This is a genomic window from Pseudomonas sp. JL2 (genome assembly GCF_031570495.1).
Taxonomy (GTDB): domain Bacteria; phylum Pseudomonadota; class Gammaproteobacteria; order Pseudomonadales; family Pseudomonadaceae; genus Aquipseudomonas; species Aquipseudomonas rhizophila.
The window spans coordinates 1-57,671 of sequence record NZ_JAKUDH010000017.1 but is presented as its reverse complement, the minus strand read 5'-3'; the positions used below and the strand labels follow the sequence as shown (position 1 = coordinate 57,671).

Sequence of the window (57,671 nt, the reverse complement as noted above, 5' to 3'; positions counted from 1 at the left end):
TTGCCGGTGGCTCCGGTGCTGCTCGATGCCGGTTGCGGCCAGGGCAAGTCGTTCCAATACTTGCGCCAGGTGTTCGCGCCACAACGCCTGATCGGCGTCGACGCCGACCCTCACAGCCTGGACCTGAGTCTTGCGGAAGCCGCACGCCAAGGCATGGCCGTAGAGCTGATCGGCAGCGATTGCGCGACGTTGACGGTGCCTGATGACAGCGTCGACCTGCTGTTCTGCCATCAAACCTTTCATCACCTGGTGGAGCAGGAAAAAGCCCTCGCCGAGTTCTATCGCGTGCTCAAGCCCGGCGGCTATCTGATGTTCGCGGAGTCCACGGCGGCCTACATCGATACCTGGGTGATCCGCTGGCTGTTCCGTCATCCCATGCACGTGCAAAAAAGTGCCGCGCAGTACCTGGAGATGATCCGCGATCAGGGTTTCCAGTTCGAAGCCGCCAACGTCTCGTATCCCTATCTGTGGTGGAGCCGCGCCAGGGATTTCGGCCTTCTCGAACGCTTCGGCCTGCGCCGCCCGCGGCCCTTTGGCGAGCGGGAGGAAACCCTGATCAATGTAGTGGCCCGTAAACCCGTTGAAGGGACTGTCGAATGATTCGTGCGCTGCTTTTTGGCTGCTTGCTGTTGCTCGGTGCCTGCGCCAGTCAGGCGCCGCTGCCGGAACGCACACCAACCCTGGCACTGCCGCTGCAGTTGCATATCGAGCGGCAACTGGCCGGACAGCGCCAGGATTGGCTGCTGGTGATCCAGCGCGAAGGCGCCGGTATCCGCTGGTCGATGCTGGACCCACTGGGCATTCCCCTGGCCCGCCAATGCCTGGTGGACGGCCAGTGGCAAGCCGACGGACTGCTGCCACCCAATGCCGAAGCCCGTGAGCTTTTCGCCGCGCTGTTGTTTGCCCTGACGCCTGAAACCGAGCTGCCGGGCAACTACCCCACCGCCCGGCAAGAGGCTCGGCAACGAACCCTGGGCCAACGCTGGCAAGTGCGCTACAAGCAACCGCTGGATTTTGAACTGGGCCTGCACGAAGGCCCGCACTACCGCATCATGCCGTTGACCGAGAGTACCCCATGACCGCTTATTTGAATGCCCTGGGGGTAATTTGCGCCCTGGGCCGGGGTAAAGATGAAGTGGCGCGCAACCTGTTTGCCGGCGACTGCGGCGGCGTGCGCGTGCAGGATGGCTGGGTGGCCGAACGTAAATTGCCGGTGGCCTCGGTGCCCGGTGAACTCGCTTGCATACCGCAATCTTTGATCGCGCACCGCAGCCGCAACAATCAGTTGCTGCTCGAAGCGGGGATGCAGATTCGCGATGAGATCGATCAGGCCATCCAGACCTACGGTCGCGCTCGCATCGGTGTCGTGCTGGGCACCAGTACCTCGGGCATCGAAGAAGCCAGTCAGGGCATTGCCCATTACCTGCATGAGCAGCACTTCCCCGACGGCTACGACTACCAGCAACAGGAGCTGAGCGCACCGGCCAACTTCCTTTGCGACTGGCTGGAGCTGAGCGGCCCGTCCTATGTGATATCCACCGCCTGCACATCCAGCGCCCGGGCCTTGATGAGCGCCCGACGCCTGCTCGACCTGGGCCTGTGCGATGCGGTGCTCTGCGGCGGCGTGGACAGCCTGTGCAAACTGACCCTCAACGGCTTTTCGGCCCTGGAAGCGGTATCGGGGGAGCGCTGTAATCCGTTTTCGGTCAACCGCAGCGGCATCAACATCGGCGAGGCCGCGGTGCTGTTTCTCATGAGCAGGACGCCGGGACATCCGGCACCGATCGCCTTGCTGGGTGACGGCGCCAGCTCCGATGCCCACCATATTTCAGCGCCGGAGCCCAGTGGTCGCGGCGCTCGCCAGGCCATGGAAAAAGCCTTGCGTCGCGCCGGCCTGCAACCCGGCCAGATCGATTACCTGAACCTGCACGGCACCGCCACGCAACACAACGACGCCATGGAAAGCCAGGCAGTGGCCGGGCTGTTTCCAGCGGGAGTGCCCTGTTCGTCGACCAAGCCCATGACCGGCCATACCCTCGGGGCCGCCGGGGCGCTGGAAGCGGCGTTCTGCTGGTTGAGCCTGAGTACGCAAAACACCGCCCAGGCCTTGCCGCCGCATGTCTGGGACGGCCAGGCCGATCCTGCACTGCCGGCATTGAAGTGGATCACTACCGACACCCGCCTGAACCCGACATCACCGCGCCGCCTGATGAGCAACTCGTTCGCCTTCGGCGGCAACAACGTCAGCCTGATTATCGGAGACGCCCCATGATTGACTGGCCGCTCGCCGAACTCCTGCCCCACGCCGGCGACATGATTCTCATCGACCGCGTCCTGGCGTTCGATGATGAACAGATCCACACCCTCGCCACTGTCAAGCCCGACGGGTTGTTCAGCCGCGACGACGGCGGGCTGCCGGCCTGGGTCGGCATTGAATTGATGGCCCAGAGCGTCGCCGCGTTTGCCGGTTGTCATGCACGCCGCCGCGGCGACGCCGTGGAGCTGGGTTTTTTGCTCGGCACCCGCAAGTTCGAATGCAATGTCGAATTTTTCCCGGCCGGGACCGAATTGACCATCCACGGTTTGCGCTCGCTGGAAGACGACAACGGCATGGGCGTGTTCGAATGCCACATCAACGCCCCGGGCATTCATGCCATGGCCCGGTTGAATGTGTTCCGGCCACCTCAGCCAGCTCACTACCTTCATGAACCGTCCGCAACAGGAAATACGCCATGACTGAATCCGTACTGGTCACCGGCTCCAGCCGTGGCATCGGCCGTGCCATCGCCCTGCGCCTGGCCCAGGCCGGGCACGACATCGTGCTGCATTGCCGCAGCGGGCGCGCCGAGGCTGAGGCCGTCCAGGTCGAAATCCAGGCCCTGGGCCGCAATGCCCGGGTGCTGCAATTCGACGTGTCGGACCGCAGCGCGTGCAAAACCATTCTCGAGGCTGATGTTGAAACCCACGGTGCCTATTACGGCGTGGTGCTCAACGCCGGCCTGACCCGCGACGGCGCATTCCCAGCCTTGAGCGAGGACGACTGGGATGTGGTGATGCGGACCAACCTGGACGGTTTCTACAACGTCCTGCACCCGGTGATGATGCCGATGATCCGTCGGCGCGCCGCTGGGCGAGTTGTTTGCATCACCTCCGTTTCGGGGCTGATCGGCAATCGCGGCCAGGTCAATTACAGCGCGTCGAAAGCCGGCCTGATCGGCGCGGCAAAGGCGTTGGCAATCGAGTTGGGCAAGCGCAAGATCACTGTCAATTGCGTCGCGCCCGGACTGATCGATACCGCCATGCTCGATGAAAACGTGCCCGTGGAAGAACTGATGAAAATGATCCCCGCCCAGCGCATGGGTACCCCGGAAGAAGTCGCGAGCGCGGTGAATTTCCTGATGTCCGCCGAGGCCGGCTACATCACCCGGCAGGTCCTGGCCGTCAACGGAGGCCTGTGCTGATGAAGCGCGTCGTCGTTACCGGCATGGCCGGCATCACCTCTCTGGGCAGCGACTGGGAAACCATCGCTGCCAACTTCGCCGCCAACCGCAGCGGCATACGACGCATGGACGAATGGGACCGGTTCACCGAGCTGAATACACGCCTGGCCGGGCCTGTCGATGATTTCCAGGTCCCGACCCACTGGACGCGCAAGCAACTGCGCAGCATGGGTCGGGTATCGCGCCTGGCCGTCGGCGCCGCCGAACAGGCCCTGGCCGATGCGGGACTGTTGGGCGATGAGTCGATCAAGGACGGGCGCATGGGCGTCTCCTGTGGTTCGTCAACCGGCAGTACCGACGAGATCAAGGCGTTCGGCAACATGCTGCTCAACAGCGTGGCCGAAGGGTTGAACGCCAACTCCTATGTACGGATGATGCCCCACACCACGGCGGCCAATATCAGTATCTTCTTCGGGCTTACCGGACGGCTGATCCCCACCTCCAGCGCCTGCACCAGCGGCAGCCATGGCATCGGTTATGCCTATGAGGCGATCAAGTTCGGTCGCCTGCCGCTGATGCTCGCCGGCGGCGCGGAAGAACTCTGCCCGACCGAAGCGATGGTCTTCGATGCGCTGTACGCCACCAGCCTGAAAAACGACGCCCCGCAGACCAGCCCACGGCCCTATGACAAGGACCGCGATGGCCTGGTGATCGGTGAAGGCGCCGGCATGCTGGTACTCGAAGAACTGGAACACGCCCTGGCCCGAGGAGCGCGAATCCATGCCGAAATCGTCGGCTTCGGCAGCAACGCCGACGGTCAGCACGCTACCCGTCCCGAACTGAGCACCATGCGCCGGGCCATGGAACTGGCCCTGGAAGATGCGGGCCTGGAACCTGCCGCCATCGGCTACGTCAACGGCCACGGCACCGCCACCGAACAGGGCGACATCGCCGAAACCCTGGCCACCAGCAGCCTGTTTGGCGAGCACATGCCCATCAGTTCGCAGAAAAGCTTTCTCGGTCATACCCTCGGCGCCTGCGGTGCGCTGGAATCGTGGTTCAGCATCGAAATGATGAACCGCGATCTCTACGTGCACACCTTCAACCTCGATGAGGTCGATCCCCAGTGCGGCAAGCTCGACTACCTGTGCAATGAGTTCAGGTCCATGAGCAACGAGTACGTGATGAACAACAACTTCGCTTTTGGCGGGGTCAACACCTCGTTGATTTTCCGTCGCTGGCGCTGAGCTGGATTGATATCCCTGTTACCCGTGATCAAGGAATGAGGGGCTGCGACCGGCATTGATCGGCTTGCACCTGGCAGCCAAAACAATCTGTGGGAGCAAAACTTGCTCCCACAGATGCAGTGGCTTCGACCGTTTCGTTCGTACACCGCCTGACGCCGCTGCAGGCGGTATCTATCTACCACCCTGCCTGCGTTCTTCTCCCATAGGTTGCTCCTTCCGAAAATTTCTCAGGAAGAGAACATGCTGGAAGACAACCCGTTACAGGCCGACAGTGCCACGGCCACAAGCGCTGCGCTGATAAACCGGCTCAATGCCTCGCAGCAGCAGATGATCCACCTGAACGGCGCCGTTCCGCGTGCGTCGAAGGTGACAGCCCAACATATGGAGTACTGGCTGGCGAAAGCCTTTCCCAGCCTGGCGAACACTCTGGTAGCCAAAGACATACTGGTGTGCCGGCGGCAGGACGAGCCGACTTCAAAACGAACGGTGGTGCAGACTGTTCCCCTCGATACGCTTTTCTGGCGCGCGATTGCCGGCGAGATCAACGCGCGCGAGTTCTTCCTCGAATTGGACAACATCGACATCGTCACGCGTAAGGACGATGCCACGCAAATGCCGGCAGTCCTCAATAGTCGTGACGCAAAGGAAGAGATCAGGCGGCGGATAAGCGTCACGCCCGCGTCTCATGCACGACTGCTGGAGCGGGCGCTGGAGCATTTTTGGGATAAACCTGCCGAGTTCAGCCAAGGCCGCAGTGTCAGCGACTGGCTGGCCGATGAGTTCGGCACGCAACTCAAGGCACAGGCGGATCTCCACCGGCTGGACGCTGTGTTGAGCCTGCCGATGCACAAAGCGGTGGCGGACTTCGCCCTGTCGGCGCCGGACGGCGCGTCCCGTGCCAAGCTGGCGGAGCGTGTCCGGCCCGGGGTCTACGGTTTGAATCTGACCCCCGAAGGGTGGGGGTTCAGCGTACCGATGCCGGGGGCGGTTGCGCTGACGCAGCATGATAATACCGATCATCCGGGGGGCGCTGTGCTATGCAGCCCGGGTAGCCCACTGGAGGTTTACGCTGACTTGACGGCGTTGAAGGCCAGCCTGGTGGAAGACGGCACTCAGGATACGGTGAGCACGGCGTCAATGGCGCAGAACTTTCTCGCTCGCCTGGTCACTGACCTGCGAGCGGCGCAGAAAACCGCCGTGAGCGAGGTTCTATCCAGCGGCCCGGCAGAGGGAGAAAGTCTCACCACCTGGATGGCCAGGATAGATGCGGCGGCGGACCTCAGGCACAAACTGGATCTAGCCGGCGCCATGGACGAGCGCGAGTTACGGCTGAACCGGAAAAAACTGCACGACTGGCTGCACCGCGACCCTAACGTTATCGGCAGCGACCGTCTGGCCTGGTGGAAGGCCGTGCAGGACTTGCAGCAAACCCTGACAGATTCGCCACCACCGCCGGACCCGGTCACCCTGGCAACCCCTGACGCCCTTCATGACCGGACTCGCACCCTGCTTGCCAGGTTCATCAAGGAGAAGTACCCACCGGTCGATCCTGACCAGGTCTCTCTGAGTATCCGCAAGCATCTGCTCGATCCGCACGCCCCGACAGGCGAGTCGCCATTCGGCTCCGGGCTCTCGTCGGGCAAGGTGAAGGGCCTATTTGATGACCGCCGCTCCCTGACGCAGTGGGCAATGTCCAACCTGACGCCGGAGGAACGCACGGCCAGCGACACCACGGTGGAAGGTCCGCTGAGTTTTGCGCAGATTGTAGAAGTCATTGAACGGGCAAACATCGGTGCCCGGCTCTCGCCCGCGTTGCAGCTCGCAGCCCGGGAACAGCAAGCACAGTGGATGTCCCTGAAGGCCAAACAGATGCGGGCGCAGGCGTGGGCCGCCCATATCTCGGGCGACTTTACCCACGACAAGGACAATACCGGGCTGAACCTGGTGCTGGCGGCACTGGACAGCCCGACGCCGCAGGGGCGCAGCAAGGTCAACGGACATGAGGTGGTGGTCCGCCAGATCCAGTGGGGTGACAGCGTACTCAAGGAGCTGCTGGCCTTTGGGGTGAAGACCCTTGGCAGCCGGCCTTCGTTGACCCTGTACACACCAGAAGCACCGGACGGCAAGCAGTTCAGGGACGTCGATGCGGCAAGCGACCGGGAGCTGGAGGCGGCCCTGGTGCGGACGCTCACCGCCACGCCGGAAATGACCCGCTGGCTGATTTCGCACCTGCCGCTGCTCAAGCAAGCCGATCAGCTTGCCAGCCTGGTGCCGTCCGCGGAAAACCTGACCCTCAACGAGAAGATCAAGAAAGTGACGCAACCCACGTTCTCCTGGATCAAGCACAGGGTTCAGGACGACTTCGCATTGAAAGTCTATTCGCCCGTGGTTAAAGGCAACCTTTTCAAAGCCCTGCATGAGACGCAGATCACCCAAGCGATCCAGACGGCGGACCTGCTGACCGTGACCAACGCCGAGCGCGACAGCACAGCGGCACAAGATGGGCGCAGGACTGCAGTCATGCTACTGACGGGGGCGATGTCAATGTTCTATGCAGGCCGGCTGGGTGGGGTACTGGGCCGCGCGATTCTGCCCGTGATGACCGGCGGCGCTGCGGTGTCGGCGATAAAGGATGAGGGGGGCAGCTTCAGCCAGTGGACGAGTGATCTTATCAGCGGGCTCGGTGAGGTACTGGCAGAGGGCGGTCAGGACCTGATCATGTCCCGCGCGGCACGGCGCCGGGGTAAGCCTCGCCCGGCACTTTCAGCCTTGCCCCGCATGCCGGACCCGGAGCTCGAACCGTTCATCCTCAAAGGGTTCGACGGCAAGGGACTGGTGCCCGAGGGGCGCAATCGGTACAGGGACGCCGGTGGGCAGGGTTATCTGAAGCTGGGGAAGGACTACTGCAAAACCGCCATACAAGCAGGCGAACGAATTATCTATGGGCCGAACAACCGTACCGACCAGCGGACGGTAACCTGGGAAAATGGCCGCTGGCAGATTGAAGAGCCAAAACGGCTGCTCGGTGGTGGAGTCATACAAAGCCTGTTCGGTCGGACCCCGGAAACCCCGCAACAGAAAACCTATAACGCGTTGGTAGAGGGCGTCCTCGTCGACCATCAGTGGCCGTCTCGGGCAGTGGTGAATACGGCAAAAAAAGTCATCTACTCGATGCCCGAGGAACTGGCAGAGCGTATCGTGCGCGAGAGCATGAATGACATCCACGTACGCGACATAGACACTTATCGCTCACGAATAAACTGGATAAACAAAGGACACCAGGACCTCACGCAACATAAAAAGGCCCACGACAGCCTGCTGTATAAATACAACGTATGGCAGGCCGTCGACTACTGCACCAGAGACATCGACTCCCAGGCAAGAGGGATCCAGCTGACGTCCGCTCAAAAGATAAAAGTATTCGACATGACCCTGCCGCTGAAAAGGGAGCTTTTCGACAGCGAAGGCAACTTCAAGATGATGATGTCCTCCTTGCCCGACAATCTCACCGGCGCGTCATTCATTACCATCATCCCTGAACAGGGGAAAAAGAAAGCCGCCATGACTAAAATCCAGGACGATATTCATGACGTGGTCGAGGCAGCGGAAAAGCGCGTCTGGGTCGATCTGGGCGAGCGGTACTCAGGGACGGGACCCGAGGTGGAAGCGGCCAGGGAACAATATAAACAGAACCCTGAAAATTTCCGGGCGTATAAAAGTAACAAACTCAGCGCGTTCAGGGACGAGATGAAAAAAAGACACAAGCCCGGCCTCCTGACCGAAATCCGCAACCATAAGATTCCTTATGTCATCGTCAACAAGGGCAAGTCGCAGCGGAAAACGTTATTGGTCACCGGCGAGGACATCACGAACTTCAGTAAAAACCTCTCGAACTACGACACGTTTGATATCGAGGTCGTGACCCAAGTCCCGACGAAGAAAGTCACCGGCAAGCCTGCGGCCGCGACCGCCCCCCTCGCTGTTGCGGAAGGCCCGGTTGTCGCAGACAAATTTTCGACAAGCACCAGCCTGCTGGCCGAGTCACAGATGTCATATGACACTTTTACTGAGGCAGCCAAAACGAAAATAACGGAAATCATGGCTGACATTCGTGCAGGCCGGGTCACCACCAAGCGCATCAACCGGTATTACTGGTACGACATGGCGCAACTGTCACCCGGGAGTGGCAGAGGCGCATGGCGCGCTGCCTTTGAACGCAAGGGCGATACCTGGACCCTTCAAGGGTTTTATGACTATCACGTCAATAGGCCTGCGACGGTTTGGGAGGGTTAAGTAAAGAGTCGTTCATCGCAGACGGTTTTCCCGCTGGGTTTGTACAGACCGATGATGCGGCCATGAACGACGAAGGGCGCCTTTGGGCGCCCTTCAATGAATAGCTCGGTGCAAGCAGTCGAGTTATTGGGCCTGAATCAATTTGCTTTCAGCCACTCCGGCGCGGCCGGTTTTTTCATCGACAACCTGCAGGTTGTTCCGCGCTTTGATGAAGCCCACTTTCACTTCCTGCCAGACGAAATAGTTTTTCCCGGCTTCTGTGCTGAGCTTGAGCTCTGAGTCGTTCTCCGCTGATGACACCAGGGTCTGCTGGCCAGCCGGTACTGACAGCATCAAGTACGACTTAGCGACAGTCTGGCCTACAGCTTTACCGTTGAGCGTCACCGGCATTTTTACGCCAGCGCCCATGCTCTCGTTGCGATAAAGGTAGATGTTGGCTTTGTCGGGGACAGTCTGGAATGTTTTTGCCTGAGCATCCTGAGTGTCATCCGCCATTTTTACCGAAGCGCAGCCCGTAGTCAGCGCGGCGACTGCCAGCAAAGCGGTGAAGGTCAACTGCTTGAACATCCTGTTTCTCCATGGTTTGTGGGTCGAACAACGGGTTATCGGCTGACACATGCAAATATTCAGGCTTCTTCCGGCATAAGTTGTTGTCCCCTATTGGTCAACAACTCCACAAACGCCCTTGCCATGGGCGAGCACTGATCCTTGCGTTGCACCAGCCACACCGCCGACATTGCCGCCGGATCGAGCAGTGGCCGGTAGACCACGCCGTCAATACGCATGCGCTGGTAGGACGCCGGCAGGACCGAGACGCCCAGCCCCGCCGCCACCAGGCCGATGATGGTCATGGCCTCACCGGCCTCCTGGGCGAAGTTCGGGCTGAAGCCGGCGTCGCGGGCCAGGCTCAGGAGTTGTGCATAGAGACCGCTGCCGTAGCTGCGGGGGAAGAACACGAACGGTTCCTGGGCCAGTGCAGAGAGGAACAGGCCCCCTTCGCTGCCCTGGGCCAGTGGATGCTTGGAACTGAGCACGGCCACCAGCGGCTCGCGGCTCAATTCGATCTCCCGCAGGGAGTCGGGCAGCGGCAAGGGCCGCATGATGCCCACCTCGATTGCCTCGTCCACCAGGGCGTCAGCCACTTGGGTGCTGCTCAGTTCCCGAAGGTTCAGGTGTACAGCGGGAAAGCGCTGGCGAAACGTGAAAATCGCCTGGGGGATGGTGGAGTTGAAAGGCGCCGATGATGTGAAGCCGATTTTCAGCTCGCCCAGTTCGCCCAACTCTGCGCGGCGGGCGACATCGGCGGCCTTGTCGACCTGGGCCAACACCTGTCGGGCCTCTTCGAGAAACAAACGTCCGGCTTCACTCAGTTCGACGCGACGATTGGTGCGATTGAACAGCCGCGCGCCGATCTCTTGCTCCAGTGCCTGGATCTGCTGGCTAAGGGGCGGCTGGGAGATGCCCAGCGCCAGCGCGGCGCGACCAAAATGCAGTTCTTCGGCAACGGCTATGAAGTAACGCAGATGACGCAGTTCCATAAGCAATCCAATAGGTCGTAGAACGTCTTAAACAGGTCGAACAATATATTGGATAGAAACATTAACCGGCTATATGCTTTTTCCATTGCCTGCCTGGTCGTGCTCCTGCGAGGTTCACCGTGAAAACTGCTGTCGCTCCACTGGCCCATGAGATCCCTCCGCCTGCCGATGATGGCGTCACCGGACGCAAAGACATCTACATCGAAAAAGGCACACCGTTGTTCATGCGTACGGTGCTGGCGTTGTTTTGTGGCGGTTTTGCGACCTTCGCGCTGTTGTATTGCGTGCAACCGATGATGCCGCTGCTCTCCGAAGAGTTTTCCATCAATGCCGCCCAGAGCAGTCTGATCCTGTCGGTGGCGACCGGCCTGCTCGCCGTCGGGCTGCTGATCACCGGCCCGATTTCCGATCGCATCGGCCGCAAGTCAGTGATGGTCGCGGCGCTGTTTGCTGCGGCCCTGTGCACCATAGCCAGTGCGATGATGCCGACCTGGCAGGGTGTACTGGTGCTGCGCGCTCTGGTGGGGCTGTCGTTGAGCGGCGTGGCGGCGGTCGCGATGACTTACCTGGGTGAAGAAATCCATCCCAAGCACATTGGCCTGGCGATGGGCTTGTACATCGCCGGCAACGCCATCGGAGGCATGAGCGGCCGCTTGATCGCCGGGGTGCTGATTGACTTCGTCAGCTGGCACGCCGCGATGCTGGTGGTCGGTGGCCTGGCCTTGATCGCGGCGGCGGTGTTCTGGAGGATTCTTCCCGAGTCACGCAATTTCCGCCCCCGCTCGCTGCATCCGCGCAGCTTGCTGGACGGTTTCACCATGCACTTTCGCGATGCCGGGTTGCCGCTGTTGTTTCTCGAAGCCTTCGTATTGATGGGTGCATTCGTTACGCTGTTCAACTACATCGGCTATCGCCTGCTGGCTGGGCCTTATCACTTGGACCAGGCCTTTGTCGGGTTGCTCTCGGTGGTCTACCTGTCGGGTATCTACAGCTCGGCGAAAGTCGGCGCACTGGCCGACAAACACGGCCGTCGCAAAATGCTCTGGGCGACCATCGCGCTGATGCTGGCCGGTCTTGCGCTGACCATGACCACGCCGCTGTGGCTGGTGATCCTGGGCATGCTGGTGTTCACCTTCGGCTTCTTCGGCGCTCACTCGGTCGCCAGCAGCTGGATCGGCCGCCGCGCAACCAAAGCCAAGGGACAGGCCTCGTCGTTGTACCTGTTCAGCTACTACGCCGGCTCCAGCGTCGCAGGTACGGCTGGCGGGGTAGCCTGGCATCTGGGCGGATGGAACGGTGTCAGCCTGTTCATCGGCGGCTTGCTGGTGGTGGCGTTGCTGGTGGCGGTGAAACTGGCGAAGTTGCCGGTGTTGCCGGGCAACGCTCAGGTTTGAGCGGACACTGTTCAGGCGCTGGATCCGGGCAGCGAGTTCGGCCTGCTGCCAATACTGACGCTCGGCCAGGTCGAGCCGATGTCGGGTGGGCTGCCAGATCGAGGTAAATAGAAGGAACAATCCCTGAATCTATTTTTCCGAGTCCAGAAGAAAAACTTCTTACAGGCAAAGTTAGTTACTAAACAAAAGAAAACAGATAAACCGACAAAGATAGCTAACTTGTTTCATTGAATAATTAGCAGGCAAAAAAAAGCCTGCCTGGAACGAATCCCGACAGGCTGGATGAGCGAGCTACGATCAGTCGTGGTATTGCGCCGACAACTCATGCACCGCGCGCAGGAAAGCACCGGCGTGTTCCGGATCGACTTCCGGCGTAATGCCATGGCCAAGGTTGAACACATGACCGCTGCCCTTGCCATAGCTGGCGAGGATGCGCCCGACTTCGGTGCGGATGGCTTGCGGTTTGGCGTAAAGCACAGTCGGATCCATGTTGCCTTGCAGAGCGACTTTGCTGCCGACACGCTCGCGGGCGTTGCCAATGTCGCAGGTCCAATCCAGGCCCAGGGCGTCGGCACCGGCATCGGCGATGCTTTCCAGCCACAGGCCGCCGTTCTTGGTGAACAGGATCACCGGTACTTTACGACCTTCATGTTCGCGGATCAGGCCGCTGACGATCTTGCGCATGTAGGCCAGGGAAAACTCCTGGTACGCCGCCGCCGACAGGTTGCCGCCCCAGGTGTCGAAGATCTGCACCGCTTGCGCACCGGCCAGGATCTGCCCGTTGAGGTAGGACGTCACCGACTGCGCCAACTTATCCAGCAGCAGGTGCATGGCTTGCGGGTTGTCGTAGAGCATCGCCTTGGTCTTGCGGAAGTCTTTCGACGAGCCGCCTTCAACCATGTAGGTGGCCAGGGTCCAGGGGCTGCCGGAGAAGCCGATCAGCGGCACGCGACCGTTGAGTTCTCGACGGATGGTGCTGACCGCATCCATGACATAACCCAGGTCCTTCTGCGGATCGGGAATCGGCAGGGCTTCGATGTCGGCCAGGGTGCTGACGACTTTCTTGAAGCGAGGGCCTTCGCCGGTCTCGAAGTACAGACCCTGGCCCATGGCGTCGGGAATGGTGAGAATGTCGGAAAACAGAATCGCCGCGTCCAGCTGCGGGTAACGATCCAGCGGCTGCATCGTGACTTCGCAGGCGAACTGGGGATTCATGCACAGGCTCATGAAGTCGCCGGCCTTGGCCCGACTGGCGCGGTATTCCGGCAAGTAGCGACCGGCCTGACGCATCATCCACACGGGGGTGACGTCTACGGGTTGCTTGAGCAGGGCGCGGAGGAAACGGTCGTTCTTCAGGGCAGTCATGTCGGCATCCGGAAAAAAAGTGCGGGCATTTTCTCAGAGCGCGACGCAAAAGGCACGGCAAGAGCCGTGCCTTTTATCTATCGGGGCAATTTGTCGCGGTATCAGGCAACACCTAAAACCACTGTGGGAGCGAGCTTGCTCGCGATGAGGGCATCACATTCAACATTTTCGTCGACTGATTCGCCACTATCGCGAGCAAGCTCGCTCCCACATTTGATTGCATTCCCATTCAGGAAATGATCAGACCCCCAAGTAATCCAGAATCCCTTCCGCCGCATTGCGGCCTTCGAAGATCGCCGTCACCACCAGATCGGAACCCCGAACCATGTCGCCGCCGGCGAAGATCTTCGGGTTGCTGGTCTGGTGCTTGTACTGGCCCTGTTCCGGGGCCACGACGCGGCCCTGGCTGTCGGTCTGGATGCTGAACTGCTCAAACCACGGCGCCGGGCTTGGGCGGAAGCCGAAGGCGATGACCACGGCATCGGCCGGGATGATCTCTTCGGAACCGGGGATCGGCTCAGGGCTGCGGCGGCCACGGGCGTCCGGTTCGCCGAGACGGGTCTCGACCACCTTCACGCCCTCGACCTTGTCTTCACCGACAATGGCGATCGGCTGGCGGTTGTAGAGGAACTTCACGCCCTCTTCCTTGGCGTTCTTCACTTCTTTGCGCGAGCCGGGCATGTTCGCTTCGTCACGACGATAGGCGCAGGTCACCGACTTGGCGCCCTGGCGAATCGAAGTGCGGTTGCAGTCCATCGCCGTGTCACCGCCGCCCAGCACCACGACCTTCTTGCCTTTCATGTCGACGAAATCTTCCGGCGACTTTTCAAAGCCCAGGTTGCGGTTGACGTTGGCGATCAGGAAGTCCAGCGCGTCGTAAACGCCCGGCAGGTCCTCGCCGGCAAAGCCGCCCTTCATGTAGGTGTAGGTGCCCATGCCCATGAATACGGCATCGTACTCTTCGAGCAGTTGCTCCATGGTCACGTCCTTGCCTACTTCGGTGTTCAGGCGAAACTCGATGCCCATGCCGGTGAAGACTTCGCGACGATTGCTCAGCACGGTCTTTTCCAGCTTGAACTCGGGGATGCCGAAGGTCAGCAGGCCGCCGATTTCCGGGTTCTTGTCGAACACCACCGGGGTCACGCCACCGCGCACCAGCACATCGGCGCAACCCAGGCCCGCCGGGCCGGCCCCAATGATCGCCACGCGCTTGCCGGTCGGCTTGACCTTGGACATGTCCGGGCGCCAGCCCATGGCGAACGCGGTGTCGGTGATGTACTTCTCCACCGAACCGATGGTCACCGCGCCAAAACCGTCGTTGAGGGTGCATGCACCCTCACACAGGCGGTCCTGCGGACACACCCGGCCGCAGACTTCCGGCAGGGTGTTGGTCTGGTGGGACAACTCGGCGGCCTGGAGGATGTTGCCCTCGGCCACCAGCTTGAGCCAGTTGGGAATGAAGTTGTGCACCGGGCACTTCCATTCGCAGTACGGGTTACCGCAGCCCAGGCAGCGGTGGGCCTGGTCGGCCGACTGCTGGGGTTTGAAAGGCTCGTAGATTTCCACGAACTCTTTCTTGCGTTGACGCAACAGTTTCTTCTTCGGATCCTTGCGCCCGACATCGATGAACTGGAAGTCATTACTCAGACGTTCAGCCATTGTTAAAACCTCATCAAACTCTTCAGGCGCATATCACTGCGGGTTGGCACGGGTGCTGGAAAGCAACGATTTCAGGTTGGCAGCCTTGGGCTTGACCAGCCAGAAACGACGCAGATAGTCATCGAGGTTTTCGGCGAGTTCACGACCCCACTCGCTGTCGGTTTCCTCGACGTATTCGTCCAGCACGCGCTGCAAGTGGCTGCGGTAGGCTTCCATCGCCTCGCCGCTGATCCGCTGGATTTCCACCAGTTCGTGATTGACCCGGTCAACGAAGGTGTTGTCCTGGTCGAGCACGTAGGCGAAACCGCCGGTCATGCCAGAGCCGAAGTTGTAACCGGTCTTGCCCAGGACACAGACGAAACCACCGGTCATGTACTCGCAGCAATGATCACCGGTGCCTTCCACCACAGTGTGGGCCCCGGAGTTACGCACGGCGAAACGCTCGCCCGCGGTGCCGGCGGCGAACAGCTTGCCGCCCGTGGCGCCGTACAGGCAGGTGTTGCCGATGATGGCACTGTCCTGAGTCTTGTAGACGCTGGCCTTGGGCGGAACGATGACCAGTTTGCCGCCGGTCATGCCCTTGCCCACGTAATCGTTGGCATCTCCTTCCAAGTACATATTCAGGCCACCGGCGTTCCAGACGCCGAAGCTCTGGCCTGCGGTGCCCTTGAAGCGGAAGGTGATCGGCGCCTTGGCCATGCCCTGGTTGCCGTGCTTACGCGCGATTTCGCCGGAGATCCGCGCGCCGATGGAACGGTCGCAGTTGCAGATATCCAGGTCGAACTCGGCACCACTGAGGTCGTTGATCGCCGAAGCGGCCATGTCGACCATCTTCTCGGCCAACTCACCCTTGTCGAACGGCGGGTTGCGATCAACCTGGCAGAACTGTGGCTTGTCCGCCGGGATGAGATCGCTGCCCAGCAACGGCGTCAGGTCCAGGTGATGCTGCTTGGCGGTCTGGCCCTCGAGCACTTCCAGCAGGTCGGTACGGCCGATCAGCTCTTCGAGCGAGCGCACGCCCAGCTTAGCCAGCCACTCGCGGGTTTCCTCGGCGACGTAGGTGAAGAAGTTCACCACCATGTCGACGGTACCGATGTAGTGGTCCTTGCGCAGCTTTTCGTTCTGGGTCGCCACACCGGTAGCGCAGTTGTTCAGGTGGCAGATACGCAGGTACTTGCAACCCAGGGCGATCATCGGCGCGGTGCCGAAGCCGAAGCTCTCGGCGCCGAGGATGGCCGCCTTGATCACGTCCAGGCCGGTTTTCAGGCCGCCATCGGTCTGCACCCGGACCTTGCCGCGCAGGTCGTTGCCGCGCAGGGTCTGGTGGGTCTCGGCCAGGCCCAGTTCCCACGGCGCGCCGGCATATTTGATCGAGGTCAGCGGCGATGCGCCGGTGCCGCCGTCATAGCCGGAGATGGTGATCAGGTCGGCATAGGCCTTGGCCACACCGGCGGCGATGGTGCCAACGCCGGCTTCTGCCACCAGCTTCACCGAGACCAGCGCCTTCGGGTTCACCTGCTTGAGGTCGAAGATCAGTTGCGACAAGTCTTCGATCGAATAGATGTCGTGATGCGGCGGCGGCGAGATCAGGGTCACGCCGGGTACTGCGTAACGCAGTTTGGCGATCAGGCCGTTGACCTTGCCGCCGGGCAGTTGGCCGCCTTCGCCGGGCTTGGCGCCTTGGGCAACCTTGATCTGCAGCACTTCAGCGTTGACCAGGTACTCCGGTGTCACACCGAAGCGGCCGGTGGCCACCTGCTTGATTTTCGAACTCTTGATGGTGCCGTAGCGCGCCGGGTCTTCACCGCCTTCGCCGGAGTTGGAACGCGCGCCGAGGCGGTTCATGGCTTCAGCCAGGGCTTCATGAGCTTCCGGAGACAAGGCCCCCAAGGAGATACCGGCGGAATCGAAGCGCTTGAGCACCGATTCCAGCGGCTCGATTTCGCTGATGTCCAGCGGTGTGTCCAGGGTCTTGACCTTGAGCAGGTCGCGAATCATCGACACCGGACGGTTGTCCACCAGCGAGGTGTATTCCTTGAACTTGCCGTAGTCGCCCTGCTGCACAGCGGCTTGCAAGGTGTTGACCACGTCCGGGTTGTAGGCGTGGTATTCGCCACCGTGGACGAACTTCAGCAGGCCGCCTTGCTGGATCGGCTTGCGCGGGCTCCAGGCTTCGGCCGCCAGGGCTTTCTGTTCGGCTTCGATGTCGACGAAACGCGCACCCTTGATGCGACTCGGCACGCCACGGAAGCTCAGTTCGCAGACTTCTTCGGACAGGCCGATGGCCTCGAACAGTTGCGCACCGCGGTACGAAGCGATGGTCGAGATCCCCATCTTCGAGAGGATCTTGAGCAGGCCCTTGGTGATGCCTTTGCGGTAGTTCTTGAACACCTCATAGAGGTCGCCCAGCACTTCACCGGTACGGATCAGGTCACCCAGCACTTCATAGGCCAGGAACGGGTACACCGCCGAGGCACCGAAACCGATCAGCACCGCAAAGTGATGCGGATCGCGAGCGGTGGCGGTTTCCACCAGGATGTTGGAATCGCAACGCAGGCCTTTTTCGGTCAGGCGATGGTGCACCGCACCGGTGGCCAACGACGCGTGGATCGGCAACTTGCCCGGGGCGATGTGACGGTCGGTCAGCACGATCTGGGTGCGACCGGCGCGCGCGGCTTCTTCAGCCTGATCGGCAACGTTGCGGATCGCCGCTTCAAGGCCGACGCTTTCGTCGTAGTTCAGGTCGATGACCTGACGCTGGAAACCCGGGCGGTCGAGGTTGGTCAGCGAGCGCCATTTGGCCGGGGAAATGACCGGCGAACTGAGGATCACACGCGAGGCGTGTTCCGGCGACTCCTGGAAGATGTTGCGCTCGGCACCGAGGCAGATTTCCAGGGACATCACGATCGCTTCGCGCAGCGGGTCGATCGGTGGGTTGGTCACCTGAGCGAACTGCTGGCGGAAATAGTCGTACGGCGTACGCACGCGCTGGGACAGCACGGCCATCGGCGTGTCGTCGCCCATGGAACCGACCGCTTCGTAGCCCTGCTCACCCAACGGACGCAGCACCTGGTCACGCTCTTCGAACGTCACCTGGTACATCTTCATGTACTGCTTGAGCTGATCGACGTCGTAAAAAGCCGAACCGTGATCGTTGTCCTCCATGGTCGCCTGAATGCGCAGGGCGTTCTTGCGCAGCCATTGCTTGTACGGATGACGGGACTTGAGACGGTTGTCGATGGCGTCGGTGTCGAGGATCTGGCCGGTTTCGGTGTCCACGGCAAAAATCTGGCCCGGGCCCACGCGGCCCTTGGCGATGACGTCTTCGGGCTGGTAGTTCCAGACACCGATTTCCGAAGCCAGGGTGATGAACCCGTTGGTGGTGGTTACCCAGCGCGCCGGACGCAGACCGTTACGGTCGAGCAGGCACACGGCGTAGCGGCCGTCGGTCATGACGATACCGGCCGGGCCGTCCCACGGTTCCATGTGCATGGAGTTGTATTCGTAGAACGCACGCAGGTCCGGGTCCATGGTCTCGACGTTCTGCCAGGCCGGCGGCACCAGCATGCGCACGCCACGGAACAGGTCGATGCCGCCGGTGACCATCAGTTCCAGCATGTTGTCCATGCTCGAGGAGTCCGAGCCCACACGGTTGACCAGCGGGCCGAGTTCTTCCAGATCCGGCATCAGATCGTTGGCGAACTTGGTGCGACGGGCCAGCGCCCAGTTGCGGTTGCCGGTGATGGTGTTGATCTCGCCGTTGTGGGCGAGGAAGCGGAATGGCTGGGCCAGCGGCCATTTCGGCAGGGTGTTGGTGGAGAAGCGCTGGTGGAACACGCAGATCGCGGTTTTCAGGCGCTCATCGCTCAGGTCCGGATAGAAGGCGGTCAGGTCCGCCGGCATCATCAGGCCTTTATAGATGATGGTCTTGTGGGAAAAGCTGCAGATGTAGTGATCGGTGTCGGCGGCGTTGGCCACGGACGAACGACGACGGGAGCTGAACAGCTTGATCGACATGTCCTGGTCGCTCAGGCCTTCGCCCGCGATGAACACTTGTTCGATCTGCGGCAGACGCTCAAGGGCCAGGCGGCCGAGGACGCTGGTGTCGATCGGCACCTTGCGCCAGCCCACCAATTGCAGGCCGGCGGCCAGGATCTCGCGATTCATGTTTTCGCGAGCCGCTTGGGCCTTCACCGGGTCCTGATTGAAGAACACCATGCCCACCGCGTACTGCTTGGGCAGGGTCACGCCAAACGTTTCCTGGGCAATGGCACGCAGGAACTCGTCAGGCTTTTGAATCAGCAAGCCACAACCGTCACCGGTCTTGCCGTCGGCGTTGATCCCACCACGGTGGGTCATGCAGGTCAGGGCCTCAATGGCCGTTTGTAAAAGGGTATGGCTGGGTTCGCCCTGCATATGAGCAATCAGGCCGAAACCGCAGTTATCCTTGAATTCATCTGGTTGGTACAGACCTGCTTTCATAGACACTTTCTCACCAGGCTGCCTCTTATCGAGGCAAATTTCTTTTCAATTCAGCCAGTTGCGTGCCGCGCCGAACGTACGCCAGCTTTGCGGGGGCAAAAGGGAGGTCATTGTACACACCGACACAAGGGCTCACAAATTTGACGACGAAACGTCGCAAATCCATGTCGCATTTGTGAAAGGTTTAAAGCTATACGCTGTGCTAGTCAAAACTTTTTTGGGTTCGACCGCTGCGACTCAAACGCTACTGTGACGCAGACACCACAAGGCGTGCGGCCTGAAAGGTCGCTCGCCCTTGCGGAAATTTTGAGGTGCCGGGAGAGGCGACCTGGGTAAGGCCGCCGAATCTTCAGCGAGTTGCTGCCAGTTCCTGTTGGACGCTGGCGACAGTGCGAGGCCAAGGTTTACCAGCCTGAACCTTCGCTGGCAAGGCCTTGATGGCGGAAACGGCTGCATCACGGTTGGCGAAATTGCCGTAGGTGATGACATAAAGCGGTTTGCCGTTGAGCATTTTCTTGAAATAACGGTACTCGCCGCCCTGCTCCTTGACGAATTTTTGCGCAGACGCTTCGGAGCTGGTGCCGAGGATCTGTACCACGTAGCTGCCTGGAGCCTGACCGGCGTACCAGTTACCGCCAGCGGCCTGAGTGGCCGGCTTGGCGGCCGGGGCTGGAGCAGGTTTGGCGGTGGCCACCTGGGCGGGAGCCGGCGCAGGCTTGGCAGCCGGAGCGGGCGCCGGGGCTGGGGCTGGAGTTGGCGCTGGTGCCGGGCCAGCCGGCACACCCGCCGGTGGGGCGCTGGTGGTCACGGTTGGCGGCGTATCGCTGGTGTCATCGATCGGTGGTGGCGCGCCGTCGTCACCCTCGGTGATACCGCCAGCGGCCTCAGCCAAGGGACTGCGCATGACCGGTTGCGACTGGCCGACCAGCGGCAGCGGCATCGGCTGGGTGTTACCGGCGAACTCCACCTCCGGAGCACCGCCATTGGGCTGCGCTGCGTCCTGGCCCAGAGGCAGTTGTGCCTGCTCGTTGGCGGGTGCGCCGGTGGTCGGCACCTTGCTGCGACCCGGCATCAGCCAGGCGGCGGCAATCGCGACCACGACGACGGCGGAAATCGCCAATACGTGTTTCTTTGGCATGTTGAACCCCATACTTGGACGCTTTACCGCTGAGCGGCTGGCAATCATGACTTCGATGAGAGCATCGCGGGCCACCTGGTTAATATTTCCAGGCCAGCCATCGGAGCTTTCGTGAATCTCAGAGATCTGATCCGCGGTGAAAAGTTCGATGCCCCGACCGGCGCCTTCAAGGCGTTGGGCCAGGTATTCACGGGTTTCTTCTTCGGTGTAGGGCGCCAGCTCAATGACGTGGAAGCGCTCTTGCTCAAGATTCAGTTGCTCCAGATCGGCGATCAGCGACGACTCACCAAACAGGAAGACGTGGGGACGGCCTTCCGGCGCACCGGCAGCCAGAGCCAGCAAGGCTTCCAGGGCCGACTCGTCGAGTTGCTCGGCGTCGTCCACCAGCAGATAGACTTCCTGCCCGGTCAGCGCCAGTTGCACGATCTGATCCAGAATCGCACCGACTTCAGCCTGGGCGGCATTCAGCGCCTGGGCCACCTGACGCAACACACCGGCTGCATCACCGGCGCCGCGAGCCGACACCACCACGCTTTGCACCGACTGCTTGTTGGTGCTGGCCACCAGGGCCTGGCGCAGCAAGGTCTTGCCGCTGCCTTGAGGGCCGGTGACCACCAGCAATAGCTGGCTGTAACGCGCCAGGTGATGCAACTGGCCCAGAACCGGTTTGCGTTGGGCGGGGAAAAACTTGAAGCCTGGAACCCGTGGCGCGAAAGGGTCATGACTCAACTGGAAATGGCCGAGGAAAGCCTCGTCGGCATGCAAACTAGTCATCGGAATCTTATTAACCTTTAAGCTGAGCCAGGGCGCGATAATCCGCTCCCAGCGTGGCCTGTAGAACCTCTTTCGGATAATCGTCGGTCACCACAGCTTCGCCCATGTGGCGCAGCAGCACCAGACGCAGGCGACCGTCGATCACTTTTTTGTCGATTGCCATGTGTTCGAAAAAATCGGCTTCGGTCATTTCTTCGGGCGGGATCACCGGCAACCCGGCGCGCTGGAACAGAGCAATACCGCGATCGCGCTCCTGTTCACTGATCCAGCCCAAACGCGCGGACATCTCCAGGGCCATGACCGTACCGGCCGCAACCGCTTCGCCATGGAGCCAGACACCATAGCCCATGTGGGTTTCGATGGCGTGGCCAAAGGTATGCCCCAGGTTGAGCGTGGCGCGCACGCCCGACTCGCGCTCATCGGCACCGACCACCGCAGCCTTGGCCGCACAGGAACGTTCGATAGCGTAGGTCAGCGCAGCCTGATCCAGCGCACGCAGGCGGTCGACGTTTTCTTCCAGCCAGCCCAGGAACGGTTCGTCGCAGATCAGCCCGTACTTGATGACTTCAGCCAGCCCCGCAGACAGCTCGCGGGCGGGCAATGTATTGAGGGTCGCGGTGTCGATCAGCACCACGTTGGGCTGGTAGAAAGCACCCACCATGTTTTTGCCCAGCGGATGGTTGATCCCGGTCTTGCCGCCCACCGACGAGTCCACCTGGGACAACAGGGTCGTGGGGATCTGGATGAAATCAACACCGCGCTGATAGCAAGCGGCGGCGAAACCGGCCATGTCGCCGATCACGCCGCCGCCCAAGGCCACCACCGTGGTGCGGCGGTCATGCCGCGCGGTCAGCAGGCCATCGAAAATAAGCTGCAGGGTTTCCCAATTCTTGAAGGCTTCGCCGTCAGGCAGCACCACGGAAATGACCGAGAAAGCCGACAGGCTGCGGGTCAGACGCTCCAGATACAAAGGTGCGACGGTTTCGTTGGAGATAATCGCCACTTGCCGTCCGGCGATATGCGGCGCCAGCAAGTCGGGCCGGTCCAGCAAACCTTCGCCAATGTGAATCGGGTAGCTGCGCTCGCCCAGGTCGACCTTAAGTGTCTGCATGTGTCCCCACAGTGAAGATGGAATCAGGCGTCCTGCCTGCAATTAACGAAAGTCCACGGTGCCTGTTGTGATGTCAATCGATGGCCATCGGCCACGTCCCGGCGGGCCATGACGGGACGCCGAGGATAGCGCATTTCCCGCGACGCATTAACGGGGTGGCAGTTGCTGCAGGCGATCAAGAATGTCCAGCACCACCATCCGCGGCGGCCGCTCGTCGGTTTCCACCACCAGATCAGCAATCTCCCGGTACAGCGGATCACGCAGCTCCAGCAGGTCGCGCAAGGTCTTGGCCGGGTCGGCGGTGCGCAACAGCGGACGGTTACGATCCCGAGCGGTGCGACCCACCTGCTGCTCGACGGAGGCGTGCAGATAGACCACTCGTCCGCCGGCATGCAATGCCCGACGATTGGCCTCGCGCATCACCGCGCCGCCACCGGTGGCCAGTACCACGCCGTCGAACGCGCACAGTTCGGCGATCATCGCCTGCTCACGGTCACGAAAGCCGGGCTCGCCTTCCTTATCGAAGATCCATGGGATATTGGCACCCGTGCGCAATTCAATTTCCTTGTCGGAATCTTTGAATGGCAGGCGCAGCTCTTTGGCCAGCAAACGGCCGATGGTGCTTTTTCCAGCGCCCATCGGCCCAACAAGAATCAAATTTCGCACAGAATCAACGACTCACAGCAATCGCCTGGTTATTCATGATACGCGGAGTGAGGAACACCAGCAGCTCGGATTTTTGCTCCGAAACCACATCACGCCGGAAAAGGCGGCCAAGATACGGCACATCGCCAAGAAATGGCACCTTATCTACGACCTTGCTCTGAGTATTTGAGAAAACCCCGCCAATCACAATGGTCTCGCCGTCATTGACCAGCACCTTGGCGTTGACCTCGTTTTTCTTGATTGGCGGCACATCATTCACCTTGTTCAGGTAATCCGGCTCATCCTTGGTGACCTTGACCTCCATGATGATGCGGTTGTCCGGGGTGATCTGCGGGGTCACCTCCAGGGACAGCGAGGCCTCCTTGAACGACACCGAGGTGGCACCACTGGAACTGGCTTCCTGATAGGGAATCTCCGTGCCCTTGAGGATTTTTGCCGTCTCTTTGTCGGACGTCACCACCTTGGGCTGAGAGACGATTTCCCCGTTGCCGGTTTTCTCCATGGCCGTCAATTCCAGGTCCAGCAGTACATTGTCGGTGATGAAGGCGATGCCGATGCCGGAGGTATTGCCCGACGCGCCCAGATCGACAAACGGCTGGTTGGTGCTGGTGCTGCCCGGCGTGCCGATGGTGGTGGAGTCGCCGGTGGTGACCCCTGAAGTGTTCCAGTTGCCTTTGTTCTGGATCGATCCACCCCAGCGCACGCCCAGGCTCTTGTCGTAGTCAACGTTGGCCTCGACAATCCGCGCCTCGATCATCACCTGGCGCACCGGGATATCCAGCTGCGCCACGATCCGGCGCAGTTCGTCGAGCCGGTCCTGAGTCTGGTAGGCAATGATGTTGTTGGTTCGCTCATCGACCGTGATCGTACCGCGCTCATCGGCCTTGGCTTCGGCGCTGGTCACAGACTGGAACAGCTTGGCGATGTCCGCAGCCTTCGCATAGTTGACCTGCAACAGCTCACGCCGTAGCGGCGCCAGGTCGGCAATCTGCTTCTGGGATTCGAGTTCCTGGCGCTCACGGGCCGCGATTTCGTCGGCGGGGGCGACCAGCAGCACATTGCCGACCTTGCGCTTGTCCAGCCCTTTGGTCTTGAGCACCAGGTCCAGCGCCTGGTCCCAAGGCACATTTTGCAGGCGCAGGGTAATGCCGCCCTGCACCGTGTCACTGGCCACCAGGTTGAGGTTGGTGAAATCGGCAATCAGTTGCAGGACCGAGCGCACCTCGATGTCCTGAAAGTTGAGGGACAGCTTTTCACCGCTGTAGGCCTCGCGACTGGCATCGCGTTTTTGCAGATCCTCGACAGTCATGGGTCGGACACTGACGGTCAGTTTGTTGTCCGTCTGGTAGGTGGAGTAATCGAAAGTACCGCTGGGTTCGATGCTGATGGTGGCCCGGTCGGCGCCGGCACTGGCATTGACGAACTGCACCGGGGTGGCGAAGTCCTTGACGTCCAGGCGCACGCGCAGCGGTTCGGGCAACCGGGTCTTGGCGAAGTTGAGGATGATCTTGCCTTCACGCTCCTGGATGTCCGGGGCGATCGAGGGGTCCGACAGATCGATCACCACATTGCCTTCGCCCTGGGTACCGCGCTGGAAATCTACCCCTCGGATCGCCTTGCCCACCGGCGCACTGGCTCTGGCGGGCACCGCGCTGGGAGCCGCCGGGCGTGGCGCCTGGGCGGCAGCGCTGGCAACCGCTCCCTTGCCGACCACCACGAGCAGGCTGTTGCCCTCCACCCGCGCGGTATAGGGCGCAAGCTGGGTAAGGCCAATGATCAGACGGGTACGATCAGCCGCCTCGACCACCGTGGCGCTTCGCGCATTGCCAGCACCAAGATCATGCCTCTTGTGGGCCAACTGGCTGGTCACCCCCGGCAGATCCAGAGCGATCCGGGCCGGTTGCTCGGTGGTGTAGCCCCGAGGCGCGGGGGGCGGCCCGTCGAAGGTGAGTTTCAACTCGATGCGGTCCCCCGGCAGCGCCGCGACATCCAGCGTTTTCAGATTGACCGCATGAACCATCGGCGACAACAGCGCTATCCATAGCGAAATACCGAGGGCTGCAAAAATCCTGTTCATTGTTCGAGTTCCACTATTGAGTGCTCTTTCAGAGGAATGGTCCGTGGCCGTTCCAGCCAGGCGCCCTCGCCATCAGGAACGATTTCGACCACCTCGACCTGGGTGGCGCTAATGCCGACGATCCGCCCGTCGTTGCGTCCCAGATAGTCACCGACCTTGAGCCGGTGCACCCCGCCCGCGCCGCGCAGGAGCGCGAAGGAGCCGCTGACGTTGGAAATCGTCCCGACCATTTCAAACTGCTCGATGTTGAAGCCTTCCAGGTATTGCTTGACCCGAGTCGGGTCGGGCCGGACGTTGCGTGCACCCTTCTGGCGACCGGCCTGATCCACCCTGACCTGCCGTGAAAACGGGCTGCGCAGGTCGGCGGCGCTGTAAGTGAAGGTTTCGTAAGGCCTGAACGTCGGCGTTGGCTCGATCTTGCCGGGCGGGCGCAGCCGCACTTCGTTCATGTAGGCGTCCAGGTCGCTGAAGCCGTTATCGTTGTTGCAGCCCGTCAGCACGACCAGCCCCGCCAGCAGGATAATGCGCCAAGCCGGCTTCATGGCTGCACCTCCTGCTCGTTGTACCGGTAGGTCTTGGCCTGGATGCTCATGCGCAGTTTCGCTCCTGCGTCGGGCTCCATCGGGGCGATGTCGAAATCGTGCAGGGTGACGATCCGTGGCAGTCCGGCAACGCCGCTGACGAAGGTTGCCAGGTCATGATAGTCGCCGGTCACAGTAATCTGGATCGGCAGTTCGATGTAAAACGGCTGGGTGACCTCCGGTAACAGCTTGATCTCCTCGAACTCCAGACCACTGCCCAGACCGGTACGGGTGATGTCCTCCAGCAGGCCTGGCACTTCGGTGTCACTGGGCAATTGCCGCAACAGCACGCCGAAGGAGGCTTCCATCTGCTTCATCTGTTCGGTGTAGCGCTCCAGGTTCGCGGCCATGTGAGCTTTGCCCGCAAACTGTGCCTTGAGGGTGTTTTCTTCTCCGCGCACTTGCTGCAGTTGGTTCTCCAGGTCACTCAAGGCAAAGTTGTAGCCCAACCCCAGCACCAGGATGACCAGCAGGATGCCGCTCAACCATTTGACCGGCATCGGCCAGGAGCCAATGTTGTTGGTATCCAGCTCACTGATGTCGATCTTGCGCAGCGCTTCGAACCACTCTCCCGGCTTCATTGGGCGTCCTCGACAATGGCCGGACGGGTCTGGCGAACCGTCAGCTGGAAGACGTTGGCCTGATCGAGCTGACCGGCCGTGGTGGCCTTGACTTCCGTCAGGCTGGGCGCATCGAACAGGTCCGATGAGTCCAGGTTACGCATCAGGTCCGAGACCCGGTTGTTCGATTCCGCCGCGCCCTTGATGGAGAGGGTCTTGTCTTCCATCTTCACTTCGGTGAAATACACCCCGTCAGGCAGGGTGCGCGCCAGTTGATCGAAGATGCGCCCGCTCACCGGCCGGTTACCCTGCAAGTCCTGGATGATGCGCATGCGCTCCAGCAGTTGCTGGCGGCGGGCCTTGAGTTCGCTGATCTGCTTGATGCGCTCGTCCAGCACGGCTATCTGCTCGCTGATATGACTGTTGCGAGCCATCTGGTGGTCAATGGCACTGTCCAGGTAGCGGACCGCAATCAGCGTCAGGCCTACCGCACCGACCAATGCGCCCACCAATGCCAGCAAAAAGCGTTTGCGACGCTCCTCACGCAGCTCCTCTCGCCAGGGAAGAAGGTTGATCCGCGCCATCAGTCAAAGCTCCTGAGGGCCAGCCCGCAGGCAATCATCAAGGCCGGTGCGTCACTGGCCAGGGCACCGGCGTTGACCTTGCTGCCCAGGGCCATGTTGGAAAACGGGTTGGCCACCTGGGTCGGCGTGCCCAGGCGCTGTTCGATCAGCCGGTCCAGGCCCGCGACCGAGGCGGTGCCTCCAGCCAAGAGGATGTGGTCCACCGCACTGTACTGGCCCGAGGCGAAGAAAAACTGCAAGGACCTCGATACCTGTTGCACCAGGGCCTCGCGAAAAGGTTGCAGGACCTCACCGAGGTAATCGTCCGGCAGGCCACCCTGCTTCTTTGCCTGCCCGGCCTGCTCGGGTGACAGGCCGTAGCGGCGCTGGATTTCTTCGGTGAGCTGGCGACCGCCGAACAATTGTTCGCGGGTATAGATGATGCGCCCGTTATGCAGCACGCTCAGGGTGGTCATGGTGGCGCCGATGTCGATCACCGCCACCGTCAGCCGCTCCTGGGACGCGGCCAGTTGCGTGGCAAGCAGCCCGAAGGCGCGCTCCAGCGCGTAGGCCTCCACATCGACCACCTTGGCCGTGAGCCCGGCGAGCGCCAGCGCAGCCTCGCGAACTTCGACGTTTTCCTTGCGACAGGCGGCCAACAGCACCTCGACCCGCTCGGCGCTGCGCGGTGAAACGCCCAGGACCTCAAAGTCGATGGCCACCTCGTCCAGCGGATAAGGAATGTATTGGTCGGCTTCGATCTTGAGCTGGTTTTCCATGTCGTCGTCGGAAAGTCCGGCGTCCATCTCGATGGTCTTGGTGATCACCGCGGACCCCGCTACAGCCACCGCCACGTTGCGCAAGGGTGTTCTGGCCTTGGCGAGCACCCGTGACAATGCCTGGCCCACGCCCTCGAGCTCGGCGATGTTCTTTTCGACCACGGCGTTGGCCGGCAACGGCTCGACCGCGTAAGACTCGACACGGTAGCGGTCACCCTGGCGGCTCAACTCGAGCAGCTTCACCGACGTGGAACTGATGTCTATCCCCAAAAGCGTATGGGCTTTTTTATTGAAGAGTCGTAGCACTACCAATTCCCTATGACTATCCGTGAGTTACGGACTCTCTAATATGCGTTGCGTTCAATCACTCCGGCCCGACGGACGTCCGAGTGGCGTTACCGACGAAAAAAAATGCTTATAATGCCCAGCGTTTTTTTTCGCTTTGTTGCAAGCACGGGTCCTTCCCTGCACCTGGCGCCTTTTCATTCTTTGCCTGGATATCCAAAAGCCTTGATTCGTCTGCTGAAATTTTTCGGATGGTCCATCCTCGCCGTTTTCTGCGGACTGCTCCTGGGTCTGAGCGGTGCGTTTCTTTACCTTAGTCCGGGATTGCCGTCCGTGGAGGCGCTGAGAAGTATTCAGTTGCAGATTCCATTGCGGGTGTACAGCAGCGACGACAAGTTGATCGCAGAGTTTGGCGAAATGCGCCGCACGCCGATCCGTTTCGCCGACATTCCCCCCAATTTCATCAATGCGTTACTAAGTGCTGAAGACGACAACTTCGCCAATCACTACGGCGTCGATCCGGGCAGCCTGATGCGGGCGGCCAGCCAACTGATCAAAAGCGGCCATATCCAGTCCGGTGGCAGCACCATCACCATGCAGGTGGCGAAAAACTTCTTCCTGACCAGTGAGCGCAGCTTCTCGCGCAAGACCACCGAGATCCTCCTGGCCCTGCAAATCGAGCGACAGCTGACCAAGGACGAGATCCTGGAGCTGTACGTCAACAAGATCTACCTGGGCAACCGCGCCTACGGTATCGAGGCGGCGGCGCAGGTGTATTACGGCAAGTCGATTCGTGATGTGAGCCTGGCGCAGATGGCGATGATCGCCGGCCTGCCCAAGGCACCGTCGCGCTTCAATCCACTGGCCAACCCGGCGCGCAGCAAGGAACGTCGCGACTGGATCCTGGGGCGCATGTACAAGCTGGGCAAGATCAGCGAGGCCGAATACACCGCCGCGGTCAACGAGCCTCTGAACGCCAGCTACCACGTGCCGACCCCTGAAGTGAACGCGCCGTACATCGCCGAAATGGCCCGTGCCGAGATGGTCGGGCGTTATGGCAGCGACGCCTACACCGAGGGTTTCCGCGTGGTCACCACGGTGCCGAGCAATCTGCAGGAGATGGCCAACACCGCGCTGCACGAGGGTCTGATCACCTACGATCAGCGCCACGGCTACCGCGGGCCTGAATCGCGCCTGCCAGGCAAGACCAAAGAAGCCTGGGCCGAGGAATTGACCAAGCAGCGCACCATCAGCAGCCTGGAACCGGCGATCGTCACCCAGGTGGACAAGGACGGCATCATGGTGCTGACCCGCAATGGCGAGCTGGAAGAGCACGTGAGCTGGGAGACCATGAAATGGGCCCGCCCATTCCTCAACACCAACAGCATGGGCGCCAACCCCCGCCAACCGTCGGACGTCGCCCAGGTGGGTGATCTGATCCGGGTACAGCGCCAGCCGGACAACACCCTCAAGTTCAGCCAGATCCCGGCCGCCCAAGGCGCCCTGGTGTCGCTTGACCCGCAGGACGGCGCCATCCGGTCGCTGGTCGGTGGCTTCGCCTTCGAGCAGAGCAATTACAATCGCGCGATGCAGGCCAAGCGCCAGCCGGGTTCAAGCTTCAAACCGTTCGTGTACAGCGCCGCCCTGGATAACGGCTACACCGCCGCCAGCCTGGTGAACGACGCACCGATCGTGTTTGTCGACGAATACCTGGACAAGGTCTGGCGCCCGAAGAACGACACCAATACCTTCCTGGGTCCGATCCGCATGCGCGAAGCGCTGTACAAGTCGCGTAACCTGGTATCGATCCGTTTGCTGCAGGCGCTGGGTGTGGACCGTACCATCGACTACATCAGCAAGTTCGGCTTCAACAAGCAGGACTTGCCGCGCAACCTGTCCCTGGCCCTGGGCACCGCAACCCTGACCCCGATGGAAATCGCCACGGGCTGGAGCACGTTCGCCAATGGCGGATACAAAGTCACCCCGTACCTCATCGACAAGATCGAAAGCCGCAACGGCGACACGTTGTTCCTCGCCAACCCACCACGGGTGCCTTCAGGCGAACAGGCCAGCGACGGCGTCGCCGCACCGGCCAGCGAGACGTTCACGGTAGAGGCAACACCAGGCGAAGCCACGACAGCGCCAGCCGTACCGCAAGCGCCGGTCATCGCCGAGCGCATCATCGATGGCCGCACCACCTACATTCTCAACAGTATGCTGCAGGACGTGATCAAGCTCGGCACCGGCCGCCGCGCCCTGGCCCTGGGCCGTACCGACCTGGCCGGCAAGACCGGCACCACGAACGAATCCAAGGACGCCTGGTTCTCGGGCTACAACGGCGATTACGTCACCACCGTCTGGACCGGGTTCGACCAGCCTGAAAGCCTCGGTCGGCGCGAATACGGCGGCACCGTGGCGCTGCCGATCTGGATGAGTTACATGGGCGCCGCCCTCAAGGACAAACCGCCACACACCCAACCGGAACCCGAAGGCATCCTCAGCCTGCGGGTTGACCCGGTCAGCGGCCGAGCAGCCACCCCAGGCACTCCGGGAGCGTACTTCGAGCTGTTCAAGAGCGAAGACACCCCACCGTCAGTCAACGAGCTGGGCAACGGCGTAGCGCCAGGCAGCCCGCTACCGGCGGATGAGGCGGCGCCGATCGATTTGTTCTGATCGGGCCTCTCGCAAAAAGCCCCGCCTTCGAAAGAAGCGCGGGGCTTTTTTCAGGCCCTCAAATTACACACTCCCCTGTAGGAGCCGAGCTTGCTCGCGATGGCGGCGGGTCAGCTTGCATCCATGTTGAATACCAGACTGCAATCGCGAGCAAGCTCGGCTCCCACAGGATTTGCGGTGGTCACACAAAATCGGCAGGTACAAAAAAGCCCCGACTCAAAGAGAGCCGGGGCTTTTTATTGAACGCTACAACGGCTTAGCCGTTGAACACGTCATCCACGCTCTTGAGCGGGTAGTTCTTCGGATACGGCAGGGTAGCCACGCCGGTCTCGATCGCGGCCTTGGCCACGGCGTCGGAGATCAGGGTGATCAGGCGGGCATCCATTGGCTTGGGAATGATGTACTCACGACCAAATTCCAGCTTGATGCCGCCGTAGGCATCGCACACTTCCTGAGGCACTGGCAGCTTGGCCAGTTCGCGCAGGGCGTTGGCGGCCGCGACTTTCATTTCTTCGTTGATGCGCTTGGCGCGAACGTCCAGGGCACCACGGAAAATGAACGGGAAGCCCAGTACGTTGTTGACCTGATTCGGGTAGTCCGAACGGCCGGTGGCCATGATCACGTCGCTGCGGGTAGCGTGAGCCAGTTCCGGGGAAATTTCCGGATCCGGGTTCGAGCAGGCGAACACGATCGGGTTCGGCGCCATGCGCAGCAGGTTTTCCGGGCTCAGCAGGTTCGGACCCGACAAGCCAACGAATACGTCGGCACCGTCCAGCGCGTCGGCCAGGGAGCGCTTGTCAGTGGCGTGGGCAAACACGGCCTTGTACTGGTTCAGGTCGTCACGGCCGGAATGGATCACGCCGGTACGGTCAACCATGAAGATGTTTTCGATCTTGGCGCCCATGCTCACCAGCAACTTCATGCAGGAGATGGCCGCAGCGCCGGCACCCAGGCAGACGATCTTGGCTTGTGGCAGGGTTTTGCCAGCGATTTCCAGGGCATTGATCATGCCGGCCGCGGTCACGATCGCGGTGCCGTGCTGGTCATCGTGGAACACTGGAATGTCGCACTGCTCGATCAGGGCACGTTCGATCTCAAAGCACTCAGGTGCCTTGATGTCTTCCAGGTTGATGCCACCGAAGGTAATGGAGATACGCTTGACGGTGTCGATGAAGGCTTGCGGGCTTTCGGAGTCGACTTCGATGTCGAACACGTCAATACCGGCGAAACGCTTGAACAAAACGCCCTTGCCTTCCATGACCGGCTTGGAGGCCAATGGGCCGAGGTTACCCAGGCCGAGAATCGCGGTGCCGTCGGAAATGACTGCCACCAGGTTGCCCTTGCCGGTGTATTTGTAGGCCAGCTCAGGGTCGCGAGCGATTTCGCGTACTGGTTCGGCTACGCCGGGGCTGTAGGCCAGCGACAGATCGCGGGCAGTAGCGGTGGCCTTGGTGAGCTCGACACTCAGCTTCCCTGGACGAGGATTAGCGTGATATTCGAGAGCGGCAGTTTTCAGATCAGACATGTGGGCATTCCGCTTTTTACTGTGTTGGACAGACGGACCGCCGAGGATACGCGCCTCGCAAAGTCCCTACAAGACTGACCAGTCACCCCTGTCAAGCGCGCCGCCCTACGACTTTGGGCCAAGAGCCGCAGAACACAAGGTCTACATGCATACAATTCGAACCGTAAATGTCTACAATTTTTTTATCGAGACACGCGACTCAACATCCCTGGATCGGTCAACGGCAATAACCAACGCCCCTGCCCCGGCTCAAGCCCGCCGCGACGCGAACGGTCGACCACCCAGCCACGCGCCTCGATCCGCTTGCCTTTGAGTCGCTCGAGCGACGCCATATCGAAGCGACTCACCAGATTGGGGGCAACGCGCAATACAACCGGCCCCTCCAACTGGAGCCAAATACCGCCGCGATTGCGCGAGACGTCGATCACGCGGCCAGTGAGCACGGCAAAGCCTGGTGCCTTGATATTGTGCGCCTCAAGCACAGGCGAACGCTTCCACACCCCGACGCCCGCTTCCCGCGCCTGGCGTTCGGCAGCGCGCTGACAATGCGCCAGATCGACATTCGGCGCGACCACCACGTGAAATCCCAAGCCCTCGGCGAGCAACTGCGCTTCCAGATTCTGACCGTCGGCGCTGTAGACATGGGCCAGCGTGCGACCGTAGCGATCCTTGTCTTCCTTGCCGGGCAGCAACCCCACGCGTCCCGCACTGGCGCCCACCAATGCCTCAAGGCGCCGGCGTGCAGCGACGGCGAACGGCTCATCGGAACGCCCTCGACGCCCCAGTTCAGGACTGTTGAGACCGATCATGCGCACGCTGCGGCCATCAGCCAGGCGCAGGGTATCGCCGTCCACCACCTTCTGGACCGTCACATGGGCCAGGCCAGGTGGCGCCGGGCAGAAGGCCTGCGCGCTGCTCAGCCAAATCGCGGACACAAAAAAGGCGCCCGCAAGGGACGCCTTCTTCATCAGTCTGGAGCAGCCGAAACGACCATCCAAAATGATTAGCCTCAGGCTTTTTTGGTAGCGCCAAAAGCACCGAAACGATCGGCGAACTTCTGAACGCGGCCGCCGGTATCCAGAGTCTTTTGCTTACCGGTGTAGAACGGGTGGCATTCGTTGCAAACGTCGATCGACAGGGCTTTGCCGTAGGTCGAACGAGTTTCGAACTTATTGCCGCAGCTGCAGGTCACGGCAATTTCTGGGTATTCCGGATGGATATCGGTTTTCATGGGGTTTTCCTCAGGCTAGCGTGCCGCCACCCAACACTATTGTTGAATACCGCACGTAATTAGGCCGCGGATTCTACCAGACAACATCAATCACGCAAGCTATGACTTGTACCAACCGTCTGCTAGGCTCCCCGCCTCATGCGCAAGCTCTTCTGTGGGAGCGAGCCTGCTCGCGATGGCGGTGGATCAGCCGCATGGGTATTGGTTGACACTCCGCCATCGCGAGCAGGCTCGCTCCCACAAGGGTTGTGCCAAGCCTTCTGAATTTGTCTGTATATCGAGACCCTCCCGCGTGCCCGACGCCATCCTGCGCCTCGCCCTGCCTTCGCCTCTGCGCCGCCTGTTCGACTACCGGGCCCCGGCCGGGGTCCTGCGTGAGCAGTTGCATCCGGGCATGCGCCTGCGGGTGCCGTTCGGCCGACGGGAGATGATCGGGATTCTGGTCGAGGTCGCCGACCACAGCGAAGTCCCGGCCGACAAACTGAAGCCGGCCCTGGCCTTGCTCGATGCGACGCCGCCGCTGCCCGCCTCGCTGTTCAAGCTGTGCCTGTGGACCTCCCAGTACTATCAACACAGCCTCGGCGACACCCTGAGCTGGGCGCTGCCGGTATTGTTGCGCCAGGGCGAACCGGCCGAGGCACGCCAAGAGCGGTTCTGGTCGGTAACACCGGGCGCCTCGCTGGACGACCCGCGCATCGCCCGCGCCCCGCGTCAGCGTGAGGCCCTGGCGACCCTGGCCCAGCATCCCCACGGCGTGGCCCATCAGCTATTGAGCAAACTGATGCTCAGCAAGGACAGCCTCGACCTGCTGCTGGCCAAAGACCTGGTCCAGGTAGACATCCGCCGGCACGCTCCGGGTGTTCGCCATGAGCATTGGCTGGCCCAGCCGGAACTGCCGCTCAATGCTGAACAGCGGGCCGCCTGCGAGGCGATTCGCGCCGGTTTCGACAGCTATCACGCCTTCTTGCTGGCCGGCGTCACCGGCAGCGGCAAGACCGAGGTCTATCTGCAACTGATCCGCCAGACCCTGGAAGCCGGCAAGCAGGCCCTGGTGCTGATTCCGGAAATCAACCTTGGGCCACAGACCCTGGCGCGCTTCGAACAACGGTTCAACGCGCGGATCGCCCTGGTGCATTCGGCGGTCAACGACCGAGAACGCCTGGAAGCCTGGCTCGCCGCCCGGGACGGTGAGGCCGACATCATCATCGGCACCCGCTCGGCCCTGTTCACACCGATGAAAAACCCCGGTCTGATCATCATCGACGAAGAACATGACGGCTCTTATAAGCAGCAGGAAGGCCTGCGCTACCACGCCCGCGATCTGGCACTGGTGCGGGCGCGCCAGGAAAACATTCCCATTGTTCTCGGTTCAGCCACGCCGTCCCTGGAAAGCCTGCACAATGCCTACACCGGACGTTACGGACTCCTGCGCCTGAACGAACGGGCCGGCGGCGCCAAGCAGCCACGGTTTCTGCGCCTGGATGTAAAGAGTCGTCCGCTGGACAGCGGCATTTCCGGGCCGATGCAACAAGCCATCGGCCAGACCCTGGCCGCCGGGCAACAGGTCTTGGTGTTCCTCAACCGCCGGGGTTTCGCCCCGACCCTGCTGTGCCATGACTGCGGCTGGATGTCGGGCTGCGAACGCTGCGACGCACGCATGACCGTGCACCAACGCCACGGCGAGCTGCGCTGCCATCATTGCGGCCACGCCGAACGAGTGCCGAGGCACTGCCCGCAGTGCGGCAAAGTGGACCTGCGCCCGGTAGGGGCCGGCACCGAGCGCGCCGAAGAACGGCTGGGCATCCTGTTTCCCGATTACCCGGTACTGCGGGTCGATCGCGACAGCACTTCGCGCAAGGACGCCATGAATCAGTTGTTCGCCACGATTCAGAAAGGCCAGCCGTGCATCCTGGTGGGCACGCAGATGCTCGCCAAGGGGCATCACTTTCCCCGGGTCACGCTGGTGTCGATCCTTGATGCCGACGGCGGACTGTTCTCTGGCGACTTCCGTGCCAGCGAGCGCATGGCGCAGTTGATCGTTCAGGTCGCAGGCCGGGCCGGACGGGCCGAGGAGCCGGGCAAGGTAATTATCCAGACCCACTTGGCCGACCATCCGCTGCTGATACAACTGACCGAACAAGGCTACTTCGCCTTCGCCGAGCAGGCCTTGAGCGAACGTCGCGGCGCCGGCCTGCCGCCGTTTGCTCACCTGGCATTGTTGCGGGCCGAAGCCCATAAGCCCGGGCAGGCCGAAGCGTTCCTTGACGAAGCCTGCAGCGAGGCCGAACGCCTGCTGGGGCAACAGAACCTCACCGGCATCGAACTATTGGGCCCGGTACCGGCTCCGATGGAACGACGGGCCGGGCGTTACAGGGCTCAACTTCTACTACAGGCCAATGCCCGGGCCCCTTTGCATCGGCTATTAAGTGCCTGGCTGCTGGCGCTGGAGCAGATGCCCAGCGGGCGGGCGGTGCGCTGGTCGCTGGATGTGGATCCGGTGGATTTGTATTGACCCAGGCATCCTCATCGCGAGCAGGCTCGCTCCCACATTGGAATGCAATTTCCTGTGGGAGCGAGCCTGCTCGCGATGAGGCCCGAATAGCCACCACACATCCCCACCCGACCCGCTACAGTTGGCAAGCTTGCCTTCGCCACGGATAATGCCCAGTTTTTCCACCAGCGCATCGAAGCGCCGCCGCGCCTGCGGTTGAAAGAGAAGACCATGAAAGACACCATTCGCCAGCTCATCCAGCAAGCCATCGCCCAACTCGTCGCTGAAGGTGTGCTGCCAGAAGGCCTGTCGCCGGCGATTCAGGTCGAAAACACCCGTGACAAGACCCACGGCGACTTCGCCAGCAACATCGCGATGATGCTCGCCAAACCGGCCGGCATGAAACCGCGGGACCTGGCCGAAAAGATCATCGCCGCGCTGCCGGCTGACGAAAACGTCAGCAAGGCTGACATTGCCGGCCCAGGCTTCATCAATTTCTTCCAGAACACCCAGGCCCTGGCCTCACGCCTGGACGCGGCCCTGGCCGACGAACGCATCGGCGTGCGCAAGGCCGGTCCGCTGCAACGCACCGTGGTCGACCTTTCGGCCCCCAACCTCGCCAAGGAAATGCATGTCGGCCATCTGCGCTCGACCATCATTGGTGACGGCGTGGCCCGGGTACTGGAGTTTCTCGGCGACACGGTGATCCGCCAGAACCACGTCGGCGACTGGGGCACCCAGTTCGGCATGCTGATGGCCTACCTGCAGGAAAACCCGATCACCAGCGATGAGCTGTCGGACCTGGAGAACTTCTACCGCGCCGCCAAGCAACGCTTCGACGAGTCGCCCGAATTTGCTGACCGCGCCCGTGGCCTGGTGGTCAAGCTGCAGGCCGGCGATGCCGAGTGCCTGGCGCTGTGGACCAAGTTCAAGGACATCTCCCTGTCCCACTGCCAGAAAATCTACGAACTGCTGAACGTCAAATTGACCATGGCTGACGTGATGGGCGAAAGCGCCTACAACGACGACCTGATCAACGTGGTCAACGACCTGAAAGCCAAGGGCCTGCTGGTGGAAAGCAACGGCGCCCAGTGCGTATTCCTCGAGCAGTTCAAGACCGCTGACGGTGAGCCGCTGCCGGTGATCATCGTCAAGGCTGACGGCGGCTACCTCTACGCCACCACTGATCTGGCGGCCGTGCGCTACCGCAACAGCGTGCTCAAGGCCGATCGAGTGCTGTACTTCGTCGACCAGCGCCAGGCCCTGCACTTCCAGCAAGTGTTCGAAGTGGCGCGCCAGGCCGGTTTCGTGACCCGTCCGATGGAAATGGAACACATGGGCTTCGGCACCATGAACGGCGCCGACGGCCGTCCGTTCAAGACCCGCGACGGCGGCACGGTGAAACTGATCGACCTGCTGACCGAAGCCCAGGATCGCGCCTACACCCTGGTCAAGGGCAAGAACCCGGACCTGGCCGAGGACGAACTGCGCAAGATCGCCAAGGTGGTGGGCATCGACGCGGTGAAATACGCCGACCTGTCCAAGCACCGCACCAGCGACTACAGCTTCAACTTCGACCTGATGCTCAACTTCGAAGGCAACACCGCGCCCTACCTGCTGTACGCCTACACCCGTGTGGCCGGGGTGTTCCGCAAGCTCGGCAAGGGCTTCAATGAAGTGGACGGGCAGATCGTGCTTGAAGCCGCTCAAGAACAGGAGCTGGCGGCGAAACTGGCGCAGTTCGGTGAAGTGCTGAACAACGTCGCAGACAAAGGCACCCCACACACCCTGTGCGCGTACCTGTACGATGTGGCCGGTCTGTTCTCCAGCTTCTACGAGAACTGCCCGATCCTCAACGCCGAAACGCCAGAGCAAATGCAGAGTCGCCTGCGCCTCGCCGCACTGACCGGGCGCACCCTCAAGCAAGGCCTGGAACTGCTGGGCCTGGAAACGCTGGAGCGCATGTAAGTTGGCCGCCAAGAAAAAACCTGCACCCAAACGCGGCGCCAGTCGTTACCAGCCCCCAGCCAAACAGCCGATTCCCGGCTGGTTGTGGATGGCTATCGGCCTGACCGTCGGCGCTTTCATTGTGTTTCTGATGAAACTGGAGCCGGGCCAGGGCGATGACGTCAAGCGCGTGCGCCAAGAGCAACAGAAAGCCACGCGCATCGCCGAGGCCAACAAGACCCCGCCGAGCCCGACGCAACCGGTCAAGCCCAAGTACGACTTCTACACCCTGCTGCCGGAATCGGAAGTCATCGTGCCGCCCGATGCCGTGCCGGAGAAAACCCTGCCGACGCCACAGGTGCCCACCACGCCGGTAACTCCGGCCGAAGCGGCGAAGATCGACACCGCTCGCGCTCAGGCAGCCCTGGCCGGCATCACGCCGCCGCCGGCTCCGCCCGTGCAGAAAGCCGCTCCGGTGACGAAGTTCTTCCTGCAGGCCGGCTCGTTCCGCAAGGAAGCCGACGCCGACAAGGTACGCGCGCAGATCATTCTGCTGGGCCAGTCCGTGGCGGTGGAGTCCGGCACGGTGAAGGAAGAAACCTGGTATCGGGTGCTGGTCGGTCCGTTCAGCAACCGCGAAGAACTGACAAAAGCCCAAAAACAATTGGCCGGCAGCGGTTTCAGCAACCTGTTGTTACAACAGCGCCAGAGCCGCTGACTTCTGCTGAAAACACCCGGTGCGGCGGGGCTTTTGTGGCGAGGGAGCTTGCTCCCGCTGGGCTGCGTAGCAGCCCCAAAAGCTTGGGACCGCTGCGCGCTGGAGCGCCAGCCCGGTCCAGCGGGAGCAAGCTCCCTCGCCACAGTGAATGCCTTTGCCACAAACTTGATTGCCCCCCCCCCAGGACGCCACTCGTCCCCTCTCCCACCCCACAGTTGAAAAAACCCACGCCACCCCCATATGAGTTCCATCCGGGCATTTTCGCCCCGCTGCGTGGAGACTCTTCCCTTGACCACCATCGTTTCAGTCCGCCGTCATGGCAAAGTCGTCATGGGCGGCGACGGCCAGGTTTCACTAGGCAACACCGTGATGAAAGGCAATGCGAAGAAAGTCCGCCGCCTGTACCACGGCCAGGTCATCGCCGGCTTCGCCGGGGCCACCGCCGATGCTTTCACCCTGTTTGAGCGTTTCGAAGGCCAGCTTGAGAAACATCAGGGCCATCTGGTGCGTGCCGCCGTGGAACTGGCCAAGGAATGGCGTACCGACCGCTCCCTGAGCCGCCTCGAAGCCATGCTCGCGGTCGCCAACAAGGACGCCTCGCTGATCATTACCGGTAACGGTGACGTCGTTGAACCCGAGGATGGCCTGATCGCCATGGGTTCCGGCGGCGCCTACGCCCAGGCCGCAGCCAGCGCCCTGTTGAAAAAGACCGATCTGTCGGCCCGCGAAATCGTCGAGACTGCCTTGGGCATCGCCGGCGACATCTGCGTCTTCACTAACCACACCCAGACCATTGAGGAGCAGGATCTCGCGGAATAAGCCTGGCCCTGTGCCACGGCTCATTCCTGCTTGAGGACCGCCAAATACTATGTCCATGACTCCCCGCGAAATCGTCCACGAACTCAACCGCCACATCATCGGCCAGGACGATGCCAAGCGCGCCGTCGCCATCGCCTTGCGTAACCGCTGGCGTCGGATGCAGCTGCCTGAAGAGCTGCGCGTCGAAGTGACCCCCAAGAACATCCTGATGATCGGCCCGACCGGCGTCGGTAAAACCGAAATCGCCCGTCGCCTGGCCAAACTGGCCAACGCGCCGTTCATCAAGGTCGAAGCCACCAAGTTCACCGAAGTCGGTTATGTCGGTCGCGACGTCGAGTCGATCATCCGCGACCTGGCCGATGCCGCCATCAAGTTGCTGCGCGAACAGGAAATCACCAAGGTTCGTCACCGTGCCGAAGATGCTGCCGAAGAGCGCATCCTCGACGCGCTGCTGCCGCCCGCGCGCATGGGCTTCAACGCCGAATCCGCTGCGACCCAGGATTCCAACACTCGCCAGCTGTTCCGCAAGCGCCTGCGCGAAGGCCAGCTCGACGACAAGGAAATCGAGATCGAAGTGGCCGAAATGGCCGGCGTCGACATCTCCGCGCCGCCCGGCATGGAGGAAATGACCAATCAATTGCAAAGCCTGTTCGCCAACATGGGCAAGGGCAAGCGCAAGAACCGCAAGCTCAAGGTCAAGGAAGCGCTGAAACTGGTTCGCGATGAAGAAGCCAGCCGCCTGGTCAACGAAGAAGAGTTGAAGGCCAAGGCCCTGGAGGCCGTCGAGCAGCACGGCATTGTGTTCATCGACGAAATCGACAAGGTCGCCAAGCGCGGCAATGTCGGCGGCGCCGACGTGTCCCGCGAAGGCGTGCAACGCGACCTGCTGCCGCTGATCGAAGGCTGCACGGTCAACACCAAGCTGGGCATGGTCAAGACCGACCACATCCTGTTCATCGCCTCCGGTGCGTTCCACCTGAGCAAGCCCAGCGACCTGGTGCCCGAGCTGCAAGGTCGCCTGCCGATCCGCGTCGAGCTCAAGGCCCTGACGCCGGAAGACTTCGAACGCATCCTGAGCGAACCCCACGCGTCCCTGACCGAACAGTATTGCGCCCTGCTCAAGACCGAAGGCCTGAACATCGAGTTCGCGCCGGAAGGCATCAAGCGCCTGGCGCAGATCGCCTGGCAGGTCAACGAGAAGACCGAGAACATCGGTGCCCGGCGCCTGCACACCCTGCTCGAACGCCTGCTCGAGGAAGTCTCGTTCAGTGCCGGCGACCTGGCCAGCGCCCATAACGAAGCGCCGATCCTCATCGATGCCGAGTACGTCAACAGCCACCTGGGTGAACTGGCAGAGAACGAAGACCTGTCGCGGTATATCCTGTAAGTCACCGACAGGTTTCCTCGGACCTGTGGGAGCGAGCTTGCTCGCGATGGCGGCGTATCATTCAACCAATGCGTTGACTGTCAAACCGCTATCGCGAGCAAGCTCGCTCCCACATGGACCTTTGTCGTTTTTGCAGATCAAGGCTCCCTTCAGAAACGGATCAGAGGCCATGACCAAACTTCCCAGCGCCATCAACCTGCACAAAGCCTCCAAGACCCTGACGCTCAAATACGCGCCGGACGAGGAGTATCACCTGCCCGCCGAATTCCTGCGGGTGCACTCGCCTTCCGCCGAGGTCCAGGGCCACGGCAAACCGATCCTGCAATACGGAAAAATCGGCGTCGGCCTGACCAAGGTCGAACCGGCCGGCCAGTACGCACTGAAATTGACCTTCGACGACGGTCACGACAGCGGACTGTTCACCTGGGACTACCTGTACCAGTTGGCGGTACGCCAGGAGGACCTGTGGAACGATTATCTTGCCGAACTCAAGGCGGCCGGAAAAACCCGCGACCCGAACGAGTCGGTCGTCAAGCTGATGCTCTAACTCAAGGGCTGGCGCTTTAGGGCGAATTTTCTAGACTCATCTGCTTGAATGCCCCCGCGGCAACGTCAATGACTGGCCTGCTTGCGAAAAAAATTAAACTCGGGTAACCAATGGAGCTGGCAAGTTCCCTGCAAAGGAATCGGCGAATTCCTTGCACATGTTTCCTCATTGCCTCGATGCGGAATTAACGGTCACCCGAGCAGCGTACCTGGCATTGGCTATGGGCTTTCTGGCATGGCCCAGGTACTCGTCTGAAGGACAATGGAGCGTCGTAGATGAGCAACAAGAACAACGATGACCTGAAGTACCAAGCCTCGGAAAATACCCTGGGGTTGAATCCTGTCGTCGGCTTGCGCAGAAAAGATCTGCTGGCCTCTGCCCGAATGGTGCTGACCCAGGCCATCAAACAACCGCTGCACAGCGTCAAGCACGTCGCCCATTTCGGCGTCGAACTCAAGAACGTCCTGTTCGGCAGATCCGAGCTGCAACCTGCGGGCGATGACCGTCGCTTCAACGACCCGGCCTGGAGCCAGAACCCGCTCTACAAACGCTATCTGCAAACCTACCTGGCGTGGCGCAAGGAGCTGCACGCCTGGATCGACGAGAGCAACCTTTCGCCCCAGGACATCAGCCGCGGGCACTTCGTGATCAACCTGATGACCGAGGCCATGGCCCCGACCAATTCGGCAGCCAACCCGGCGGCGGTCAAACGCTTTTTCGAAACCGGCGGCAAGAGCCTGCTGGACGGCCTTTCGCACCTGGCCAAGGACCTGGTGCACAACGGCGGGATGCCGAGCCAGGTCGACATGGGCGCATTCGAAGTCGGCAAGAGCCTGGGCGTGACGGAAGGCGCCGTGGTGTTTCGCAACGACGTACTGGAGTTGATCCAGTACCGACCCATCACCGAACAGGTCCACGAGCGCCCACTGCTGGTGGTGCCGCCGCAGATCAACAAGTTCTACGTCTTCGACCTGAGCCCGGACAAGAGCCTGGCGCGCTTCTGCCTGCGCAGCAATGTGCAGACGTTCATTGTCAGCTGGCGCAACCCCACCAAGGAGCAGCGCGAGTGGGGCCTATCGACCTACATCGAGGCGCTCAAGGAAGCGGTGGACGTGGTCACGGCCATCACCGGCAGCAAGGATGTGAACATGCTCGGAGCCTGCTCGGGCGGCATCACCTGCACCGCGCTGCTGGGGCATTACGCCGCTCTGGGCGAGAAGAAGGTCAACGCCCTGACCCTGCTGGTGAGCGTACTCGACACCACCCTGGACACCGACGTGGCGCTGTTCGTCGACGAACAGACCCTGGAGGCGGCCAAGCGTCACTCCTATCAAGCCGGCGTGCTTGAAGGTCGCGACATGGCCAAGGTCTTCGCCTGGATGCGTCCCAACGATCTGATCTGGAACTACTGGGTCAACAACTATCTGCTGGGCAACGAGCCGCCTGTGTTCGACATTCTGTTCTGGAACAACGACACCACCCGGCTGCCGGCGGCATTCCATGGCGACCTCATCGAGATGTTCAAGAACAACCCGCTGATCCGGCCCAATGCACTGGAAGTGTGCGGCACACCGATCGACCTCAAGCAGGTCACCGCCGACATCTTCTCCCTGGCCGGCACCAACGACCACATCACCCCTTGGAAGTCCTGCTACAAATCCGCGCAGCTGTTTGGCGGCAAGGTGGAATTCGTGCTGTCGAGCAGCGGTCACATCCAAAGCATCCTCAACCCACCGGGTAACCCCAAGTCGCGCTACATGACCAGCGAGGACATGCCGGCCAAGGCCGAGGACTGGCAGGAGAACTCCACCAAGCACACCGATTCCTGGTGGCTGCATTGGCAGGTGTGGCAGGCAGAACGCTCGGGCAAACTGAAAAAGGCACCCACGGTGCTGGGCAACAAGACTTATCCGGCGGGAGAAGCGGCGCCGGGCACGTATGTGCATGAGCGGTAACTGGTGCAATTCGTCTGTTGCGGCCGTGAGGTTACTCACGAAAGCATGTCAACAGCCGACATTAATGCAAGGCCCACGCCGCTGGTGAACGCAAACTTGCGTTCACAGCAGATCCAATGTGGGAGCGAGCCCGCTCGCGATAGCGGTGCGTCAGGCAACAGTGATGTTGAATGCAACGGCCTTATCGCGAGCAGGCTCGCTCCCACAGGGATCGGGGGAAAAATGAAAGACAGCGACCCAACCCACAGGGCTTGAAGCATGCCGCAACCGTACATCTTCCGTACCGTCGATCTGGATGGCCAGACCTTGCGCACCGCGGTACGCCCCGGCAAGCCTCATTTGACGCCCCTGCTGATTTTCAACGGCATCGGCGCCAACCTTGAGCTGGTGTTCCCGTTCATCCAGGCCCTGGACCCGGACCTGGAAGTCATCGCCTTTGACGTTCCCGGCGTCGGCGGCTCGTCGACGCCCAGCCGGCCGTATCGCTTTCCCGGCCTGGCAAAACTCACCGCGCGGATGCTCGATTACCTCGATTACGGACAGGTCAACGTGATCGGCGTGTCCTGGGGCGGCGCCCTGGCCCAGCAATTTGCCCATGACTACCCTGAGCGCTGCAAAAAGCTGGTGCTGGCGGCCACCGCCGCTGGCGCAGTGATGGTGCCGGGCAAACCGAAAGTGCTGTGGATGATGGCCAGCCCCCGGCGCTACGTGCAACCGTCCCACGTTATGCGTATCGCCCCACTGATCTACGGCGGCTCGTTCCGCCGCGACCCCAGCCTGGCGGCCAGTCATGCGGCCAAGGTGCGTTCGGCCGGCAAGCTGGGTTATTACTGGCAACTGTTCGCCGGCCTGGGCTGGACCAGCATCCACTGGCTGCACAAGATCCACCAGCCGACCCTGGTGCTGGCCGGCGACGACGATCCACTGATCCCGTTGATCAACATGCGCATGCTGGCCTGGCGCATCCCCAACGCCCAGCTGCACATCATCGACGACGGCCATCTGTTCCTGATTACCCGGGCCGAGGCTGTGGCGCCGATCATCATGAAGTTTCTGGAGGAAGAACGTCAGCGCGCGGTCATGCACCCGCATCCCGCGCCGCTGGGTGGCGGCTGACACCGCCCAAAAGCGCCTGGCAGGACGCCGGATCGCGCAACTACCCGGAACAGCGACTATGTTGTCTGGTTCGGTGTGTTTGTTTTTAGCCTGATGACGAAGGAGTTGACTCATGCGCGACAAACCGGCGAAGGGTTCCATGCCCGCCCCTGCCAACTTCATCAACGCACAAAGTGCGGTCACCGGCCTGCGGGGCCGGGACCTGCTTTCCACCCTGCGCAGTGTTGCCGTACACGGCTTGCGCAACCCAGTGCACAGCGCCCGGCATGCGTTGAAGTTGGGCAGCCAGTTGGGCCGCGTGCTGCTAGGGGAAACCCTGCACCCCACCAACCCCAACGACAAGCGTTTCGCCGATCCCACCTGGGAGCTCAATCCGTTCTACCGTCGCAGCCTGCAGGCCTACCTGAGCTGGCAGAAACAGATGAAGAGCTGGATCGACGAATGCGACATGAGCCCCGATGACCGTGCCCGGGCTCACTTCGCTTTCGCCCTGCTCAACGATGCCGTATCGCCTTCCAATACCTTGCTCAACCCGCTGGCGGTCAAGGAGCTATTCAATTCCGGCGGTACCAGCCTGATTCGTGGCATCAGCCACTTGGTGGACGACCTGCTGCACAATGACGGGCTGCCGCGGCAAGTCACACCTCATGCCTTCGAAGTCGGCAAGACCCTGGCGACTACACCGGGGGCGGTGGTGTTTCGCAACGAAATGCTCGAGCTGATCCAGTACAAGTCCATGAGCGAAAAGCAATACGCCAAGCCGTTGCTGATCGTGCCGCCGCAGATCAACAAGTTCTACATCTTCGACCTGAGCCCTTCCAACAGCTTCGTCCAGTACGCCCTGAAAAACGGTTTGCAGGTGTTCATCATCAGTTGGCGCAACCCCGATGTACGTCACCGCGAATGGGGCTTGTCCAGCTATGTCGAGGCGACGGAAGAAGCCATGAATGTCTGCCGGGCGATCACCGGCGCTCGTGAGGTCAACCTGATGGGCGCCTGCGCCGGCGGCATGACCATCGCCGCCCTGCAAGGCCATCTGCAAGCCAAGCGCCAACTGCGCCGGGTCGCCAGCGCCACTTACCTGGTGAGCCTGCTGGACAGCCAGATGGAGAGCCCGGCCACGCTGTTCATTGACGAGCAGACCCTGGAAGCCGCCAAGCGCCGTTCCTATCAGAAAGGCATCCTCGATGGCCGCGACATGGCCCGGGTGTTTGCCTGGATGCGTCCCAATGACCTGATCTGGACTTATTTCATCAACAACTACCTCCTGGGCAAGGAGCCGCCGGCGTTCGACATCCTCTACTGGAACAACGACTGCACCCGACTGCCGGCGGCCTACCATGGCGACCTACTGGACTTCTTCAAGCACAATCCCTTGACCCACCCCGGCGGCCTGGAAGTGTGCGGCACACCGATCGACCTGCAAAAAGTGACGGTGGACAGCTTCAGCGTGGCGGGCATCAATGACCACATCACGCCATGGGACGCGGTCTATCGCTCAACGCTGTTGCTCGGTGGCGAGCGGCGCTTCGTGCTGTCCAACAGCGGTCACGTCCAAAGCATTCTCAACCCGCCGGGCAACCCCAAGGCCAACTACGTCGAAAACCCGAAACTGAGCAGCGACCCGCGAGCCTGGTATTACGACGCCAAGCACATCGAGGGCAGTTGGTGGACCCAGTGGCTGGGTTGGGTCCAGGAACGCTCCGGCGCCCAACACGAAACACAGATGACCCTGGGCAACGCGAACTACCCGCCCCTGGAAGCGGCGCCGGGAACCTATGTGCGCGTGCGCTAAGGGCTCACTCCACGGCCAGACACTGGGCCGTGGCACGATTTCCATCACTAAGAAGACCGGATGAAAACCCGCGACCGCATTCTTGAATGCGCCCTGCAGTTGTTCAATGAGAAGGGCGAACCGAACGTTTCCACCATGGAAGTCGCCAACGAAATAGGCATCAGCCCAGGCAATCTCTATTACCACTTTCATGGCAAGGAGCCCCTGATCCTCGGGTTGTTCGAGCGCTTCCAGAGCGAACTGGCACCGCTGCTGGACCCACCGGCAGATGTACAACTGGCGCCGGAAGATTATTGGCTGTTCCTGCACCTGATCGTCGAACGGCTGGCTCAATACCGGTTTCTGTTCCAGGACCTGTCGAACCTGGCCGGACGCCTGCCAAAACTGGCCAAGGGCATCCGCCAGTTGCTCAACGCCCTGAAACGCACCCTGGCCTCGCTGCTGGCGCAACTCAAGGCCCAGGGGATGCTGGTCAGCGATACCCAGGCATTGGGGCAACTGGTGGAACAGATCACCATGACCTTACTGTTCTCGCTGGACTATCAGCGAATCCTCGACCGCGAGGGTGAAGTTCGACTGGTGGTCTATCAGGTCATGATGCTGGTAGCGCCGCATCTGCCGCCGGCGGCAAAGGTTGCCACCGAGCAACTGGCGTTGCGGTACCTGGAAGAGCACGACTAACGACCAGCAGAGGAAGATCCCTTGTGGGAGCGAGCCTGCTCGCGATGGCGGACGCACATCCAACATCAATGTGGCTGACACACCGCTATCGCGAGCAGGCTCGCTCCCACATTGTTTTCTGGGTGATTTCAATACTTGCATCACCACCAGCCCCCTCTGGGAGCAAGCCCGCTTCTGCGGTGCATTCAAATGCATACGCATAAAAAAACCCGACCTTCACAGGCCGGGCGTTTTTGTTTGCCCTGGATATCAGGACTGGGTGGTAGGCGTCGATGGAGCCGGCGCAGCGGTCGGGGTAACCGCCGGAGTCGGAGCCGAAGCGGAGTTCGCGGGGCTCGTCGGGGCGGCCGGTTTGGCGGCAGCAGTCGGCGCCTTCGGTGCGGCAGCTTTTGGCGCGGCCGGTTTTTTCACCGCAGGCTTTTTCGCCGCAGCGGGTTTGGCCGCCGCTTTTGCCGCAGGCTTGGCAGCAGGTTTGGCGGCCGCGGTTTTGGCAGCCGGCTTGGCCGCTGCTTTGGTCGCGGGTTTGGCTGCTACCGGCTTGGCCGCTGCCTTGGCGGCAGGTTTGGCGGCTGCGGTTTTCGCCGCCGGCTTGGCCGCTGCTTTTGCCGCAGGCTTAGCGACGGCTTTCGCCGCGGCCTTGACCAATGGCTTGGCTGCCGTCTTGGTGGCAGGTTTGGCTGCCGCAGTCTTGGCCGCCACTGGCGCGACCTTGGTGCCGGTGAGTTTTTCGATCTGCTTGGTCAGGGTGTCGACCTTGCTGTGCAGCGCCTTGACTTCATTGCGGCTCGGCACGCCCAGCCGAGAGATCGCGCTGTTCAGGCGCTTGTCGAAAGCCCCTTCCAGTTCGTCCCACTTGCCCAGTGCGCGATCCTTCACACCGCCGATTCGCGACTTGGCGGACTCGACGGAGTCCTTGGTGGCATCGACTTGTTTGCCGACCGCCGTCTTGGTGAGTTTTTCGGCCTTCTCGCCGTCCTTAACCAGGGACTCGAAGAGTTTGCTGCCGTCAGTGTCAATCTTCGAGTACACGCCTAAACCAGCAAGCCAGATTTTGCGGGAGTATTTTTCAATCTTCCCGGCCCACGAGCTGCCTTCTTTTTCGGTGATTTTTTTGCCAGCCATCCCGTTCTCCTTAATGTTTACGCGCGACACGTTCAAGCAATGCCGTCAGCTCATCGAGCTTAGCAGAGAGTGTCTCAACGTCATGTTTAGACGGAATGCCGATACGATTCAAGGCACTTGCAACACGGGCGTCGAATACCTTCTCGACTTTATCGAGTTGTACTTCAACCCGGGCCTTGAACGTGTTGACGTCAGTCTTGGCTTCAATCAGTTCGCTGTTAGCCGCTTCGAGTTTTCCGGCAATGTTCTTTTTGCCTTTGGTTTCAATAACTTCACCGGCTTTTACCAACTCCTGGAAGTACTCGCTGCCTTCCTGGCCGACCTTGGTGTAGGCGCCCAGGCCCGCCAGCCAGATCTTGCGCGCGTACGTTTTCACGTCGCTGAGCGTGGAAGATTCAACGTCGGTTTTTTTCTTCAAAATAACTTTGGCCATGGTGCACCTCACTCGATAACAGGTTTGAGGAACTGCCCGTACACGGTCGGGCTCAAGCACAAAGTAGTGACAATAATTAGAAACGGCACCCTAACTACTGCCACAGAATCCGAGGTGATGACTTCCCCTGTGGGAGCGAGCCTGCTCGCGATGGCGATAGACCGGCAACATTGATGTTGAATGACACGCCGCTATCGCGAGCAGGCTCGCTCCCACAGGTGAATGAGTGATGAACTTGAGTCATCTTTTCAATCAAGCCAATGCTTTATCCAACGCCTTTTCAATTTCCGTCTTGATCGTGCCGCTCATGGCCGACATCAACATGCCCAGTTCGACATCGACGCGGATCGAGTCCTCGCCCACATGCACCTCGCCTTTGACCCCGGAGCGCTTGAGCTTCAGCGTGTCGCCCGACCACTGCGGCTCCAGGCCATAGCTGTCGGACAGTTTCTGCGCCAACTGGTCGGCTTTCGCGCGGGCCGCTTCCTTGCCCAGGCCGTGGGCACGCTCAACTGTTATACGGGCCATCTGATGACTCCTGTTTTATCGGGACTTGCCTGCACGTTTCTGACCCTGGCTGCGTCAAAACGTCCCGGCGGTCGCTCATCTTACCTTCAGGCTTGCCAAGACAAAGCCCTCCACCGGGATTAGAATGTCCCGCATTCTTTTTTGGTGACAGCGATATGACTGATCAGCGCAAAGGCAGCGATGCCGAACCCACCACTCACTTCGGCTTCAAGAACGTGCCGGAAAGCCAGAAGGCGGAAAAAGTCGCTGAGGTTTTCCACTCGGTAGCCGCCAAGTATGACTTGATGAACGATCTGCTCTCGGGTGGCATGCACCGTCTGTGGAAGCGTTTCGCGATCGAACTGTCGGGTGTGCGCAGCGGCAATCGGGTGCTGGACATCGCCGGCGGCACCGGCGACCTGACGAAGAAGTTTTCTCACATTGTCGGGCCGACCGGTCAGGTGGTGCTCGCCGACATCAACGAGTCCATGCTCAAGGTCGGTCGTGACCGCCTGCTGGACCTGGGTGTGGCCGGCAATGTCGAGTTCGTCCAGGCCGACGCCGAGAAGCTGCCCTTCCCTGACAACCATTTCGATTGCGTCACCATCGCCTTCGGCCTGCGCAACGTCACCCACAAGGAAGACGCCCTGCGCTCGATGCTACGAGTCCTCAAACCCGGCGGCCGTCTGCTGGTACTGGAATTCTCCAAGCCGACCAACGCGCTGATGTCCAAGGCCTACGACGCCTACTCGTTCGCCTTCATGCCACTGATGGGCAAGCTGATCACCAACGACTCGGAAAGCTATCGCTACCTGGCCGAATCGATCCGCATGCACCCGGATCAGGAAACCCTGAAGTCGATGATGGTCGAGGCCGGTTTCGACCGCGTGACCTACCACAACATGACCTCGGGCATCGTGGCCCTGCACCGCGGTATCAAGCCCTGATGCTGCTCACCGGCCTGCTCGCCAGCGTCGAACTCGGCGTCAATCGCGTCCTGCGCCTGGACAGTACGGCGCTGGCGCGCCTGGCGCACTTGAGCGGCAAGGTGATTGCGGTGGATTGCCGCAGCCCCGCATTGCGACTGTTCATCCTGCCCAGCGACGAAGGCCTGATGCTCGCCGCACACTGGGAAGCCGAGGCCCACTGCACCCTGCGCGCCCCGGCATCGAGCCTGGTGAACCTGGCCCTGAGCAAGGACAAGACCGCCGTGCTGCATGGCCCTGAGGTGGAGCTGGACGGCGACAGCGGCGTGCTGCTGGAGCTGGCGGCGATTCTCCAGGACCTGGAGCTGGACTGGGAATATGAAGTATCCCGCTGGCTCGGGCCGGTGGCCACTCAGCTACTCAGTGGCCATCTGCGCAGCCGCACTCGCTGGTATCGCCAAGGCTTCGCCAGCCTGGGGCAGAATCTGAGTGAATACCTGGCCGAGGAATCGCGTACTCTCGTAGGCCAACGCGAAGCCGACGCCCGCTTTAATGAACTGGACCAGATCAAACTTGACCTGGAACGTCTCGAGGCGCGTTTCGAGCGCCTTTCCCGCTCCCTTGAAACCAAGCGATAACGCATGAAGCTGCTTGCCGTCCGCCGTTTGTTGCGCATCCAGCGCGTCGTGATCCGCTATCGCCTCGATGACCTGCTGTTCGCCCTGCCGCTGCCCTGGTTTTTGCTGGCGCTGCGCTTCGTGCTGCCGTGGCGCTGGTTTCCCCGGCGAACGCTGGACCTGAGTCGCGGCGCACGCCTGCGCCTGGCCTTGCAGGACCTGGGACCGATCTTCATCAAGTTCGGGCAGATCCTCTCGACTCGTCGCGACCTGTTGCCCGAAGATATCGCCGATGAATTGATGATGCTTCAAGACCGCGTGCCGCCGTTCGATTCAAAGGTGTCGGTGGCCCTGATCGAAGAACAACTGGGCAAGAAGATCAGCGAAGTGTTCAGCCGTTTCGACGTCGAGCCGTTGGCCTCGGCCTCCGTGGCCCAGGTTCACGCTGCGCAGCTCAAGAGCGGCGAAGAAGTGGTGGTGAAAGTTATCCGCCCGGGTCTCAAGCCGATCATTGCCCAGGACCTGGCGTGGCTGTTCATTCTCGCCCGGGCCGCCGAGCGGCTGTCGGCCGATGCGCGCCTGTTGCACCCGGTTGACGTGGTCCTGGATTACGAAAAAACCATTTACGACGAACTCGATCTGCTGCGCGAAGCCGCCAACGCCAGCCAACTGCGCCGTAACTTCGAAGGCTCGCCGCTGCTCTACGTGCCGCAAGTCTATTGGGACTGGTGCCGTCCGAAAGTGTTGGTGATGGAGCGTATCTACGGCATCCAGGTGACCGACCTGGAAACCCTGGCCGACCAGCGCACCGACATGAAACTGCTGGCCGAACGCGGCGTGGAGATTTTCTTCACCCAAGTGTTCCGCGACAGCTTCTTCCACGCCGACATGCACCCGGGCAACATCTTCGTCAGCACCGTGCAACCGTGGAGCCCGCAGTACATTGCCATCGACTGCGGCATCGTCGGCAGCCTGACTCCCGAAGACCAGGACTATCTGGCCCGCAACCTGTTCGCCTTCTTCAAGCGCGACTACCGCCGCGTCGCGCAACTGCACATCGACTCCGGCTGGGTGCCGGCCGAGACCAAACTCAACGAATTCGAAGCGGCGATCCGCACGGTATGCGAACCGATCTTCGAAAAACCGTTAAAAGATATTTCTTTCGGCCAGGTGCTGATGCGCCTGTTCCAGACCGCGCGTCGCTTCAACATGGAGGTTCAGCCACAGCTGGTACTGTTGCAGAAAACCCTGCTGAACATCGAAGGCCTCGGTCGCCAGCTATACCCGGACCTGGACCTGTGGAACACCGCCCAGCCGTTCCTCGAACGCTGGATGCGTGAGCGCGTGAGCCCCAAAACCTTGCTGGGCAACGTGCAGAGCCAGTTCGAGCAGCTCCCGCACCTGGCCAACATGACCCGCGACCTGCTCGAACGCATGTCCCAACCCCACGCCCACGATCCCGCGCCGCCGTGGAAAGAACGCGGGGACGACTGGTTCATGCGCCTGCTCGGCGCCGCTCACCTGGGTGGCGGTGCAGTACTGGCGAGCGGGGGCCCGTTGAGTCAGCTGGGCCACTGGCCCGCCGGCATCATGGTCATCGTTGGTTTGTATCTGGTCGTTCGTCGATAGCCAGCACTGGTTCACGCTGGCACACTGTTTCAAGGCTGGGCCCGTCGACTTGAGATGCGCGGCCCATTGTCGGAGTCGAAGATGAAAAACTGGCAGGACGAGATCAAATGGGACGCTGACGGCCTGGTGCCGGCCATCGCCCAGGATCACAAGACCGGGCGCGTGCTGATGATGGCCTGGATGAACCGTGAAGCGCTGGCCCTGACCGCCGCCGAGAACCGCGCCATCTATTGGTCACGTTCGCGTGGCAAGCTGTGGCGCAAGGGTGAAGAATCCGGGCACGTGCAGCACCTGCACGAGATGCGCCTGGACTGCGACGGCGACGTCATCATCCTGATGGTCGAGCAGGTCGGTGAGATCGCCTGCCACACCGGCCGTCAAAGCTGCTTCTATCGCGTCTTCGAGAACGGCGACTGGAAAACCGTCGACCCGGTGCTCAAGGACCCGCACGCCATTTATTCAGGACATACCCATGAGTGACACCCTGACCCGCCTGGCCCAGGTGCTGGAAGAGCGCAAAGGCGCAGCGGCCGACAGCTCCTATGTCGCCAGTCTGTACCACAAGGGTTTGAACAAGATTCTGGAAAAGGTCGGTGAAGAGTCGGTCGAGACCATCATCGCCGCCAAGGACGCCGCCATCAGCGGCGACTGCAGTGACGTGATCTACGAGACCGCCGACCTGTGGTTCCATAGCCTGGTCATGCTTGCCCAACTGGGGCAGCACCCGCAGGCTGTACTGGATGAACTGGACCGTCGTTTCGGTCTGTCCGGGCACGTCGAGAAAGCCTCGCGTCCGTCCGCCTGATCAACTTACGAGAGGAATAGCCACATGGGTATTTTTGACTGGAAACACTGGGTCGTCATTCTGGTGGTCGTGGTACTGGTGTTCGGCACCAAGAAACTCAAGAACCTGGGCACTGACGTTGGCGAGTCGATCAAGGGCTTTCGCAAGGCCATGAACGACGACGAAAAACCGGCCGACCCGGCAGCGACGCCCGCTCAACCAGCGCAGCCGAGCCAACCGGTTCACCCACAGGCCACTCAACCTGTGAATGCCCCGCACACCATCGATGTGCAGGCACAGAAAGTCGAAGAGCCGGCCCGCAAAGACTCGTGAGCACTGACTAATGTTTGGGATCAGCTTCACTGAACTGCTGCTCGTCGGCCTCGTCGCCCTGCTGGTACTAGGCCCCGAGCGGCTGCCGGGCGCTGCGCGCACCGCAGGTCTATGGATCGGGCGGCTCAAGCGCAGCTTCAATGCGATCAAACAGGAAGTTGAACGTGAAATCGGGGCCGACGACATTCGTCGGCAACTGCACAACGAACACATTCTGTCTCTGGAGCAGGAAGCGCGGAAAATCTTCACCCCGACCCAGCAGGAGCCGACACCGGTTCAGCCAGCGGTCGAGCCGACGATTGCCCCCCAGGCGCCGGTGGATGACACGCCGCCTGTAGCAGCCGCGCCCGCGAACCCCGTGGAGCCCGCCCCGACAGTGGCGGCACCAGCCGTTCCTAACGACCCTACTTTGCCGCCGCGAGCCCCATGAGCGATATTCCTGAAAACGACCAGCCGATGCCGCTGGTATCGCACCTCACCGAGTTGCGCACCCGCCTGTTGCGTTGCGTGGCGGCGATTTTCGTCATCTTCGCCGGGCTGTTTGCCTTCACCCAACAGATCTACACCTTCGTTTCCACACCGCTGCGCCAGTACCTGCCGGAAGGCGCGACGATGATCGCCACCGACGTGTCGTCACCGTTCCTGACGCCGCTCAAGCTGACGATGATGGTCTCGTTGTTCCTGGCGATCCCGGTGATCCTGCACCAGATCTGGGGCTTCATCGCGCCAGGCCTGTACAAGCATGAAAAACGCGTTGCCGTGCCGCTGCTGGTGTCCAGCATTCTGCTGTTCTACACCGGCATGGCCTTCGCCTACTTCTTCGTATTCCCGTTGATCTTCAAGTTCTTTGCCGCCGCCACTCCCGCGGGCGTGGAAATGATGACCGACATCACCAGCTACCTGGATTTCGTCATGACGCTGTTCTTCGCCTTCGGCGTGGCGTTCGAAATCCCAGTAGCCGTGGTACTGCTGGTGTGGATCGGCGTGGTCGACGTTGCGTACCTGAAGAAAATTCGTCCGTACGTGATCATCGGCTGCTTCGTGGTCGGCATGATCCTGACCCCGCCGGACATCTTCTCCCAGACCCTGCTCGCCGTGCCGATGTGGCTGCTGTTCGAGATCGGCATCCTGTTCGGCGGTCTGGTGCGCAAGCGCCGGGAAGAAGCAGACGATCAGCCGGTCGACGACCATAACGACCAGCCGCCAGCGACCCAAGCGTGAACCTGCTGCTGCTTGAAGAGGCCGACTTCATCGGGCCTGACCGCGTCGTGCTGAGCGATCGCCGCTTGACCCACATGCAGCAAGTGCACCGTAGCGCCGTCGGTGACAGCCTGCGGGTCGGGCGTATCGGCGGGTTGATGGGCACGGCCCAGGTGCTGCGCCTGGAAGCCCATGAAGCCGAACTGCAAGTGACACTCGACCAACCTGCACCGGTCAAGCTGCCACTGACACTGGTGCTGGCCCTGCCTCGACCGAAAATGCTCCGGCGAGTGTTCCAGACCATCGCCAGCATGGGCGTGCCGCGCGTGGTACTGGTCAACAGTTACCGCGTGGAAAAGAGCTTCTGGCAGACCCCGTTCCTGGAGCCCGAGGCCATTCGCGAACAACTGATCCTTGGCCTGGAGCAGGCGCGCGACAGCGTGCTGCCAGAGATCATCATCGAAAAGCGCTTCAAACCCTTCGTTGAAGACCGCCTGCCGGCCATGGCGGACGGCACCCGCGGTCTGGTCGGCCATCCGGGGAACTACCCCCCCTGCCCTCGCGCGCTGGACGAACCCGTGACCCTGGCCATCGGCCCCGAAGGCGGCTGGATTCCTTACGAAATCGACCTGCTGGCCAAGGCCGGACTGCAACCGGTACAACTGGGCGAACGCATCCTGCGCGTCGAAACCGCCGTTACCGCGCTGCTCGCACGGTTGTTCTGAACCCCTGTCGCTTGCCCGTTTTTTGTGGCGAGCACCAGGATCCTCAGTTCATTTCTACAGATCCCTCCCGCCCCGCCGATACAGCTCCCATAAAACCAATTCAGTGCAGCAAGGGAGAAATCAGCATGTTCCGAATGCTTACCCAGAGTCTGGGAAACGTAAGCGTCAATCGCAAACTCGGCTTCGGCTTCGGTCTGGTGCTATTTCTAACCTTGATGATCGCTTTCACCGGCTGGAGCGGCCTGGGCAATGTCATCAGCCGTGGCGACAAGCTGGGCTACATTTCCAGCCTGAACGAGTTGAGCAAGGACCTGCGCCTGGCACGCCTGGACTACTACACCACACGGGGTGAAAACGGTCCGCAGGCAGTCAACGATCTGCTTGCCAAACTCGAGACCGGCCTGACCGCTGCCCGCCAGATGATCGAGCAACCGGCCGACGTGGCACTGATCGACAAACAACTGGCCGCTGTGGCCGAGTACAAAAGCGCCTTCGCCGAGATGGCCAGCGCCACCGTCAGCCGCGAAGATGCCCGCAGCAAACTCGGCGCCAGTGCCGACAACGCCGTGGCCCGCGTCGCCGAGGTTGAAAAAGCGATGCTAGAAAGCGAGAACATCGCCCAGTTCAACAACGTGGTATCCCTGAGCAAGGCAATCCAGCAAGCGCGTTATCAGGTTCGCGGCTACACCTACAGCGGTAAGAACGAAGCCCAGCAACCGGCCCTTGACGCCATTACCGATGCCCTCAAACTTCTCGCACGCCTACCGGCGCAGTTGCCTGAGGAGCACTCCGCCAACCTGCAGCAAGCCAGCGATTCGATCAACGCCTACCGTGCGGCGGTCAGTCAGTTTCGCGATTCCCAGCTTGATACCGCCGCGGCGCTCAAGCGCATGACCGAGCAAGGCGAAGTATTGCTTGAGTCCAGCAAAAGCCTGACCGTGTCCCAGACCGCCGTGCGCGACCACGACGCCGCCCAGGCCAAGACCGTCCTGGTATCGGCTGCCGTGCTGGCCCTGTTGTTCGGCGTGATCGCAGCATTGGTCATCACCCGGCAGATCGTCGGCCCGCTGGACCAGACCCTCAAAGTCGCCGAGCGCATTGCCGCGGGCGACCTGACCCACAACCTCACCTCCGAGCGCCGCGACGAACTGGGCCAATTGCAGCGCGCCATGCAGAGCATGACCGTGGGCCTGCGGCAATTGATCGGCGGCATCAGCGACGGCGTTACACAAATCGCCAGCGCCGCCGAACAACTCTCGGCCGTGACCGAGCAGACCAGCGCCGGGGTCAACAGCCAGAAAGTGGAAACCGACCAGGTCGCCACCGCCATGCACGAAATGACCGCCACGGTCCAGGAAGTGGCGCGCAATGCCGAGGAAGCTTCCGAAGCGGCCGTCGCGGCTGACCAGCAGGCACGCGAGGGTGAAAAAGTGGTCGGCGAAGCCATCGCCCAGATCGAACGCCTGGCCCTCGAAGTGGGCAACTCCACCACAGCCATGGGCGACCTCAAGCGCGAAAGCGACAAGATCGGCAGCGTACTGGACGTGATCAAGTCCGTAGCCCAGCAAACCAACCTGCTAGCCCTCAACGCGGCCATCGAAGCGGCCCGTGCGGGCGAAGCCGGACGTGGTTTCGCGGTGGTGGCTGACGAGGTCCGCAGCCTGGCCCAGCGCACCCAGAAGTCCACAGAAGAAATCGAAGAACTGATCGTCGGCCTGCAGTCAGGCACCGAGCAGGTCGCGACCATCATGGACAACAGCCGCAGCCTGACCGACAACAGCGTCGAACTGACCCGCCGCGCCGGTGGATCCCTGGAAAACATCACCCGCACGGTCTCGGCCATTCAGTCGATGAACCAGCAGATCGCCGCTGCGGCCGAGCAGCAGAGTGCCGTGGCCGAAGAGATCAACCGCAGTGTGCTGAATGTGCGCGATGTGTCGGAGCAAACTGCGTCGTCCAGTGAAGAGACGGCCGCTTCGAGCGCTGAATTGGCGCGGTTGGGGGTTCATTTGCAGACGTTGGTGGGGCGGTTCCGGGTTTGACCCGGTGTGGTGTTAGGGTGTGTGAATATCCGTTTCTTTGGTAACGGCGGCTTATGGTTCCGCCCTTACGGCGGGTCATTTTTGAAAAGCCGGAATGCCGGCCCAGGCAAAAGTAGCCAAAACGCTTTTGCCCCACCACTCGGTGCCTCGCCTAGGCTCGGCATGCCTGAACGAAGGCATTGCTCCGTGGGCCGCCGCGAGGCGGCCTGATAGCCGACCTGTTTTTTTGACCGCGTGTCCCCTGTGGGAGCTAGCCTGCTCGCGAAACGGGTCAGCACATGCAACATCTTCGTCGACTGTGTTGCCGCAATAATTTCAGTTCCATAGAGGGTGGATTTGCTGCTGTCATCGCGAGCAGGCTCGCCCCCACATTAGTTTCGGTCGTTTATAAGATCCGTGCCCACCGCCAATCCTGTGGGTGTATGACCGAAAGAGCCAGGTCGGCTATAAGGCCGCCTCGCGGTGGACGTTGATCTGGGCGCCCCGTTAACCACGCTGGCCGAACGCAGGCATTGT

Annotated in this window: 47 protein-coding genes and 1 pseudogene (1 of these 48 running past the window's edge); 29 read left to right on the top strand and 19 right to left on the bottom strand. The window is 61.3% G+C overall.

All coding sequences use genetic code 11. The annotated features are described in order from the left end of the window. The 7 genes from MKS85_RS20415 to MKS85_RS20385 form a co-directional block, all read left to right on the top strand. A protein-coding gene (locus MKS85_RS20415) for a class I SAM-dependent methyltransferase (RefSeq protein WP_188252177.1) crosses the window boundary here: on the top strand, positions 1-600 show its 3' portion. 129 nt of this gene lie to the left of the window's left edge; the window shows 600 of its 729 coding nt (coding positions 130-729); its start codon lies off the left edge, out of view; its stop codon occupies positions 598-600. After that, positions 597-1,079 carry a DUF3261 domain-containing protein gene (locus tag MKS85_RS20410; RefSeq protein WP_188252176.1) on the top strand — a complete coding sequence of 161 codons (483 nt, stop codon included), beginning with the start codon at positions 597-599 and terminating at the stop codon, positions 1,077-1,079. Before MKS85_RS20415 ends, MKS85_RS20410 begins: the two co-directional genes overlap by 4 nt. After that, positions 1,076-2,272, top strand: a complete 1,197-nt coding sequence (locus MKS85_RS20405) for a beta-ketoacyl-[acyl-carrier-protein] synthase family protein (RefSeq protein WP_173407464.1) — start codon at positions 1,076-1,078, stop codon at positions 2,270-2,272. The genes MKS85_RS20410 and MKS85_RS20405 overlap by 4 nt, the downstream gene beginning before the upstream one ends. Further along, on the top strand, positions 2,269-2,736 hold the full coding sequence (locus MKS85_RS20400; protein WP_092395582.1) for a hotdog family protein: 468 nt from the start codon (positions 2,269-2,271) through the stop codon (positions 2,734-2,736). Before MKS85_RS20405 ends, MKS85_RS20400 begins: the two co-directional genes overlap by 4 nt. Further along, a complete protein-coding gene (locus MKS85_RS20395; protein WP_188252175.1) occupies positions 2,733-3,461 on the top strand; it encodes a 3-ketoacyl-ACP reductase FabG2 in 729 nt (242 codons plus the stop codon). The genes MKS85_RS20400 and MKS85_RS20395 overlap by 4 nt, the downstream gene beginning before the upstream one ends. Continuing rightward, positions 3,461-4,687: a beta-ketoacyl-ACP synthase gene (locus MKS85_RS20390; protein WP_047225953.1), complete on the top strand. Its 1,227-nt coding sequence runs from the start codon at positions 3,461-3,463 to the stop codon at positions 4,685-4,687. The genes MKS85_RS20395 and MKS85_RS20390 overlap by 1 nt, the downstream gene beginning before the upstream one ends. A 240-nt stretch (positions 4,688-4,927) precedes the next feature. Then, complete coding sequence (locus tag MKS85_RS20385) at positions 4,928-8,980, top strand: dermonecrotic toxin domain-containing protein (protein WP_310663117.1); 4,053 nt, start codon at positions 4,928-4,930, stop codon at positions 8,978-8,980. A gap of 123 nt (positions 8,981-9,103) precedes the next feature. Here the strand turns inward: MKS85_RS20385 and MKS85_RS20380 are convergent, their stop codons facing one another. Further along, complete coding sequence (locus MKS85_RS20380; protein ID WP_047225955.1) at positions 9,104-9,547, bottom strand: DUF2846 domain-containing protein; 444 nt, start codon at positions 9,545-9,547, stop codon at positions 9,104-9,106. 59 nt (positions 9,548-9,606) lie between these two features. Further along, positions 9,607-10,518, bottom strand: a complete 912-nt coding sequence (locus MKS85_RS20375; RefSeq protein ID WP_188252172.1) for a LysR family transcriptional regulator — start codon at positions 10,516-10,518, stop codon at positions 9,607-9,609. A gap of 140 nt (positions 10,519-10,658) precedes the next feature. Here MKS85_RS20375 and MKS85_RS20370 point away from each other — a divergent pair, with 140 nt between their 5' ends. Then, complete coding sequence (locus tag MKS85_RS20370) at positions 10,659-11,912, top strand: MFS transporter (protein WP_223194559.1); 1,254 nt, start codon at positions 10,659-10,661, stop codon at positions 11,910-11,912. Positions 11,913-12,209: 297 nt separating this feature from the next. On the opposite strand, the gene hemE is transcribed toward MKS85_RS20370, so the two are convergent. From hemE to MKS85_RS20315, 11 genes are all read right to left on the bottom strand, one after another. Continuing rightward, positions 12,210-13,277: a uroporphyrinogen decarboxylase gene (gene hemE, locus MKS85_RS20365; RefSeq protein WP_047225959.1), complete on the bottom strand. Its 1,068-nt coding sequence runs from the start codon at positions 13,275-13,277 to the stop codon at positions 12,210-12,212. 240 nt (positions 13,278-13,517) lie between these two features. Then, entirely contained in the window at positions 13,518-14,936 is a 1,419-nt protein-coding gene (locus MKS85_RS20360; protein WP_047225960.1) for an FAD-dependent oxidoreductase, read from the bottom strand. A 33-nt stretch (positions 14,937-14,969) separates the two neighbouring features. Next, positions 14,970-19,418, bottom strand: a complete 4,449-nt coding sequence (gltB, locus tag MKS85_RS20355) for a glutamate synthase large subunit (RefSeq protein ID WP_047225961.1) — start codon at positions 19,416-19,418, stop codon at positions 14,970-14,972. A gap of 349 nt (positions 19,419-19,767) precedes the next feature. After that, entirely contained in the window at positions 19,768-21,330 is a 1,563-nt protein-coding gene (locus MKS85_RS20350; RefSeq protein WP_188252171.1) for an AAA family ATPase, read from the bottom strand. A gap of 10 nt (positions 21,331-21,340) precedes the next feature. After that, positions 21,341-22,441: a 3-dehydroquinate synthase gene (gene aroB, locus MKS85_RS20345; RefSeq protein ID WP_188252170.1), complete on the bottom strand. Its 1,101-nt coding sequence runs from the start codon at positions 22,439-22,441 to the stop codon at positions 21,341-21,343. 147 nt (positions 22,442-22,588) lie between these two features. Next, on the bottom strand, positions 22,589-23,107 hold the full coding sequence (aroK, locus tag MKS85_RS20340; RefSeq protein WP_003196983.1) for a shikimate kinase AroK: 519 nt from the start codon (positions 23,105-23,107) through the stop codon (positions 22,589-22,591). Positions 23,108-23,111: 4 nt separating this feature from the next. Next, on the bottom strand, positions 23,112-25,184 hold the full coding sequence (gene pilQ / locus MKS85_RS20335; RefSeq protein WP_188252169.1) for a type IV pilus secretin PilQ: 2,073 nt from the start codon (positions 25,182-25,184) through the stop codon (positions 23,112-23,114). Beyond that, a complete protein-coding gene (locus MKS85_RS20330) occupies positions 25,181-25,726 on the bottom strand; it encodes a pilus assembly protein PilP (protein ID WP_139048630.1) in 546 nt (181 codons plus the stop codon). The genes pilQ and MKS85_RS20330 overlap by 4 nt, the downstream gene beginning before the upstream one ends. Beyond that, complete coding sequence (gene pilO, locus MKS85_RS20325; protein ID WP_047225966.1) at positions 25,723-26,346, bottom strand: type 4a pilus biogenesis protein PilO; 624 nt, start codon at positions 26,344-26,346, stop codon at positions 25,723-25,725. Before pilO ends, MKS85_RS20330 begins: the two co-directional genes overlap by 4 nt. Then, a complete protein-coding gene (locus MKS85_RS20320) occupies positions 26,343-26,909 on the bottom strand; it encodes a PilN domain-containing protein (RefSeq protein ID WP_047225967.1) in 567 nt (188 codons plus the stop codon). Before MKS85_RS20320 ends, pilO begins: the two co-directional genes overlap by 4 nt. Next, positions 26,909-27,973 (bottom strand): pilus assembly protein PilM, encoded by a 1,065-nt coding sequence (locus MKS85_RS20315; RefSeq protein WP_047225968.1) that lies wholly within the window; start codon positions 27,971-27,973, stop codon positions 26,909-26,911. Before MKS85_RS20315 ends, MKS85_RS20320 begins: the two co-directional genes overlap by 1 nt. 207 nt (positions 27,974-28,180) lie before the next feature. Here MKS85_RS20315 and MKS85_RS20310 point away from each other — a divergent pair, with 207 nt between their 5' ends. Beyond that, positions 28,181-30,625, top strand: coding sequence for a penicillin-binding protein 1A (locus tag MKS85_RS20310; RefSeq protein ID WP_171061287.1), 2,445 nt, complete (start codon positions 28,181-28,183; stop codon positions 30,623-30,625). 256 nt (positions 30,626-30,881) lie between these two features. On the opposite strand, the gene MKS85_RS20305 is transcribed toward MKS85_RS20310, so the two are convergent. The 3 genes from MKS85_RS20305 to rpmE form a co-directional block, all read right to left on the bottom strand. Further along, positions 30,882-32,150: a malic enzyme-like NAD(P)-binding protein gene (locus MKS85_RS20305; RefSeq protein ID WP_047225970.1), complete on the bottom strand. Its 1,269-nt coding sequence runs from the start codon at positions 32,148-32,150 to the stop codon at positions 30,882-30,884. Positions 32,151-32,332: 182 nt separating this feature from the next. After that, on the bottom strand, positions 32,333-33,118 hold the full coding sequence (locus MKS85_RS20300) for a thermonuclease family protein (RefSeq protein ID WP_188252168.1): 786 nt from the start codon (positions 33,116-33,118) through the stop codon (positions 32,333-32,335). Between the two features lie 41 nt (positions 33,119-33,159). Continuing rightward, positions 33,160-33,381: a 50S ribosomal protein L31 gene (gene rpmE, locus MKS85_RS20295; RefSeq protein ID WP_047225972.1), complete on the bottom strand. Its 222-nt coding sequence runs from the start codon at positions 33,379-33,381 to the stop codon at positions 33,160-33,162. A gap of 292 nt (positions 33,382-33,673) precedes the next feature. Here rpmE and MKS85_RS20290 point away from each other — a divergent pair, with 292 nt between their 5' ends. From MKS85_RS20290 to MKS85_RS20245, 10 genes are all read left to right on the top strand, one after another. Further along, positions 33,674-35,893, top strand: coding sequence for a primosomal protein N' (locus MKS85_RS20290; RefSeq protein WP_188252167.1), 2,220 nt, complete (start codon positions 33,674-33,676; stop codon positions 35,891-35,893). Positions 35,894-36,103: 210 nt separating this feature from the next. Then, the gene (gene argS / locus MKS85_RS20285; protein WP_188252166.1) at positions 36,104-37,840 is read left to right on the top strand and encodes an arginine--tRNA ligase; all 1,737 of its coding nucleotides are present in this window, start codon (positions 36,104-36,106) and stop codon (positions 37,838-37,840) included. 1 nt (position 37,841) lies between these two features. Next, entirely contained in the window at positions 37,842-38,537 is a 696-nt protein-coding gene (locus tag MKS85_RS20280) for an SPOR domain-containing protein (RefSeq protein ID WP_047225975.1), read from the top strand. A 288-nt stretch (positions 38,538-38,825) separates the two neighbouring features. Further along, on the top strand, positions 38,826-39,356 hold the full coding sequence (gene hslV, locus MKS85_RS20275; protein WP_003186641.1) for an ATP-dependent protease subunit HslV: 531 nt from the start codon (positions 38,826-38,828) through the stop codon (positions 39,354-39,356). A gap of 49 nt (positions 39,357-39,405) precedes the next feature. Then, positions 39,406-40,743: an ATP-dependent protease ATPase subunit HslU gene (gene hslU / locus MKS85_RS20270; protein ID WP_047225976.1), complete on the top strand. Its 1,338-nt coding sequence runs from the start codon at positions 39,406-39,408 to the stop codon at positions 40,741-40,743. Between the two features lie 169 nt (positions 40,744-40,912). Further along, positions 40,913-41,290 carry a gamma-butyrobetaine hydroxylase-like domain-containing protein gene (locus MKS85_RS20265; RefSeq protein WP_047225977.1) on the top strand — a complete coding sequence of 126 codons (378 nt, stop codon included), beginning with the start codon at positions 40,913-40,915 and terminating at the stop codon, positions 41,288-41,290. 275 nt (positions 41,291-41,565) lie between these two features. Then, complete coding sequence (phaC, locus tag MKS85_RS20260) at positions 41,566-43,245, top strand: class II poly(R)-hydroxyalkanoic acid synthase (RefSeq protein WP_188252165.1); 1,680 nt, start codon at positions 41,566-41,568, stop codon at positions 43,243-43,245. Positions 43,246-43,503: 258 nt separating this feature from the next. Further along, a complete protein-coding gene (gene phaZ / locus MKS85_RS20255) occupies positions 43,504-44,361 on the top strand; it encodes a poly(3-hydroxyalkanoate) depolymerase (RefSeq protein WP_047225979.1) in 858 nt (285 codons plus the stop codon). A gap of 112 nt (positions 44,362-44,473) precedes the next feature. Then, a complete protein-coding gene (phaC, locus tag MKS85_RS20250; RefSeq protein WP_047225980.1) occupies positions 44,474-46,156 on the top strand; it encodes a class II poly(R)-hydroxyalkanoic acid synthase in 1,683 nt (560 codons plus the stop codon). Between the two features lie 60 nt (positions 46,157-46,216). After that, complete coding sequence (locus MKS85_RS20245) at positions 46,217-46,837, top strand: TetR/AcrR family transcriptional regulator (RefSeq protein ID WP_076383006.1); 621 nt, start codon at positions 46,217-46,219, stop codon at positions 46,835-46,837. Positions 46,838-47,086: 249 nt separating this feature from the next. Here the strand turns inward: MKS85_RS20245 and MKS85_RS20240 are convergent, their stop codons facing one another. The 3 genes from MKS85_RS20240 to MKS85_RS20230 form a co-directional block, all read right to left on the bottom strand. Continuing rightward, complete coding sequence (locus MKS85_RS20240; protein ID WP_188252208.1) at positions 47,087-47,959, bottom strand: phasin family protein; 873 nt, start codon at positions 47,957-47,959, stop codon at positions 47,087-47,089. Between the two features lie 10 nt (positions 47,960-47,969). Then, a complete protein-coding gene (locus tag MKS85_RS20235; RefSeq protein WP_047225983.1) occupies positions 47,970-48,392 on the bottom strand; it encodes a phasin family protein in 423 nt (140 codons plus the stop codon). Between the two features lie 252 nt (positions 48,393-48,644). Next, complete coding sequence (locus MKS85_RS20230; RefSeq protein ID WP_076383012.1) at positions 48,645-48,920, bottom strand: polyhydroxyalkanoic acid system family protein; 276 nt, start codon at positions 48,918-48,920, stop codon at positions 48,645-48,647. 155 nt (positions 48,921-49,075) lie between these two features. Here MKS85_RS20230 and ubiE point away from each other — a divergent pair, with 155 nt between their 5' ends. From ubiE to MKS85_RS20180, 10 genes and pseudogenes are all read left to right on the top strand, one after another. Next, positions 49,076-49,846: a bifunctional demethylmenaquinone methyltransferase/2-methoxy-6-polyprenyl-1,4-benzoquinol methylase UbiE gene (gene ubiE / locus MKS85_RS20225; RefSeq protein ID WP_047225985.1), complete on the top strand. Its 771-nt coding sequence runs from the start codon at positions 49,076-49,078 to the stop codon at positions 49,844-49,846. Then, a pseudogene (locus MKS85_RS20220) lies at positions 49,846-50,470 on the top strand (SCP2 domain-containing protein). Before ubiE ends, MKS85_RS20220 begins: the two are co-directional and overlap by 1 nt. After that, positions 50,467-52,071: a ubiquinone biosynthesis regulatory protein kinase UbiB gene (ubiB, locus tag MKS85_RS20215; protein WP_139048635.1), complete on the top strand. Its 1,605-nt coding sequence runs from the start codon at positions 50,467-50,469 to the stop codon at positions 52,069-52,071. Before MKS85_RS20220 ends, ubiB begins: the two are co-directional and overlap by 4 nt. Before the next feature lie 81 nt (positions 52,072-52,152). Then, the gene (gene hisI, locus MKS85_RS20210) at positions 52,153-52,551 is read left to right on the top strand and encodes a phosphoribosyl-AMP cyclohydrolase (RefSeq protein WP_003196931.1); all 399 of its coding nucleotides are present in this window, start codon (positions 52,153-52,155) and stop codon (positions 52,549-52,551) included. Beyond that, entirely contained in the window at positions 52,544-52,876 is a 333-nt protein-coding gene (locus MKS85_RS20205) for a phosphoribosyl-ATP diphosphatase (RefSeq protein WP_003186671.1), read from the top strand. Before hisI ends, MKS85_RS20205 begins: the two co-directional genes overlap by 8 nt. A 24-nt stretch (positions 52,877-52,900) precedes the next feature. Then, on the top strand, positions 52,901-53,188 hold the full coding sequence (locus MKS85_RS20200; RefSeq protein ID WP_047225988.1) for a twin-arginine translocase TatA/TatE family subunit: 288 nt from the start codon (positions 52,901-52,903) through the stop codon (positions 53,186-53,188). Between the two features lie 10 nt (positions 53,189-53,198). Next, positions 53,199-53,618: a Sec-independent protein translocase protein TatB gene (gene tatB, locus MKS85_RS20195; protein ID WP_047225989.1), complete on the top strand. Its 420-nt coding sequence runs from the start codon at positions 53,199-53,201 to the stop codon at positions 53,616-53,618. Continuing rightward, the gene (gene tatC, locus MKS85_RS20190; RefSeq protein WP_076383016.1) at positions 53,615-54,409 is read left to right on the top strand and encodes a twin-arginine translocase subunit TatC; all 795 of its coding nucleotides are present in this window, start codon (positions 53,615-53,617) and stop codon (positions 54,407-54,409) included. Before tatB ends, tatC begins: the two co-directional genes overlap by 4 nt. Then, a complete protein-coding gene (locus MKS85_RS20185) occupies positions 54,406-55,113 on the top strand; it encodes a 16S rRNA (uracil(1498)-N(3))-methyltransferase (RefSeq protein ID WP_139048636.1) in 708 nt (235 codons plus the stop codon). The genes tatC and MKS85_RS20185 overlap by 4 nt, the downstream gene beginning before the upstream one ends. A 134-nt stretch (positions 55,114-55,247) precedes the next feature. Further along, positions 55,248-57,155 (top strand): methyl-accepting chemotaxis protein, encoded by a 1,908-nt coding sequence (locus tag MKS85_RS20180; protein WP_409078022.1) that lies wholly within the window; start codon positions 55,248-55,250, stop codon positions 57,153-57,155. Positions 57,156-57,671 lie beyond the last annotated feature (516 nt).

What these genes read in the sequence shown, in the direction of transcription:
- MKS85_RS20410 (WP_188252176.1), top strand. Translation starts at nt 597, where the DNA reads ATGATTCGTGCGCTGCTTTTTGGCTGCTTGCTGTTGCTCGGTGCCTGC.
- MKS85_RS20405 (WP_173407464.1), top strand. Translation starts at nt 1,076, where the DNA reads ATGACCGCTTATTTGAATGCCCTGGGGGTAATTTGCGCCCTGGGCCGG.
- MKS85_RS20400 (WP_092395582.1), top strand. Translation starts at nt 2,269, where the DNA reads ATGATTGACTGGCCGCTCGCCGAACTCCTGCCCCACGCCGGCGACATG.
- MKS85_RS20395 (WP_188252175.1), top strand. Translation starts at nt 2,733, where the DNA reads ATGACTGAATCCGTACTGGTCACCGGCTCCAGCCGTGGCATCGGCCGT.
- MKS85_RS20390 (WP_047225953.1), top strand. Translation starts at nt 3,461, where the DNA reads ATGAAGCGCGTCGTCGTTACCGGCATGGCCGGCATCACCTCTCTGGGC.
- MKS85_RS20385 (WP_310663117.1), top strand. Translation starts at nt 4,928, where the DNA reads ATGCTGGAAGACAACCCGTTACAGGCCGACAGTGCCACGGCCACAAGC.
- MKS85_RS20380 (WP_047225955.1), bottom strand. Translation starts at nt 9,547, where the DNA reads ATGTTCAAGCAGTTGACCTTCACCGCTTTGCTGGCAGTCGCCGCGCTG.
- MKS85_RS20375 (WP_188252172.1), bottom strand. Translation starts at nt 10,518, where the DNA reads ATGGAACTGCGTCATCTGCGTTACTTCATAGCCGTTGCCGAAGAACTG.
- hemE (WP_047225959.1), bottom strand. Translation starts at nt 13,277, where the DNA reads ATGACTGCCCTGAAGAACGACCGTTTCCTCCGCGCCCTGCTCAAGCAA.
- MKS85_RS20360 (WP_047225960.1), bottom strand. Translation starts at nt 14,936, where the DNA reads ATGGCTGAACGTCTGAGTAATGACTTCCAGTTCATCGATGTCGGGCGC.
- gltB (WP_047225961.1), bottom strand. Translation starts at nt 19,418, where the DNA reads ATGAAAGCAGGTCTGTACCAACCAGATGAATTCAAGGATAACTGCGGT.
- MKS85_RS20350 (WP_188252171.1), bottom strand. Translation starts at nt 21,330, where the DNA reads ATGACTAGTTTGCATGCCGACGAGGCTTTCCTCGGCCATTTCCAGTTG.
- aroB (WP_188252170.1), bottom strand. Translation starts at nt 22,441, where the DNA reads ATGCAGACACTTAAGGTCGACCTGGGCGAGCGCAGCTACCCGATTCAC.
- pilQ (WP_188252169.1), bottom strand. Translation starts at nt 25,184, where the DNA reads ATGAACAGGATTTTTGCAGCCCTCGGTATTTCGCTATGGATAGCGCTG.
- MKS85_RS20330 (WP_139048630.1), bottom strand. Translation starts at nt 25,726, where the DNA reads ATGAAGCCGGCTTGGCGCATTATCCTGCTGGCGGGGCTGGTCGTGCTG.
- pilO (WP_047225966.1), bottom strand. Translation starts at nt 26,346, where the DNA reads ATGAAGCCGGGAGAGTGGTTCGAAGCGCTGCGCAAGATCGACATCAGT.
- MKS85_RS20320 (WP_047225967.1), bottom strand. Translation starts at nt 26,909, where the DNA reads ATGGCGCGGATCAACCTTCTTCCCTGGCGAGAGGAGCTGCGTGAGGAG.
- MKS85_RS20305 (WP_047225970.1), bottom strand. Translation starts at nt 32,150, where the DNA reads ATGTCTGATCTGAAAACTGCCGCTCTCGAATATCACGCTAATCCTCGT.
- MKS85_RS20300 (WP_188252168.1), bottom strand. Translation starts at nt 33,118, where the DNA reads ATGAAGAAGGCGTCCCTTGCGGGCGCCTTTTTTGTGTCCGCGATTTGG.
- rpmE (WP_047225972.1), bottom strand. Translation starts at nt 33,381, where the DNA reads ATGAAAACCGATATCCATCCGGAATACCCAGAAATTGCCGTGACCTGC.
- argS (WP_188252166.1), top strand. Translation starts at nt 36,104, where the DNA reads ATGAAAGACACCATTCGCCAGCTCATCCAGCAAGCCATCGCCCAACTC.
- hslU (WP_047225976.1), top strand. Translation starts at nt 39,406, where the DNA reads ATGTCCATGACTCCCCGCGAAATCGTCCACGAACTCAACCGCCACATC.
- MKS85_RS20265 (WP_047225977.1), top strand. Translation starts at nt 40,913, where the DNA reads ATGACCAAACTTCCCAGCGCCATCAACCTGCACAAAGCCTCCAAGACC.
- phaC (WP_188252165.1), top strand. Translation starts at nt 41,566, where the DNA reads ATGAGCAACAAGAACAACGATGACCTGAAGTACCAAGCCTCGGAAAAT.
- phaZ (WP_047225979.1), top strand. Translation starts at nt 43,504, where the DNA reads ATGCCGCAACCGTACATCTTCCGTACCGTCGATCTGGATGGCCAGACC.
- phaC (WP_047225980.1), top strand. Translation starts at nt 44,474, where the DNA reads ATGCGCGACAAACCGGCGAAGGGTTCCATGCCCGCCCCTGCCAACTTC.
- MKS85_RS20245 (WP_076383006.1), top strand. Translation starts at nt 46,217, where the DNA reads ATGAAAACCCGCGACCGCATTCTTGAATGCGCCCTGCAGTTGTTCAAT.
- MKS85_RS20240 (WP_188252208.1), bottom strand. Translation starts at nt 47,959, where the DNA reads ATGGCTGGCAAAAAAATCACCGAAAAAGAAGGCAGCTCGTGGGCCGGG.
- MKS85_RS20235 (WP_047225983.1), bottom strand. Translation starts at nt 48,392, where the DNA reads ATGGCCAAAGTTATTTTGAAGAAAAAAACCGACGTTGAATCTTCCACG.
- MKS85_RS20230 (WP_076383012.1), bottom strand. Translation starts at nt 48,920, where the DNA reads ATGGCCCGTATAACAGTTGAGCGTGCCCACGGCCTGGGCAAGGAAGCG.
- ubiE (WP_047225985.1), top strand. Translation starts at nt 49,076, where the DNA reads ATGACTGATCAGCGCAAAGGCAGCGATGCCGAACCCACCACTCACTTC.
- ubiB (WP_139048635.1), top strand. Translation starts at nt 50,467, where the DNA reads ATGAAGCTGCTTGCCGTCCGCCGTTTGTTGCGCATCCAGCGCGTCGTG.
- hisI (WP_003196931.1), top strand. Translation starts at nt 52,153, where the DNA reads ATGAAAAACTGGCAGGACGAGATCAAATGGGACGCTGACGGCCTGGTG.
- MKS85_RS20205 (WP_003186671.1), top strand. Translation starts at nt 52,544, where the DNA reads ATGAGTGACACCCTGACCCGCCTGGCCCAGGTGCTGGAAGAGCGCAAA.
- MKS85_RS20200 (WP_047225988.1), top strand. Translation starts at nt 52,901, where the DNA reads ATGGGTATTTTTGACTGGAAACACTGGGTCGTCATTCTGGTGGTCGTG.
- tatB (WP_047225989.1), top strand. Translation starts at nt 53,199, where the DNA reads ATGTTTGGGATCAGCTTCACTGAACTGCTGCTCGTCGGCCTCGTCGCC.
- tatC (WP_076383016.1), top strand. Translation starts at nt 53,615, where the DNA reads ATGAGCGATATTCCTGAAAACGACCAGCCGATGCCGCTGGTATCGCAC.
- MKS85_RS20180 (WP_409078022.1), top strand. Translation starts at nt 55,248, where the DNA reads ATGCTTACCCAGAGTCTGGGAAACGTAAGCGTCAATCGCAAACTCGGC.